The 57671-nt window shown below is 36.5% G+C and carries 62 protein-coding genes and 3 riboswitches (1 of these 65 cut by a window edge); of the genes, 14 read left to right on the forward strand and 48 right to left on the reverse strand.

The genetic code is table 11. The features are described from left to right. Positions 1 to 8: 8 nt before the first annotated feature. Together SM124_RS10115 and SM124_RS10120 are read left to right on the forward strand one after the other, a co-directional pair. Entirely contained in the window at positions 9 to 485 is a 477-nt protein-coding gene (locus tag SM124_RS10115) for a divergent PAP2 family protein (RefSeq protein ID WP_322446405.1), read from the forward strand. A gap of 9 nt (positions 486 to 494) precedes the next feature. Continuing rightward, on the forward strand, positions 495 to 1286 hold the full coding sequence (locus SM124_RS10120) for a cobalamin-binding protein (RefSeq protein ID WP_322446406.1): 792 nt from the start codon (positions 495 to 497) through the stop codon (positions 1284 to 1286). A gap of 56 nt (positions 1287 to 1342) precedes the next feature. On the opposite strand, the gene spsC is transcribed toward SM124_RS10120, so the two are convergent. The 5 genes from spsC to SM124_RS10145 form a co-directional block, all read right to left on the reverse strand. Further along, complete coding sequence (gene spsC / locus SM124_RS10125) at positions 1343 to 2056, reverse strand: stationary phase survival protein SpsC (RefSeq protein WP_322446407.1); 714 nt, start codon at positions 2054 to 2056, stop codon at positions 1343 to 1345. Positions 2057 to 2232: 176 nt separating this feature from the next. Further along, positions 2233 to 2556 carry a YuiB family protein gene (locus SM124_RS10130; protein WP_322446408.1) on the reverse strand — a complete coding sequence of 108 codons (324 nt, stop codon included), beginning with the start codon at positions 2554 to 2556 and terminating at the stop codon, positions 2233 to 2235. 146 nt (positions 2557 to 2702) lie between these two features. After that, on the reverse strand, positions 2703 to 2825 hold the full coding sequence (locus SM124_RS10135) for a YuiA family protein (protein WP_322446409.1): 123 nt from the start codon (positions 2823 to 2825) through the stop codon (positions 2703 to 2705). Between the two features lie 205 nt (positions 2826 to 3030). Beyond that, positions 3031 to 3519 carry an NUDIX domain-containing protein gene (locus SM124_RS10140; RefSeq protein ID WP_322446410.1) on the reverse strand — a complete coding sequence of 163 codons (489 nt, stop codon included), beginning with the start codon at positions 3517 to 3519 and terminating at the stop codon, positions 3031 to 3033. Positions 3520 to 3584: 65 nt separating this feature from the next. Beyond that, a complete protein-coding gene (locus SM124_RS10145; protein ID WP_322446411.1) occupies positions 3585 to 4802 on the reverse strand; it encodes an NAD(P)/FAD-dependent oxidoreductase in 1218 nt (405 codons plus the stop codon). Positions 4803 to 5380: 578 nt separating this feature from the next. On the opposite strand from SM124_RS10145, the gene SM124_RS10150 reads away from it, so the two are divergent. Then, positions 5381 to 6376 carry an NAD(P)/FAD-dependent oxidoreductase gene (locus SM124_RS10150; RefSeq protein WP_322446412.1) on the forward strand — a complete coding sequence of 332 codons (996 nt, stop codon included), beginning with the start codon at positions 5381 to 5383 and terminating at the stop codon, positions 6374 to 6376. Positions 6377 to 6559: 183 nt separating this feature from the next. On the opposite strand, the gene SM124_RS10155 is transcribed toward SM124_RS10150, so the two are convergent. Beyond that, entirely contained in the window at positions 6560 to 6919 is a 360-nt protein-coding gene (locus SM124_RS10155; RefSeq protein ID WP_322446413.1) for a HesB/IscA family protein, read from the reverse strand. A 284-nt stretch (positions 6920 to 7203) separates the two neighbouring features. Between SM124_RS10155 and SM124_RS10160 the strand changes: the two genes are divergently transcribed. Then, positions 7204 to 7905 (forward strand): DUF2225 domain-containing protein, encoded by a 702-nt coding sequence (locus SM124_RS10160; RefSeq protein ID WP_322446414.1) that lies wholly within the window; start codon positions 7204 to 7206, stop codon positions 7903 to 7905. A gap of 55 nt (positions 7906 to 7960) precedes the next feature. On the opposite strand, the gene SM124_RS10165 is transcribed toward SM124_RS10160, so the two are convergent. Next, positions 7961 to 8200, reverse strand: coding sequence for a YuzB family protein (locus tag SM124_RS10165; RefSeq protein ID WP_322446415.1), 240 nt, complete (start codon positions 8198 to 8200; stop codon positions 7961 to 7963). 542 nt (positions 8201 to 8742) lie between these two features. Here SM124_RS10165 and SM124_RS10170 point away from each other — a divergent pair. After that, a complete protein-coding gene (locus tag SM124_RS10170) occupies positions 8743 to 9810 on the forward strand; it encodes an NAD(P)/FAD-dependent oxidoreductase (protein ID WP_322446416.1) in 1068 nt (355 codons plus the stop codon). A 260-nt stretch (positions 9811 to 10070) separates the two neighbouring features. Here SM124_RS10170 and SM124_RS10175 read toward each other — a convergent pair whose 3' ends face one another. Beyond that, positions 10071 to 10385, reverse strand: a complete 315-nt coding sequence (locus tag SM124_RS10175) for a YuzD family protein (RefSeq protein WP_407691398.1) — start codon at positions 10383 to 10385, stop codon at positions 10071 to 10073. A 182-nt stretch (positions 10386 to 10567) separates the two neighbouring features. Between SM124_RS10175 and SM124_RS10180 the strand changes: the two genes are divergently transcribed. After that, positions 10568 to 10804: a NifU family protein gene (locus SM124_RS10180; RefSeq protein WP_407691394.1), complete on the forward strand. Its 237-nt coding sequence runs from the start codon at positions 10568 to 10570 to the stop codon at positions 10802 to 10804. A gap of 98 nt (positions 10805 to 10902) precedes the next feature. Here the strand turns inward: SM124_RS10180 and thrB are convergent, their stop codons facing one another. From thrB to yutH, 5 genes are all read right to left on the reverse strand, one after another. After that, complete coding sequence (gene thrB / locus SM124_RS10185; protein WP_322446418.1) at positions 10903 to 11832, reverse strand: homoserine kinase; 930 nt, start codon at positions 11830 to 11832, stop codon at positions 10903 to 10905. Then, positions 11829 to 12890, reverse strand: a complete 1062-nt coding sequence (gene thrC, locus SM124_RS10190; protein WP_322446419.1) for a threonine synthase — start codon at positions 12888 to 12890, stop codon at positions 11829 to 11831. Before thrC ends, thrB begins: the two co-directional genes overlap by 4 nt. Then, positions 12890 to 14185: a homoserine dehydrogenase gene (locus SM124_RS10195; protein ID WP_322446420.1), complete on the reverse strand. Its 1296-nt coding sequence runs from the start codon at positions 14183 to 14185 to the stop codon at positions 12890 to 12892. The genes thrC and SM124_RS10195 overlap by 1 nt, the downstream gene beginning before the upstream one ends. 229 nt (positions 14186 to 14414) lie before the next feature. Next, positions 14415 to 15380, reverse strand: coding sequence for a 2-hydroxyacid dehydrogenase (locus tag SM124_RS10200; RefSeq protein ID WP_322446421.1), 966 nt, complete (start codon positions 15378 to 15380; stop codon positions 14415 to 14417). A 109-nt stretch (positions 15381 to 15489) separates the two neighbouring features. Next, positions 15490 to 16497, reverse strand: a complete 1008-nt coding sequence (gene yutH / locus SM124_RS10205) for a spore coat putative kinase YutH (RefSeq protein ID WP_322446422.1) — start codon at positions 16495 to 16497, stop codon at positions 15490 to 15492. A gap of 314 nt (positions 16498 to 16811) precedes the next feature. Here yutH and SM124_RS10210 point away from each other — a divergent pair, with 314 nt between their 5' ends. Next, the gene (locus SM124_RS10210) at positions 16812 to 17312 is read left to right on the forward strand and encodes a phosphatidylglycerophosphatase A family protein (protein ID WP_322446423.1); all 501 of its coding nucleotides are present in this window, start codon (positions 16812 to 16814) and stop codon (positions 17310 to 17312) included. A 52-nt stretch (positions 17313 to 17364) separates the two neighbouring features. Here SM124_RS10210 and nucF read toward each other — a convergent pair whose 3' ends face one another. The 3 genes from nucF to SM124_RS10225 form a co-directional block, all read right to left on the reverse strand. Further along, positions 17365 to 18129, reverse strand: a complete 765-nt coding sequence (gene nucF / locus SM124_RS10215; RefSeq protein ID WP_322446526.1) for a 5' nucleotidase NucF — start codon at positions 18127 to 18129, stop codon at positions 17365 to 17367. Between the two features lie 110 nt (positions 18130 to 18239). Beyond that, positions 18240 to 18677, reverse strand: a complete 438-nt coding sequence (locus SM124_RS10220; protein WP_322446424.1) for a DUF86 domain-containing protein — start codon at positions 18675 to 18677, stop codon at positions 18240 to 18242. Positions 18678 to 18701: 24 nt separating this feature from the next. Then, the gene (locus tag SM124_RS10225; RefSeq protein ID WP_322446425.1) at positions 18702 to 20003 is read right to left on the reverse strand and encodes an EAL domain-containing protein; all 1302 of its coding nucleotides are present in this window, start codon (positions 20001 to 20003) and stop codon (positions 18702 to 18704) included. 331 nt (positions 20004 to 20334) lie between these two features. On the opposite strand from SM124_RS10225, the gene glpX reads away from it, so the two are divergent. The 3 genes from glpX (at position 20335) to SM124_RS10240 (ending at position 22020) form a co-directional block, all read left to right on the forward strand. After that, positions 20335 to 21303 carry a class II fructose-bisphosphatase gene (gene glpX / locus SM124_RS10230; RefSeq protein WP_322446426.1) on the forward strand — a complete coding sequence of 323 codons (969 nt, stop codon included), beginning with the start codon at positions 20335 to 20337 and terminating at the stop codon, positions 21301 to 21303. A gap of 45 nt (positions 21304 to 21348) precedes the next feature. Beyond that, the gene (locus SM124_RS10235; protein ID WP_322446427.1) at positions 21349 to 21615 is read left to right on the forward strand and encodes a DUF3055 domain-containing protein; all 267 of its coding nucleotides are present in this window, start codon (positions 21349 to 21351) and stop codon (positions 21613 to 21615) included. A gap of 105 nt (positions 21616 to 21720) precedes the next feature. After that, on the forward strand, positions 21721 to 22020 hold the full coding sequence (locus SM124_RS10240) for a cytosolic protein (protein WP_322446428.1): 300 nt from the start codon (positions 21721 to 21723) through the stop codon (positions 22018 to 22020). A gap of 25 nt (positions 22021 to 22045) precedes the next feature. Here SM124_RS10240 and SM124_RS10245 read toward each other — a convergent pair whose 3' ends face one another. Further along, on the reverse strand, positions 22046 to 22360 hold the full coding sequence (locus tag SM124_RS10245; protein ID WP_322446429.1) for a YutD family protein: 315 nt from the start codon (positions 22358 to 22360) through the stop codon (positions 22046 to 22048). A gap of 210 nt (positions 22361 to 22570) precedes the next feature. On the opposite strand from SM124_RS10245, the gene SM124_RS10250 reads away from it, so the two are divergent. Continuing rightward, the gene (locus tag SM124_RS10250) at positions 22571 to 23326 is read left to right on the forward strand and encodes a YhcN/YlaJ family sporulation lipoprotein (RefSeq protein WP_322446430.1); all 756 of its coding nucleotides are present in this window, start codon (positions 22571 to 22573) and stop codon (positions 23324 to 23326) included. A 54-nt stretch (positions 23327 to 23380) separates the two neighbouring features. On the opposite strand, the gene lipA is transcribed toward SM124_RS10250, so the two are convergent. Then, positions 23381 to 24307 carry a lipoyl synthase gene (lipA, locus tag SM124_RS10255; RefSeq protein ID WP_322446431.1) on the reverse strand — a complete coding sequence of 309 codons (927 nt, stop codon included), beginning with the start codon at positions 24305 to 24307 and terminating at the stop codon, positions 23381 to 23383. A gap of 345 nt (positions 24308 to 24652) precedes the next feature. On the opposite strand from lipA, the gene SM124_RS10260 reads away from it, so the two are divergent. Beyond that, entirely contained in the window at positions 24653 to 25603 is a 951-nt protein-coding gene (locus SM124_RS10260; RefSeq protein ID WP_407691399.1) for a M23 family metallopeptidase, read from the forward strand. A 101-nt stretch (positions 25604 to 25704) separates the two neighbouring features. On the opposite strand, the gene SM124_RS10265 is transcribed toward SM124_RS10260, so the two are convergent. From SM124_RS10265 to SM124_RS10405, 29 genes are all read right to left on the reverse strand, one after another. Further along, positions 25705 to 25812 (reverse strand): methionine/alanine import family NSS transporter small subunit, encoded by a 108-nt coding sequence (locus SM124_RS10265; RefSeq protein WP_322446432.1) that lies wholly within the window; start codon positions 25810 to 25812, stop codon positions 25705 to 25707. Then, positions 25812 to 27323, reverse strand: coding sequence for a sodium-dependent transporter (locus tag SM124_RS10270; protein ID WP_322446433.1), 1512 nt, complete (start codon positions 27321 to 27323; stop codon positions 25812 to 25814). Before SM124_RS10270 ends, SM124_RS10265 begins: the two co-directional genes overlap by 1 nt. Before the next feature lie 364 nt (positions 27324 to 27687). After that, positions 27688 to 29250 carry a Na+/H+ antiporter NhaC family protein gene (locus SM124_RS10275; protein WP_322446434.1) on the reverse strand — a complete coding sequence of 521 codons (1563 nt, stop codon included), beginning with the start codon at positions 29248 to 29250 and terminating at the stop codon, positions 27688 to 27690. A gap of 116 nt (positions 29251 to 29366) precedes the next feature. Next, a riboswitch (Lysine riboswitch) is annotated at positions 29367 to 29550 on the reverse strand. Positions 29551 to 29611: 61 nt separating this feature from the next. Then, positions 29612 to 30364, reverse strand: coding sequence for a sporulation protein YunB (gene yunB, locus SM124_RS10280; RefSeq protein WP_322446435.1), 753 nt, complete (start codon positions 30362 to 30364; stop codon positions 29612 to 29614). Positions 30365 to 30437: 73 nt separating this feature from the next. Continuing rightward, the gene (locus SM124_RS10285) at positions 30438 to 31532 is read right to left on the reverse strand and encodes an HD-GYP domain-containing protein (RefSeq protein WP_322446436.1); all 1095 of its coding nucleotides are present in this window, start codon (positions 31530 to 31532) and stop codon (positions 30438 to 30440) included. Positions 31533 to 31763: 231 nt separating this feature from the next. Then, positions 31764 to 32066, reverse strand: a complete 303-nt coding sequence (locus SM124_RS10290) for a YunC family protein (protein WP_322446437.1) — start codon at positions 32064 to 32066, stop codon at positions 31764 to 31766. A gap of 76 nt (positions 32067 to 32142) precedes the next feature. After that, positions 32143 to 32967 (reverse strand): sulfite exporter TauE/SafE family protein, encoded by an 825-nt coding sequence (locus SM124_RS10295; protein WP_322446438.1) that lies wholly within the window; start codon positions 32965 to 32967, stop codon positions 32143 to 32145. A gap of 52 nt (positions 32968 to 33019) precedes the next feature. Beyond that, positions 33020 to 33865, reverse strand: coding sequence for a DUF72 domain-containing protein (locus SM124_RS10300; RefSeq protein ID WP_322446439.1), 846 nt, complete (start codon positions 33863 to 33865; stop codon positions 33020 to 33022). A gap of 110 nt (positions 33866 to 33975) precedes the next feature. Continuing rightward, entirely contained in the window at positions 33976 to 35373 is a 1398-nt protein-coding gene (sufB, locus tag SM124_RS10305; protein ID WP_322446440.1) for a Fe-S cluster assembly protein SufB, read from the reverse strand. Positions 35374 to 35422: 49 nt separating this feature from the next. Next, positions 35423 to 35863, reverse strand: coding sequence for a Fe-S cluster assembly sulfur transfer protein SufU (sufU, locus tag SM124_RS10310; RefSeq protein ID WP_322446441.1), 441 nt, complete (start codon positions 35861 to 35863; stop codon positions 35423 to 35425). Then, on the reverse strand, positions 35853 to 37082 hold the full coding sequence (locus SM124_RS10315; protein WP_322446442.1) for a cysteine desulfurase: 1230 nt from the start codon (positions 37080 to 37082) through the stop codon (positions 35853 to 35855). The genes sufU and SM124_RS10315 overlap by 11 nt, the downstream gene beginning before the upstream one ends. Then, entirely contained in the window at positions 37082 to 38392 is a 1311-nt protein-coding gene (gene sufD / locus SM124_RS10320) for a Fe-S cluster assembly protein SufD (RefSeq protein WP_322446443.1), read from the reverse strand. The genes SM124_RS10315 and sufD overlap by 1 nt, the downstream gene beginning before the upstream one ends. A gap of 17 nt (positions 38393 to 38409) precedes the next feature. Next, positions 38410 to 39189: a Fe-S cluster assembly ATPase SufC gene (sufC, locus tag SM124_RS10325; RefSeq protein WP_322446444.1), complete on the reverse strand. Its 780-nt coding sequence runs from the start codon at positions 39187 to 39189 to the stop codon at positions 38410 to 38412. 453 nt (positions 39190 to 39642) lie between these two features. After that, a complete protein-coding gene (locus SM124_RS10330) occupies positions 39643 to 39783 on the reverse strand; it encodes a YuzK family famiily protein (protein ID WP_322446445.1) in 141 nt (46 codons plus the stop codon). A 263-nt stretch (positions 39784 to 40046) separates the two neighbouring features. Further along, positions 40047 to 40418, reverse strand: coding sequence for a carboxymuconolactone decarboxylase family protein (locus tag SM124_RS10335; protein ID WP_322446446.1), 372 nt, complete (start codon positions 40416 to 40418; stop codon positions 40047 to 40049). A 339-nt stretch (positions 40419 to 40757) separates the two neighbouring features. Next, positions 40758 to 41603 carry a MetQ/NlpA family ABC transporter substrate-binding protein gene (locus SM124_RS10340; RefSeq protein ID WP_322446447.1) on the reverse strand — a complete coding sequence of 282 codons (846 nt, stop codon included), beginning with the start codon at positions 41601 to 41603 and terminating at the stop codon, positions 40758 to 40760. A 13-nt stretch (positions 41604 to 41616) separates the two neighbouring features. Next, positions 41617 to 42285, reverse strand: a complete 669-nt coding sequence (locus SM124_RS10345; protein WP_322446448.1) for a methionine ABC transporter permease — start codon at positions 42283 to 42285, stop codon at positions 41617 to 41619. Next, positions 42278 to 43303: a methionine ABC transporter ATP-binding protein gene (locus tag SM124_RS10350; protein ID WP_322446449.1), complete on the reverse strand. Its 1026-nt coding sequence runs from the start codon at positions 43301 to 43303 to the stop codon at positions 42278 to 42280. Before SM124_RS10350 ends, SM124_RS10345 begins: the two co-directional genes overlap by 8 nt. 176 nt (positions 43304 to 43479) lie before the next feature. Continuing rightward, positions 43480 to 43592: riboswitch (SAM riboswitch) on the reverse strand. Between the two features lie 197 nt (positions 43593 to 43789). Further along, positions 43790 to 45106: an O-acetylhomoserine aminocarboxypropyltransferase/cysteine synthase family protein gene (locus tag SM124_RS10355; protein WP_322446450.1), complete on the reverse strand. Its 1317-nt coding sequence runs from the start codon at positions 45104 to 45106 to the stop codon at positions 43790 to 43792. Positions 45107 to 45223: 117 nt separating this feature from the next. Continuing rightward, a riboswitch (SAM riboswitch) is annotated at positions 45224 to 45326 on the reverse strand. 101 nt (positions 45327 to 45427) lie between these two features. Further along, on the reverse strand, positions 45428 to 45769 hold the full coding sequence (locus tag SM124_RS10360; RefSeq protein ID WP_322446451.1) for a hypothetical protein: 342 nt from the start codon (positions 45767 to 45769) through the stop codon (positions 45428 to 45430). Positions 45770 to 46126: 357 nt separating this feature from the next. Beyond that, positions 46127 to 47395, reverse strand: a complete 1269-nt coding sequence (locus SM124_RS10365; RefSeq protein WP_322446452.1) for an MFS transporter — start codon at positions 47393 to 47395, stop codon at positions 46127 to 46129. A gap of 195 nt (positions 47396 to 47590) precedes the next feature. After that, entirely contained in the window at positions 47591 to 47905 is a 315-nt protein-coding gene (locus SM124_RS10370) for a thioredoxin family protein (RefSeq protein ID WP_322446453.1), read from the reverse strand. A gap of 6 nt (positions 47906 to 47911) precedes the next feature. Further along, entirely contained in the window at positions 47912 to 48268 is a 357-nt protein-coding gene (locus SM124_RS10375) for a toprim domain-containing protein (protein WP_322446454.1), read from the reverse strand. Between the two features lie 205 nt (positions 48269 to 48473). Next, on the reverse strand, positions 48474 to 48713 hold the full coding sequence (locus SM124_RS10380) for a YusG family protein (protein WP_322446455.1): 240 nt from the start codon (positions 48711 to 48713) through the stop codon (positions 48474 to 48476). A 163-nt stretch (positions 48714 to 48876) separates the two neighbouring features. Continuing rightward, complete coding sequence (gene gcvH, locus SM124_RS10385; protein WP_322446456.1) at positions 48877 to 49260, reverse strand: glycine cleavage system protein GcvH; 384 nt, start codon at positions 49258 to 49260, stop codon at positions 48877 to 48879. Positions 49261 to 49352: 92 nt separating this feature from the next. Further along, a complete protein-coding gene (locus SM124_RS10390; RefSeq protein ID WP_322446457.1) occupies positions 49353 to 49709 on the reverse strand; it encodes an arsenate reductase family protein in 357 nt (118 codons plus the stop codon). Positions 49710 to 49940: 231 nt separating this feature from the next. Beyond that, complete coding sequence (locus tag SM124_RS10395; protein WP_322446458.1) at positions 49941 to 51725, reverse strand: acyl-CoA dehydrogenase FadE; 1785 nt, start codon at positions 51723 to 51725, stop codon at positions 49941 to 49943. A 90-nt stretch (positions 51726 to 51815) separates the two neighbouring features. Next, positions 51816 to 52991, reverse strand: a complete 1176-nt coding sequence (locus SM124_RS10400) for an acetyl-CoA C-acetyltransferase (protein ID WP_322446459.1) — start codon at positions 52989 to 52991, stop codon at positions 51816 to 51818. A 116-nt stretch (positions 52992 to 53107) separates the two neighbouring features. Beyond that, a complete protein-coding gene (locus tag SM124_RS10405; protein WP_322446528.1) occupies positions 53108 to 55489 on the reverse strand; it encodes a 3-hydroxyacyl-CoA dehydrogenase/enoyl-CoA hydratase family protein in 2382 nt (793 codons plus the stop codon). Positions 55490 to 55751: 262 nt separating this feature from the next. On the opposite strand from SM124_RS10405, the gene SM124_RS10410 reads away from it, so the two are divergent. Continuing rightward, complete coding sequence (locus tag SM124_RS10410) at positions 55752 to 55883, forward strand: YuzL family protein (protein WP_322446460.1); 132 nt, start codon at positions 55752 to 55754, stop codon at positions 55881 to 55883. 423 nt (positions 55884 to 56306) lie between these two features. Here SM124_RS10410 and SM124_RS10415 read toward each other — a convergent pair whose 3' ends face one another. Further along, the gene (locus SM124_RS10415) at positions 56307 to 57224 is read right to left on the reverse strand and encodes a proline dehydrogenase family protein (protein ID WP_322446461.1); all 918 of its coding nucleotides are present in this window, start codon (positions 57222 to 57224) and stop codon (positions 56307 to 56309) included. 275 nt (positions 57225 to 57499) lie between these two features. On the opposite strand from SM124_RS10415, the gene SM124_RS10420 reads away from it, so the two are divergent. Further along, positions 57500 to 57671: the 5' portion of a hypothetical protein gene (locus tag SM124_RS10420; RefSeq protein ID WP_322446462.1), read on the forward strand. 107 nt of this gene lie beyond the right edge of the window; only the first 172 of its 279 coding nucleotides appear in the window; it begins with the start codon at positions 57500 to 57502; its stop codon lies off the right edge, out of view.

Below are 57671 nucleotides of genomic sequence, written 5' to 3' on the forward strand. Positions count from 1 at the left end.
GGCCCAACATGGAATTATTTTATAACTTTTCATTAATCGCTTCACTAGCTGCTATTTTCTTTGCGCAATTTATCAAAGTACCTATTCAATATATTGCAACTAGAAAATTGGATTGGTCACTCTTAACTAGCACCGGAGGTATGCCTAGTTCTCACTCAGCTGCTGTTACTGCTCTATCAACAGGTGTGGCATTAGAAGCAGGCGTGAATTCAGCTATCTTCGCTGTGTCTGCCGTTTTCGCTATTATTACAATGTTTGATGCAACAGGGGTTAGAAGGCAAGCAGGGGAACAAGCAATTGTTTTAAATCAACTCGTTTCTGACTTTCATAAGTTTGTAGAGGAAGCAAAGGTTTGGCAACAAAAGCCTGAACAAGAAAAGAGAAAAGAATTAAAAGAACTGTTAGGACACAAGCCCATTGAAGTGTTTTTCGGAGGCTTAACAGGGATCTTATTAACATTACTTTTGCATTTCCTATTGAAATAGAGGTGAAATATGAGAATTATATCCATCTGTCCAAGTAATACTGAGATCATTGCTTATCTTGGCCTTACCCATTTATTAGTAGGAGTCGATGATTATTCTGATTGGCCAAAATCTATTCTTGAGCTCCCTCGTTTAGGTCCAGACTTATCAATCAATATGGATTTGGTTGAGGAATTAAAGCCAGACCTTGTCCTTGCCTCTTTAAGTGTTCCGGGCATGGAGAAAAATATCGAGCAACTTGAAGCTAGAAAGATTCCTCATATTATTTTAAACCCACAGAGCTTATTAGACATTGAAGGGGATCTAGTTCGTACAGCAAAGGCACTTAATGAACCATTACTAGGAGAAACAAAGGCAAAAAATTTCCGAGAAAAGATTGATAAAATTAGAGAGATAACTTCGGCAGTATCTTATCCCCCTTCACTGTATTGGGAATGGTGGCCAAAACCTGTCTTTACTCCAGGGCAGATTAACTGGCTAACAGAGATTAGCGAGCTTGTTGGTGCTTATAATATCTTTAAAGACGTGGAACTAGCAAGTGTTCAGACAGATTGGGAAGATGTTTATAATAGAAATCCAGACTACATATGCCTTGCTTGGGTAGGGGTTAGAAAACAGAAAGTAAATCCAAACATAGTGAAAAAACGCCCCCATTGGGATGAACTAGCTGCCGTTGCACAAAATCGTATATTTGTTTTAGAAGAAGAGCTTTTTTGCCGACCTTCCCCTCGCTTATTAGAAGGTGCTGTAAGATTGGGGAAATTACTTCACCCTAAAGAGTTCTCCAAAATCACAATATAAGCAGAAATACAAAGAGGCAAATCCATCGATTATTATGGAATTGCCTCTTACGATATTTATTTTCTTTCTAATTTCGTATATTGTTGACGGAAAACCTGCATCGATTCGTTTTCATTTAATGCCTTTAAATCAGTTTCTGTAAGTTTACCGTTTCCTTTTTGAACAATATAGACATCGATGGTCTGTTTTCCCCATTGATTATAGACATCATCAACTGTCTCAAAATATAAATCTACCTTATTTCCTTTGATTGCCCCACCCTTGTCCGCAACTACCCCATAGCCATATCCCGGGATAAAAAGAATGGTTCCTATTGGAAATACATTTAAATCCGCAGCAACCGTTGAATATAAATCTCTAGTTACTTTTACACCAGAGTATGTAATCCCAAATTGTGGGTGGCCTGGATTTTTCCCTGTTGATTCGTAACCCGCCGTGTAGCCTGTAGCAACAACTGTTGTAGTCTTATATTGAGACCAGTCAATCGCTTCTTCTAACGTCGGTGGTGCACCCTCAACCTCTTCACTTGAAGAAATTTGTGTACTTACCGTAGAAGTACGTTGTAAAAATTTAAATGCTAAACCAATTGATTTTAATGTATGTCCTAAACTAAAACGATTTTCGTTATTACTTAACTCATTTTCAGTAGATAAATATGTCGGTAATGATTTTGCCTCTACTCCTGATACTCCCTGAAAGGTAGTCAATAAAGCTCCACAAAATAACACCAACATCATTAACCGTCTTGTTAATTTTTTTAGTATATTCATTAGAATTTTCACTCCTCCCAAGAATATTCATTTCCCAAACAAGAAAGAATTATTCAATTCGGAATGAAAAGAAATGAAAAAAAGCTGTTCCCCTATAAAATAATTTGTTGAGAATACCGTCATAGTAACGAGTTATCCCAATAAATTTTTTATAAGAGACAGCTTATAAATTAAAACTAAAACATTCTATATCCTCTATTTCTAAGCATCTTAATCGTGATACCCGCCACTATTGTACCGGCTAGTCCACTACTTAAAATGAGAATGTCAGCAAGTGCAAGGTTAGCAAGCCTAGTTCCTAAATCAGTGAATGCATGTTTGCTATTGTTAAAGTACTCGATAAATCTAACTTGGTCTACAATAAGGATTGAGATAATTGGATAAATAATGGCCATAACCCAAGACATTCTTAATAACATATTTAAAATAAAGCCAATTCCAAAGAATAACACAAAAAACAGTAACATCGATATTGGCAAAGTAAAAATGGTCATTTGCATTCGTCTTTCCCCCTTAAACATCAACTTCTAGTGTACTTAATGGTAAAGGGAGAGTCAATTTAAAAAGAATCTTTTCTTCAGATTGTCAAAAAATAAGATCAAAAAAAGAAAACCCCACATATTTTGTGGAGTTAATTTTAAGTATATTAGTCTTTTTTCTTTCCAGATCCCCCGCAGCAAGTGCAAGTTTCAGAACCGCCTAGTAGAAGTTGAAAGTATCCTTTTCCAGAACAGTATACACATTCTTTAGAATCCATCTTTGTTGTCATTATGAACACTCCTTTTTAAACGACTGAATTTTCTGATAATATATCAAGAAATTCACCATTTGAAAAGTCCGAAATTAGACAGAAAACCATACATGAAAACGCATACATGGCTAATTATCTTTCAAATTCTAACGGTTACTAAAGATTTCAGAAATTTCTATTTTTTTATTATAAGAAGCAATCATGCTCCTTTCACCATGATAAATCAAAAGAATAATTTATAGGCAGTATATCCAAATTGATCGCCGGGATTAATTCCATCTTGTAACTCTTTGATGGTGGATATAGGGGAGTCGAGTAAATAATGGAGTAAAATGGATGCATCTTTTTCCTTCTTTAACTCATCAGGTAACATGAATTTCACATCATACAGTTCATTTGTCTGTACTTGTATTTCTTGTCCCGCATTTGCTTCTAGTAAAAAGACAAGCATGTTATCGCTAATTTCACTCTTTATCACACCTGTTCTAACACCTAATAAACCTTTTATATTGCAATGGATTCCTGTTTCTTCTGCAACTTCTCTAATAACCGCTTCATCTACTGTTTCTCCTTGGTCAACAAAACCAGCAGGCAAGGACCATTTTCCTTTAAGACCGCCGTACTTTTTCTTCACAACAAGCCATTTTCCATCTTCTGAAATCACTAATCCAGAAACAGCAAGCCAAACTTTCCCTCTATCTGTATTCCCCAATTTATTCACTCCTCAAAACTAGTAAAAAGGAACAGACCTTTATTTAGCCTGTTCCTCTTCATTGCTTATAGTATGTTAAATTTTCCTTTTTTAAGAACTAGCGGAGCTCCACCAACCAAGAATAAAGCACGGTTGTCGATCATTTTTTTCATAAATGATGCTTTTCCTCCAACCATTTTCTTACCAAACGCAACACCAATTGCATCGTCGTGACCTAATGAACAAACTGAACCTTTAATATCAGGAGTAAATGTTTCTAATTCAGCTTTGTTACGCACTAGAGCAACTAAGTTTCTTGCACATACTTCCCCTTGTTGCATAGCAATTTGAGCAGTTGGCGGATATGGACGGTTGATTTCTTCGTTAATCATTAGTGAACAGTCTCCCACAATGAATACATCATCATGGCCAGGTGCTCTTAAATCCGGGTTAACCTTTACACGTCCACGCATTGCTTCAAAGCCAGACTTTTCAATAATGCTATTTCCACGCACACCTGCAGCCCATACAACCGTATTAGCTTTAATTTCTTCTACTTGGTCTTCGCCTTTAGCTACAACGATGCCTGTTTCGTTCATTTCCTTAATAGCTGTACCGATCATGAATGTAACGCCTTTTTTCTCTAGCTTAGAAACGGCATAGTTTACTAATTCAGGATCGAATCCAGGTAACACCATTGGAGCCGCTTCTACACATAGAAGTTTTACTTTATGGAAATCAACATCATACTCATTACATAACTCAGGAATTCGGTTTACAAGTTCTCCTAGGAATTCAATACCTGTGAAACCAGCTCCACCAACAACGATTGTTAGGCGCTCATCTTTTTTCTCTTCTTCTGTATTATAAGTAGCAAATTGATATTCAATATGTTCACGAATTTGTCGTGCTGCATTCACGTTTATAATTGAAAATGCATGTTCTTTAATACCTTTAATTCCAAATGTCTCAGATTCAGCACCTAAAGCAACTACAAGGTAGTCGTAAGTTAATTCACCATTTTCAAGAATTACTTTCTTATCAACAGTATTAACTTCTACAGCTGTATCCTGTACAAAATCCACTTTACTTTTATCAATAACATCACTTATATTATATCGCACTCGATCATGATGAAGAGTTCCTGCCGATGCTTCATGTAACCAAGTTGTTTCATAATGATAATCATTTTTGTTTACTAAAGTAATATCTACTTCATTTACTCCAACAGCTTTTTGAAGGCGAGTTACAGTCATTAAACCACCATATCCAGCACCTAACACAACGATTTTTGGCTTTCTCAAAGTGTATCACTTCCACCTTTTATATTATTTTTTAAATGTAATTATTCTTTTTCTTATCTTCCACTGTTTAAGGAAATTTAATTTAGTTTCTTGCTGTTTTCTAAAACTTTATCATTAATAAGTACATTTTGGGCGTCCTGTGTTGAGTTAATCATGTATACTTTAAAGAGAAAACAATTCAAAACTTATATATATTTCCATTACCTAGGTTCAAGAAAAAAAGATTGTGATATTCTTCACGAAATAATTCAAAAAAATGTAAAAAAATTGTCACAAATTATTAACATTATGCCTACATTCCATGATATTCTTTTTCTATTTCTTTTTCAAGCTTAAATCTTACTTTAAAAAACTTGAGAATATTATGAAAATTAGTATCTATATTCCCTTGATATTACTAGGTTCTTATACTTTTTCTATACCCTCTCTCCTATATAAAATCACTTATTATCACATAAAATCATCTAATTATTATAATCTATCTTAAGTGGGAAAGACCTAGGAATTAAGTGAGTATTTTTCTTTTTTGTGGTAATATATAGGTTGGACATATGATTATATTGACGGGGGGATATGGAGTGAAAGAAGATCAAAAAGTTTATGACATTACCATTATCGGTGGAGGTCCAGCTGGTTTATTCACTGCTTTTTACGGCGGTATGAGACAGGCTTCCGTTAAGATTATTGAAAGTCTACCTCAATTAGGTGGACAATTATCAGCACTTTATCCTGAAAAATACATATATGATGTTGCTGGTTTCCCTAAAATACGTGCCCAAGAATTAATCAATAATTTAAAAGAACAAATGGCTCGCTTTGAACAGGCAGTTGCATTAGAACAATCCGTTGAGAAAATTGAAAAACAAGAAGACGGAGTGTTTAAACTTACGACAAATAAGGAAGTGCACTACTCAAAAGCAATCATCATTACAGCTGGTAATGGTGCTTTCCAACCAAGAAGACTAGAAATTGAAAATTCTACTCAATACGAAGGTAAAAACCTTCATTACTTTATTGATGACCTAAACCAATTTGCTGATCAAAAAGTAGTTGTATTTGGTGGTGGAGATTCGGCTGTTGACTGGGCATTAATGTTAGAGCCGATTGCAAAAGAAGTAACCATTGTACACCGTCGTGATAAATTCCGTGCACATGAGCATAGTGTTGAAAATCTTGAAAATTCCAAAGTCGTCATTAAAACTCCATATGTACCTGCTGAATTGATCGGTGACGATAGTGGAATTAAACAAGTTGTATTAGAAGGTGTTAACGGCGGTGAAAAAGAAACACTAGACGTTGATGCTGTCATTTGTAATTATGGATTTGTCTCATCTCTAGGGCCCATTAAAGAATGGGGCCTAGAAATTGAAAAGAACTCCATTGTTGTTAACTCGAAAATGGAAACAAATATCCCTGGTATTTACGCTGCTGGAGATATCTGTACTTATGAAGGAAAAGTTAAACTTATTGCTTGCGGATTTGGTGAAGCACCAGTTGCTGTTAACAATGCAAAAACGTATATTGATCCTAAAGCAAAAGCTCAGCCTCTTCACAGTTCTTCCATGTTTAAATAATAGAACTATATACAGCAAAGCTCATCTGGGCTTTGCTTTTTATTTTGACTAGTTTACTGTTGGTAGCTGAAAACATATGGTCCAAGTAGAATAACTTTACAAAAAAGACTATCCTTTTTTGAAAATCACAGGACAGTCTTTCAATAGGTCTATTTCAAGATTGTAATTAAAGAATTAAAAGAATTAACACTCTTCTGGTTTACCAGCATTTGCTGCCGTACGGAATGATGAACCACATCCACAAGAAGCAATTGCATTCGGGTTGTCGATTGTAAATCCTCCACCCATTAAGGATTGTTTATAATCAATAACCGTCCCCTTTAAAGCAGGTGCGCTATCCTTGTCAATTAGCATTTTAATTCCGTGCTGCTCAAGCTCTGTGTCACCTTCTTCTATTTCATGAGCGAAACCCATTCCATAAGATAGACCGCTACAGCCGCCACCTTTAATGGCAACACGTAAAAATGCCCCTTCTTCTTCATTTTCTTTCATCATATCTTTTATGTGAAGAGCTGCTGCTTCAGTTAGAGTTAAAGTATCCACTGTGTCTTCCCTCCAATATTTTTGAAATTATCATAAAGGTCATTTCGTAATTATACGAGTAGCCTTCCTTATTAATAGTATATACAGCGTGTTCCAGTTACTCAACTGAATAGCTTGAACAAACAAATGATTTTTCTTAAAACAGAGCAACAAAGTTTTAGAAAAGAGCCAAAAACTAGTATTAAATAGTTCTTTAATCACAGCATTTACGTTATAATAATAGTAATTAAGATTCATTCGCTTTTTGACAATAAGATATAATACCTACAAAGAGGGTGAAGACTGTGACTGAAATAACTCCATTGTTTGATAAAAATTGTGAATGTCCTATTTGCAAGCAAAAATTCACAACGAAAAAAGTTCGCTCAAGGTTTATAAAAGTCACTGAATATGATAGTGATTTTTGTCCAACATATGCTTCTAGCGAAAATAATCCAATCCTTTATCATGTGAATGTTTGCCCTCACTGTGGATTTTCTTTTTCAGATGATACTAATCCTTATTTTCATCCAGGAAGTAAAGAACTAATTATAGAGAAAGTTTGTAGTCAATGGGTCCCTCGTGATTACGGTGAGGAAAGGACCGTGTACGATGCGATTAAATCGTATAAACTAGCTGCTTTTTGTGCCACTTTAAAGAAAGAAAAGCATGTTAATATTGCAGGCCTATATATGCGTCTTGCATGGTTATACCGATCATTAAATGATCCGGATCAAGAAGGAAGATTCATGAAGTTAGCCACACATGAATATTTAGAATCTTATATGGCTGATGATTTCCGGGGTACTCAAGTGTCTGACGTCAGAATATTCTATCTAATTGGAGAACTATCTCGTAGGAATGGTTTGATTGAACAAGCTGTGAAATACTTTTCAAAAGTCATTGAAAAACAAAAAAGCACAGTAGAAACAAAGATAGTCTCAATGGCTAGAGAGAGATGGTATGAAATTAGAGAGATGCAAAAAGAACAAGAGGCAGTGCAATAGAGGGTTTATTTTATGGGGCTAATCATGCCCCTATTTTTTATAGATTATATATCCTTTAAAACATAGGATTATCTTCTAAATATTGATAAATGTTTTCCACTAATTCTTCCGTTGTATCTCCAGTAACAACATCTCCGTTAACGAGAGCATATAAAGTTGAGGCACATTTTCCACAATAGCCAAGACATCCATATTCAATTACATCTAAGTTAGGATCTCTTTCTAACTGTTCCTTCGCTTGTTGAGCCCCACTAGCAATATTACTAATACAAAACTCAATTATTGGCTTAATCATTTACTCACCTCATTAATAAAAGCTTCCTTCAGTTTTCACGGCTTTACTAATTGTTTATCGTACCTTTTTTCCTAGTAAACATCAAGAATAAAGTTTCTTATTATATCTATTGCAATGGATCTCCCCACCTCATAAACAACACAGGTATAGTAACAACTATATTAGGAAAACTCTTTTACAAATTTTTCAAATTAAATATCATTTTTTCTATGACTTTGTCAAGTTTTTGTCAACTTGGTGTTGTGATTTTGTCACAATTTCGTTATACTTTTTTATGGTGTTTTATTTACTTAATTAAATTACTTTATAAAACATCTTGAACATAGCCTTTCATACTATAAATTTTTTTCATAATAATATTTTTTAGTTATTTTTATTTGGGATAAGTAAATAAATACTTTCCAAATTTTATTTTTATATATCGTAAATCTAGTAATTATTATTTTACCAACGGATTAATGCAAACGTTTTTATATGGGTAGTTATAAAAGAAATCGGAATTAAACTATCACACTGATTGTAACATAAAGGGGAAATTCAAGATGAAAAATCTCGTAGTTCTTGGTGGAGGATATGGGGGAATGAGAGTACTAGCTCGCCTTCTGCCAAATCAACTTCCAGAAGATGTAACCATTACTTTGATAGACAAGGTGCCTTATCACTGTTTAAAAACAGAATATTATGCTCTAGCCGCTGGTACCATTTCAGACCAACATGTTCGTGTGTCCTTTCCTGAGCACCCTCGTTTACAAATTGCTTATGGTGAAGTTACCGGAATCGATTTAAATAGTAAAAAAGTTCTCCTAAAAGATAAAGAACCTATTCAATATGATGATTTAATTATTGGTTTAGGATGTGAAGATAAGTACCATAATGTACCTGGTGCAGCCGAGTTCACTTATAGCATTCAATCGATTGAAAAGTCACGTGCAACTTATCAAGAATTAAATAACCTCGCACCTGGTTCTGTTGTAAGCATTGTCGGTGCTGGTTTAAGTGGAGTAGAATTGGCTAGTGAGCTAAACGAGAGTCGACCTGACTTAAAGATTAAACTTTTTGATCGAGGAGCTCATATATTATCTGCTTTCTCTGTTCGTTTAAGTACTTATGTAGAAACTTGGTTCCATAATCATGGTGTTGAAATTATTAATAATTCCAATATTACTCGTGTTGCTGAAAAGACTTTATACAATCATGATGAACCGATCCATTCTGATGTAATCGTTTGGACAGCTGGTATTCAACCGAGTGTGATTGTTCGTGACATGGATGTAGAAAAAGATTCACAAGGAAGAGTAGTTCTAACCGTACATCATAACCTACCAAACGACGAACACGTTTATGTTGTAGGAGATTGTGCAAGCTTGCCTCATGCTCCAAGTGCACAACTTGCTGAAGGGCAAGCAGAACAAATTGTCCAGGTCTTAGTTAAAAGATGGAATAACGATCCACTACCAGAGTCCTTCCCACCTATTAAATTAAAAGGTGTATTAGGCTCACTAGGTAAAAAACATGGTTTTGGTCTTGTTGCTGAACGTCCTATAACCGGCCGTGTTGCGCGACTATTAAAATCAGGGATTCTTTGGATGTACAAATATCATAACGGTTGATATCTAAAAAGGCGATTATCTCGCCTTTTTTTTGTTTTCAGAGCTTATTTTTAAGCCTGGTTAAAACTTTTTTAAAAATTTTTGAAAAAATTTTAATTTTAGTGAAACTAAAAGCATATATGCTTCGTCTAATATAATAACGAACACCAAACTATTATTTTCAGCCCAGCATGTTTTTATGCTGGGTATTTTTTTTGCCTCTAGCAATGGGACTTTTTTTAAATCATATACAAAAAATAGAGTCTTACTTTCAGCTTATATTATTCTGGTTGATAACCGCGTTTTTCCATTGCGGCATAAACTGTTTTTAAACGTGGATTTCCCTCTCCCACCACTTCATCTTCTAGCAGGACAACCGGATAGAACATATCCTCATCAATGACCTTTTGAGCAAATTCCTTTTTTTCATCGTCCTCTGGTGGATTATTAATATCTACATAAGACACTTTAAAGGGCTGATTTGGATACTTTCTTGCTAACGCTGCCTCCAGCCATTCATATGTCTCTTTTGACGAAGGTAAATTTACACAACTAGGACAAAGCTGCTCTGCACCAAATACAATTAGTTCAACCATTTTATTTTCCAATATTACCCCTCCAACCTATACTTTCCTTATAGTCATTTTACAATATACTCGTATTAAAAATGAAATGTTTTGTAAAGGCTCTTTTAATTTCAAGTATTGGAAATAGGCTTTATCAATAGATTTTTATTTGTAAAGTGATTATAATAATATTAGGAAAGGAGCGATTTTATATGTCAGATCTAGCAATGAAAGAACAAGTTCAAGAAGTATTAGATAAATTAAGACCATTCCTTCTTCGTGACGGAGGAGACTGTGAATTAGTAGATATTGAAGAGGGTATCGTTAAATTACGTTTACTTGGAGCTTGTGGAAGCTGCCCAAGTTCAACAATTACACTAAAAGCTGGTATCGAACGTGCATTACTAGAAGAAGTTCCAGGTGTTGTAGAAGTTGAGCAAGTATTCTAATTAGATGCATTTAAAAAAGCGATTTCGCATAAGCGAATCGCTTTTTTTCATTAGACTAATGCTGTAAGAAGCCAAGCCAATAGCTGTAAAATAGATACTCAATTACTATGATACTTCTGACATCGCTCGGAAATCATTACTTTACTTCCCGCTTGATCAATCGCTAAATTACGCACATCCATTTGCGGCATTAATAATTGAAGTTTGTTTTTTAAACTCTGACCTTTCCCTTTTTCTGCAAAACAAACTACAGTTGGACCAGCACCACTTAGAGCTACCCCAAAAGCTCCTTCTTTTAGAGAAAGCTCCTCTACTTCTTGAAGATGAGGCACAAGCAGTGTCCTATAGGGTTGATGATATAGATCCTCTTTCATCATTTTTCCTGCCAACTTATAGTCTCCTGTTAAGAGAGCTGCTACCAATACATTGGATATGGCTCCCGCTTTAACTGCTTCTGAAAAAGGGAGTTGTTTAGGTAAAACATTTCTAGAATCTTTTGTTTCTAGCTCCTCATGAGGAATTACTGCTACTACATCAAAGGTGATTGGTTGGAACGATACAACATCTACCTTCTCTCCATCTTGTTTACCTATGATTAACCCGCCATAAAGAGAAGCTCCTACATTATCTGGGTGACCTTCCATACTCGCCGCCTGCGATAGCTTCTCTTCTCTCGAAAGGTTCAAGTGTCCAAGAAAATCCGCTAACTCTATTCCCGCAATAATAGCTGCCGCACTCGACCCTAAGCCCCTCGTTAATGGGATTTCACTTTTCATCTTAATCAAACAGGGTGGTAGGTTACAGCCATATTTTTTTGCCGTTTCTAGAGCAACTTGAATAATATAATTGGTCTTATCACTCGGAAATACCTTTAACTCTTCAGAAAGCATTTCCACTTTCCAATGACTAGCCTTTTCTACTTCTAACGTTAAATATTGGTTAAGAGCAAGGCCGATAGAGTCAAAACCCGGTCCAAGATTCGCTGTACTTCCCGGGACTCGTATAATGAACATCTCTCCTTCCATCATACATGAACGACTCCTTTAATATGTTCAGCCACAACTTTCTCATCATTTGGTAGAAGAATTGCCTTAATAGGACTACAATCAATCGCTGTATTAGGATCTTTTAACCCATTACCTGTTAGCACGGCAACAATCTTACTTCCAGGCTCAATGCCACCAGTTTGAAGCTGCTTAAAAACTCCTGCCAGTGAGGCACATGAGGCCGGCTCTGCGAAAACTCCTTCTGTAGAGGCCAGTTTTCGATAAGCGGCTAAAATCTCGTCATCACTTACTTCATCCATCTTACCTTGAGACTCTTTAACAGCAGCACTAGCTAAGTGCCAGCTTGCTGGATTTCCGATACGAATAGCCGTTGCGATCGTTTCAGGATTTTCAAACACTCGATTATGGACAATGGCGGCTGCACCTTCAGCTTCAAAACCGTGCATTCTTGGTAGCCCACTATTTTTCACTTGATGATATTCTTTGAAGCCTTTCCAGTAAGCACTAATATTACCTGCGTTCCCAACTGGAATGGCCAAAATATCCGGAGCACCATTTAGTTGATCACAAACTTCAAATGCGGCTGTTTTTTGTCCTTCCAATCGATAAGGGTTAACCGAATTTACCAGAGTCACAGATTCCTTCTCACTAATATTTCTCACCATTTGTAATGCTTGATCAAAGTTCCCTTCAATGGATATAACTTCTGCCCCGTACATAACCGCTTGAGCTAGCTTTCCCATAGCAATTTTACCTTCAGGAATCACAACAATACATTTCATACCCGCTCTTGCTGCATAGGCTGCAGCTGCTGCAGAAGTATTACCAGTTGATGCACAAATAACGGTAGTACTTCCTTCTTCCTTAGCCTTTGCTACTGCCATCACCATGCCTCTATCCTTAAAGGATCCGGTTGGATTCGTACCTTCTGTTTTTACATATAATTCGACTCCCCATTCCTCTGATAAACGTTCTAACTTAATTAATGGAGTATTACCTTCATTTAATGACAGTAGTGGAGTATTTTCAGTAATTGGCAAAAACTCTTTATACGATTTTAATAGACCATCCCATCTCATTATTTGCTACTCCCTTCCACTCTGTAAGAACTTTTTATCTCTTTAACCGCTTGTAAATCTCTAAGTTTCACTAGAATGTCTTCATAATCTTGCAATGCAGCTTGATGTGTTACTAATACGATCTCAGCTAGCCCTTTCTCCTTTACAGGTAGCTGAAGAATCTTCTCAAAGCTAACATGATGTTCAGAGAAGATAGATGTTATCGTTGCAAAGACACCTACTTCATCTTTTACATGTAGTCTTAAGAAATATTTGGAGTAAATTTCACTAGGTTCCTTGAGAATCTTTTCATATTGTGGGGTCACTGCACTTTTCCCATTAACTCCAAGGCGCATATTTTTCATAACTCCAACTAAATCTGAAACAATAGCAGTCGCTGTTGGTAAACTACCTGCTCCTGGTCCGTAAAACATGGTTTCTCCCACTGCTTCTCCGTAGACATAAACGGCATTGTATTCATCATTTACAGAGGCTAGTGGATGGGATTCTGACAATAGAGTTGGCTGAACACTTACTTCCACTTTCTCTCCTTCTCTATGGGCAATCCCAATTAGTTTCATTGTGTATCCTAGCTTTTTGCCGTACCCGAGGTCTTCTTCTGTAATGCTTGTAATTCCTTTCACTTTTACATCATCTAAATCTATTTTCATAGAGAAACCTAATGTTGAGAGAATGGCCATCTTTCTAGCTGCATCTAGTCCCTCTACATCTGATGTCGGGTCAGCCTCTGCATACCCAAGTTGTTGTGCTTCTTTTAGCACTTCCTCATAAGCACTACCCTGTTTACTCATCTTTGTTAAAATAAAGTTCGTTGTGCCGTTAACAATTCCCATCATTTTTGTAATTCGGTCAGAAGCTAAGCCATCTACTAAACTTCTTAATATGGGAATTCCACCAGCGACACTAGCCTCATAGAATAGGTCACAGCCATTTTCAGATGCTGTCGTTAATAATTCAGATCCATAAAGAGCCATTAAATCTTTATTTGCTGTTACGACATGCTTTCTGTTTCTTAATGCCTTTAGAAGATAGTCTCTAGTTTCTTCCACCCCGCCCATTACTTCAATGACTACATCGATATCTGCATCATTGATGATCTCTTCTGCATCTGTTGTTAACAAATTCACATTTATATCTACTGCTCTTTGTTTATTTATGTCTTTAACAAGGACTTTTTTTATTTGAACGGGACATCCTACTTGGTGCATTAGTTTGTCTTGGTGATTTTCAATAATTTTAACGACTCCTGTCCCGACTGTACCTAACCCTAATAAACCGATTGAAATCATTTCCATGTTTTCCCCTCCTGGACGCTTTTGTTTTCCCTAAATGAACATTTGTATTTGTATAGTAGACATTATAATTGTAGTGGATTGTTTTTACAATAGACAAATTTATGAACGGGCTGGTGTGTAAACGCTTACTGTTGCTTGTTTAAGGAGTTTTTGTTCAATAAAAAATATCATTTAGATCTAAAATAAACAATGAAGCACCCCTATTTATTAGAGGTGCTTCATTGTTTTTTTAATGAGTAACAGGTGTCTTTGGTTTTTTACCTGATAAGACTAAGTCAATGTTTTCTAGGCATAGGTGCATCATTTCTGTTCTAGTTTCTATACTTGCGCTTCCTATGTGAGGGAGGGCTACTACGTTTGGAAGTTGTAATAGTGGGTGATTGGCTGATATTGGTTCTTTTTCAAAGACGTCTAAGCCAACTGCGGCGATTTCTCCATTTATCAGCGCCTCGTATAAGTCTTTCTCATTAACTACTGCTCCCCTAGAAGCATTAATAAAGATAGCTGATTTTTTCATTTTCTTAAATGACTCTTGATTAAAAAGATTTTTTGTTTCATTCGTTAATGGTGTTAGGCACACAATAAAATCAGACTGACTGAGAATTTCCTCAAAAGAGCAGTAAACGGCTCCTAAGTCTTCTTCTGCTTTAGGTTTTCTTGAACGATTATGATATAAAATGTTCATGTCAAATCCTTTTGCTCTCTTTGCGACGGTTTCCCCTATGCTTCCCATCCCAACAACACCAATTGTTTTATGATGAACATCATGGCCAGCTAGTAATAGTGGACTCCAACTTTGCCATTTACCTTCCTTTACAAATTCAGCCGCCTCCACTAATCTTCTTGCCGTTGCTAAAAGCAAGCCAAAGGTTAGATCCGCGGTTGTATCGGTTAGAACGTCCGGTGTATTTGTTACAAGAATTCCTTTTTCAGCAGCTGCTTTGACATTTATATTGTCATAGCCAACAGCTAAATTAGCAATTAACTTCAGTTTTTCTCCAACCGATAAAAGTTCCTCATCTATTGAGTCTGACAGCATCGTTAACAATGCATCTGCTTTCTTCGCCTCTAATAAAAGTCTATCGCGAGGGACAGCTTCATCCTCTTTATCCCACATCTTTACTTCATATTTTTCAGTAAGTCTTGCTACAACCTGTTCTGGTAATTTCCTCGTGATAAAAATATACGGCTTCATTTGTTTCTCCTTTAATTTGATCTAACTTTTTTACAAGTTCTATCATAAATTATAGGCATTATTTTTTGTTCTAGTTATTAATTCATACTAGAATTTTAAGAATTGGATTTTATTTTTTTAGCCATTCCAGTTCAGGTATTCCGAAAGAACGAACTGGTACTTCAGCGAGTTGATAAAAATTTCCTAAAAACTTTTCATGTTCCCTTGTTTGATCTAAGTATTTTTGAAATTGATCTTGAAGAGTATATCGTTGTTGTTCTGAGTTAGTAATATAATAATTTTCAACACAATCAAAGAAATGCAACGGAAACATCAAGCGTGCATATAATAATCTCCAAGAAAACGGCGATAAGCGAATAACACTTTGATAGTCTGCTAGGAAATGTTTCACGTCAGGTTCATATGTTTGGATATTTCGGAAGTAACGCTCTCTCGTCCACTCAGCAAGGTCCCTACTACAATGATCAAATACCCAATCAAATGGATTTTTCACGAAATATTGTTTTCCCCATGAATGTGAACCAAACCTTACATGACAGACCGTTCCGCTATCCACCGGTGCAGGTTCATCATCAAATTCTGTATCTGTTAGGTATTGTATAGCATTTTCTGTTAATCCCATGTAGTACGGAAAAGATTCAAGAAACATCCTATCAAATTCAGTTTCCGTTTCCTTTTGAAGTAAATCTGTCCAAACCTTCTCCATTTGATCTAATCTTTTTTCCCATAACACTTTCCACTGACCAATACGACTTAATCGGTTCATTCTAACATTTAACAGTCTTCCACGGTAATGAAACTTAGATAACTTTCTTCCGATATTTCGGTTTGTTGGACTATCAAAAGATTTATTAACTAGCACGATATATCTTCCGTCTTTCCACTCAATTACCGGTTCACCTTCTTCTGTTTTTTTAAACTGACTAACATGTCGGTCCCCGTATTGTATTAGATGATTAACCATTTGTTCGAGTTCAAACAAATCCTCTCTTTCCATTCCGCCAATTGGGACCAATAAGTATAATTCCTGATCTGTTTTACAGGCCTCATAACTTTCTATTCTGAATTCATCTGCGACTTTTATTCCGTACTTTTTCTGTAGCAACTCTTGAAGCATCTTTTACACCTCATTTATGATTCTAATATTTCATTTATATGAGGTAGATACGTAAAACTTGTTTTTTGTGGCCAAAGTTTTAGAAAAGAGTCTTTTTATTGAATAACTGCTCCGTTCGTGGAAATGATGAAATAATGGGACCTGAATTTTTTTATATTGCATATTGAATGAATCTACAAAATATATTTAGTTAAACTAGGCTAATCTCTCTTTCTATAAAAGAAATTAAGCCCAAAAAGGTCTCTTTGTGAGTACCTTCATAAATATAGGGCTAAATTTTGAAATAGCCTAAATAAATAGAAAAGGTGAATAATATGAGTGAAGAAAAGAAAATGGACATAACTGAAGCAACTGCTCGTAAATGGTTACATGAGCGAGGGGTAGAAATACAAGATATCGCAGACTTAGTGTACTTTCTTCAAGAAAAATATCACCCGAACTTGGATATGAAAGAGTGTGTACTTAACGTAGAACGTGTTCTTACAAAGCGCGAGGTACAAAATGCCATCTTAACAGGGATTCAGTTAGATATCCTTGCTGAAAAAGGAATGCTGGAGCAACCTCTACAAGGGATTGTTGAGGCAGACGAAGGCTTGTACGGGGTCGATGAAATTCTAGCCTTTTCAATCGTTAATGTGTACGGTTCAATCGGTTTTACGAACTATGGATTTATCGATAAAATGAAGCCGGGTATATTAAAAGACCTTAATGATAAAAACTCTGGTAAATGCCATACGTTCTTAGACGACTTGGTTGGAGCCATCGCTGCTGCTGCGTCTAGTAGATTGGCACACAGAGCTGCTCACACTGAATAACATGTGAAAAAGGATGGAGGTTTTTATCCCCCCATCCTTTTTTCTATGCCCTTTAAAACTCCCACTCACTAAGTGAATCTATATTAAAAGTTGGCATCTTATCATACCCTACAAGCAGTTCCCTTGTAGTTACTCCTGTGTGAACAAGAAGAGTATCAATTCCTGCATTCATCCCTGCTAAAATATCTGTATCGTAATAATCTCCTACCATAATCGTCTCTTCTTTGTTTGAACCTAACACTTTTAAAGCTTGTTCCATAATAATGGACTCTGGTTTTCCAATGAAAGTAGGTTTAGTTTGAGTAGACACAGCTATAACAGACGTTAATGACCCATTACCAGGCAACAATCCTCTTTCTGTTGGAATCGCAATGTCTCCATTTGTTGAAATAAAAGTAGCTCCATTTCTAACTGCAAGACACCCTACAGCCAATTTCTCGTAGCTGATGGAACGGTCAATCCCTACTACAACAAAATCGGCATGCTCCTCTCCAAAGGTCAAGCCTTTCTCTTCGATTGCTGTCCGTATTCCTTCTTCCCCAATTACGTATACTGAAGCATCATTCTTTTTTTCATATATGTAGTTAGCTGTAGCTTGGCTAGTAGTAAATACTTGATTTTCTTCAGTCGGAATGCCAAATTCACGTAGCTTTTGAGCAACTTGCGCAAGCGTTCTTGAAGAGTTATTCGTCACATAAAGATATGGAATGCTTAGTTCTTGGAGTTTTTTCACAAATTGAGCAGCCTCTTCAATTAGCTCCGTTCCTCGGTACATCGTGCCATCTAGATCTATTAAATATCCTTTATACTTTTTCAAAAGAATCACTCCTCCATTAATATCGTGCCCGAACTTTTTATTTCTAGGCATAAAAGCACCCCCATTTGTTAGTTCCTTGTCTAACAAATGGAAGTGCTTTCTACAATCCACTAGTTCTTAAAAGCAGTCACAGGACCAAGCTCATGAATTAAATATTCTCTAACTTTTGGAGCGAAAAGTTTGAGATTTTCCAAATGTTGATTGAACGTATTCTCAACATCTTTGTGGTCAATATTCGTATAGTCTTGGACTAATTTTTTCCGCTCGTTTACAATCACTTTAAAACTAGAACTCATTTCTGGTGTAACCACCTTTTCATCGTCTAAAATATCAACGATGTCCTCATAGCTCCCAGGGTCTCTCATGATAAATCCATCAATCATTGCATTTCCTACATCTAGGATGGACTCAATAATAGTATGAGTTATTCTTTCTAACGCAGCTTTTTCGATTGCTGATTCCCATTTTTCCGTTTTTTCAAATAGCGCTATTTGATTCTCTAAAAATTTTAAAATGAGTTCGATTTTATCTCGATCAACAAAATACATGTAAAACATCCTTCCAACATTCTATTAGGATGACGCGAGTCCTTTTTTTAACGTGTCCGGCTTTGCAAAATAATAACCTTGTGCTAAATGAACTTGATTACGCGAGAGAACTAATGCCTCCTCTTCACTCTCAATCCCTTCAGCCACAACTAGTGACCCCGTTTCATTTGCCACTAATAATAAACCTTTTAACATTGATTCTTTTACTGAGTTCTTGTCAATATCCTGGATAACCGATCGATCAATTTTGATAATGTCAGGCATGATACTGCTAATCGTGTTTAAGCTAGCATAACCTGCTCCGGTATCATCTACCGCTACTCGGAACCCTAAATTTCTTAAGATTTTTATATTATAAATAAAATACTCTATTCCTTCAATTGAATCACGTTCAGTTATCTCTATAGTTATTTGTCTAGGTGGAATATTTTTATACTTTTCCATTAGCTTTCTAACATCTTTTATAAAGCGCTGATTACCAAGGGTAAGTGGGGTAAAGTTAATAAATACATCTTGCGAACAGCCTGTTGTATGTATCTGCTCTAACGTTTTTTCTAAAACAATTCGTTCCAAATCGTAGAGCATTCCCGTTTGTCTAGCAACAGAAAATAACCTTAAAGGACTTTCTAAGAATGTTCCCTTTGGCCCTCTCGTTAACATCTCCCAAGCTTTAACTTCCTTGGTTGCGACATCAATAATCGGTTGGGCTAATAAATAAATATTCCTTTGTGAAACAATCTTACTAACAGTGTAAAGCATATCATTAAATTCAGATTGAACACGTTTTTCAGCCATTGCCAAAGCTTGCTGATGGGCTTTATAAACCGCTTCTTGGATAGAATAGTGTTTCTTTTCTATAAACATATATCCTGACACAAAATCTGGCTTTGCCATAGGAAATTCTATATTTAGGTTTTTATTTGACTCCTCTAAAACATTAAGCATAAGTGCTTCAATTTCCGAGACGCTATTACGGTCATGACCCACTTTGATAAATAAAGTCAGTCCATCACTGTAATAATCATGTAAAGTGATTACATCTTGTTGGGGTATATTGTTAAGAATGGTTCTTTGAAACTGCACTTTTAATGCGACCACGAATTGTTGATAATAATGTTCTCCTAACTGCTCGTACACCTGTCTTAGGTTTTGGATATTAAACACAATAATGGCGACTTCATGCCCTTCCTTAAAAGCCCTCTTTACCCCTTGGTAAACAGGATCTCTAATGATGAACTTTGGAGGATAGTATTGAAGCTTTTTTAATGGCAGCAGTATTTTACCCCATCTAAAGACTCTTCTAATTTTTTCTACATGATGTGCCATATGGTCTCATTCCTCTCGGCAGTAACGGTCTAAAGTACATATATTGTATCACATTTTGGCACATTACGTATTTTTTCCTTTAATAGATTTATTTTCTTTATGATTATTTAACGAAATTTGTCGATAAACTATCCCTTTTAATCTTGATAGTTATATTTAGGGTGGTTCACTAAATTTTGTCCGTTGATTTCCGCTCCAATCATCTCATTGTCTACCATATTTAAAACGTTATTTTCACACCTAATTTACCTTAATTCCTTAAATTCATTTAGAAAAACGATTGTTTCTGTTAAGATAAGTAGGAAGAATGTCGAATGGGGAGGAACACCTGTTGGAGCGTGAACTAGCATTAGAAATTGTACGTGTTACAGAAGCAGCTGCTCTTGCATCTGCACAATGGATGGGTAGAGGAAAGAAAAATGAAGCTGATCAAGCTGCTACCACTGCTATGCGAAAAATGTTTGATTCCGTTAACATGAATGGCGTAGTAGTTATTGGCGAAGGTGAACTAGACGAAGCACCTATGCTCTATATCGGGGAAGAACTGGGTACGAAAATCGGTCCAAATGTAGATATTGCTGTTGATCCTCTAGAAGGAACGAGCATTGTCGCTAAAGGACATAATAATGCCATGGCGGTTATCGCTGTAGCAGACCGTGGAACACTTCTGCATGCACCTGATATGTATATGGAAAAGATTGCGGTCGGTAAAAATGCTGCAGGGAAAATAAGTTTATTAGATCCAATTGAAAAAACAATTGATATAGTTGCTGAAGCAAATAATAAGCGTGTTCAAGATTTAACCGTTATTATCCAGGAACGGGATCGCCATAATGATTTAATTGAAAGAGTTCGAGCAAAAGGCTCTCGGGTTAAATTATTTGGAGATGGTGATGTCGGAGCAGCCATCGCTACTGCTCTTCCCCATACAGGTGTCGACCTTTTTATTGGAATTGGTGGGGCTCCTGAGGGTGTCATTTCCGCTGCTGCTTTAAAAGCTTTAGGTGGTGACATGCAAGCGAGACTTGTACCTTCCACAAAAGAAGAGGAAGAACGCTGTATTTCTATGGGCCTTAAGGATCCTAGACAATTACTATTATTAAATGACTTAGTATCTGGAGATGACGCTATTTTCGCTGCAACCGGTGTTTCGAGCGGAGAACTACTTGATGGTGTTCGTTTCCTTGGTGGAGACTTAGTTGAAACTCACTCCATCGTTATGAGAAGCAAAACAAAGACAGTTAGATATATTACCGCCCATCACCACCTAGAATTAAAACCTCATTTATTAATGGTTTAATGGAAAAATTAATAGAATGGTTTACGAAAATAGAGGAGTGTTAAAATGTCAGAACGTTTTTTTCTTTATGATGATACTGTTACCACAAAAACTCGATTTGTGAGTTTTATGGGGGAAAATACAAGATTCGATTTAGCCATTATTATGTCTGATCGTTACTATGGCAAGCATATGGTACTGGACATACAAGGCAACCGCTTTGCCATAATCGGTCCAGATGATTTAAAAGAAGAAGGATATCTAGAATATGCTTTTCAACTAAGTGAAGAAGACGCCGAGGAACTTCGATCATTTTTATATCAATTAATCTAAAGTAATGATTCATTTCTACATGAGTGATTCTGATCTTTTTACAAATAATAAGAAGAAGCTGTTCAGTTGGATAGTTAATTCAGAATCTTAGTAGAGGTGAATCTTATGAGTGAAGATAAAGAAGTTTATACCGACTTTACAAATGTTGAAACTCAGAGAAAGTTCCTAGTTCCTGAACAAACACCTGAGGGGCCATACGGAGCTCCACGGGGCAAAGATACTCCAGTGCAAGGAAAAACACCTTGGCTTGAAGGGCAACAATATTATAGTGCATTTACTTATGAAAATAGAACCCTTCATCAAAATATGCCCAGGCAAATGGAAGGGTCCCATCCGACTCATGATGACCCTAACAAAGAAACGGAACCTCCATACGATCATGGTCAGACGGCAGATGATAAATAAAATTACTAATGGAAAAGACGTGTCATTACACGTCTTTTTTCACGTCGTTATTAGCAGCTGGCTGAGGATTTTTAACTTTTTTCATCACAAAATAAGCACACCCAAAGTTACAAAACTCGTATAAATACTCCGTTAAAGTACTGATCTTAGTATCAAATGTCGCTTTCGGATTTTGATCATCAAAAAAACCTTTTAATCGAAGCTGGCCGTATCCCCAATCCCCAACTATAAATTCATATTTTGACAAAACCTCACTATATCTTCCACGAAAGGCTTCTTCATTAAAGCCCTCTCTTTTCTCTTCAATTACTTCATAACAAACATTATTTATGCAAATCATTAATAGCTCACCTCAAGTTAAGGAATGGAATGTTTAGGTTTATTTTAAATTTTCTTTTATTATTCAGCTTATTAGAATACTTCTAAATCAATTATAGAGCAATGTAATCAGCCTTAAAAGTCGCATATTTAAATTATAACTGATTCACCATGAATTACTAAGAGAAATTCGAATAATCATGGTCATTCTATTAATGAGGAGGTGTAAAGATTGAAAAAATCTTTATTAATTTTAGGACTATGTAGTGCAACAGCATTAACGGCTTGCCAAAACGATGCTGGCAGAGGAGATTTTATGAATCAAACTGGTCATACATTAAATGTGAATGACCAACGTGCCGAAATTTATAACCGTCCAGATGATGTCTCCGAAGACTTTGGATATGTGCGTCACCAAAAAAGTCCAATCGCTGGGGATAATCGATCTTTAGACCATTATGCGGCAATCGATAGAGAAAAGGTTGCCGATATTATTGGTAAATATTGTACTGAAATAAGAGATGTTGATGATATTTCCACTTTAGTAACAGACGAAGAAGTGCTAATTATTTATAACACTACTTCTAAGAACCGTTTTGAAACAGCTGACCAAGTTAAAAAGATGGCTATGTCTGTCGTACCACGTTGGTACCATGTATATGTTTCAGACAATACTAACTTAAGGAAACAAGTCGAAAGTTATGCAACGTTAGACTCTGATAGTCGAAATGTTGAAAATGGCATCGATGGAATTATTGATGAAATGCTTAAGTCTCCTCAAGGCCGAAAAATGAGCGCTGGAGAAAATGCTAACGGTGAAACGATTAAAGGTGGCGTTAACAACAATCTTGATAAAGATAGACACCGTGTAGAAATGCAATCTAACGGTAATCAGAATAGAGACAACGGTCAAAGACGTGGAAACTATAACTTTGACGATTATGAGCAATCCCGTGAGTACATGAATAAAGGATTTGGAAACAAATAATATAATGGATAAAAAAGAGTTCAGCTATTAACGCTGAACTCTTTTCCTACACTTTTATAATGCTTCTTTTGCCTCAGAATCTTGTTCACCAAGCATTTGCTTATGCTTAGCAGCCGCATTTACTTGTTCATCAGCATGATAGGATGAACGTACGAGTGGACCCGCTTCACAGTGGCTAAAGCCTTTACTTAGTGCTATTTCTTTTAATTCTTGGAATTCATCAGGATGATAGTATTTTTCAACTTTTAAATGTTTTTTAGTTGGCTGTAGATATTGGCCAATTGTCATAATATCTACATTATTTGCTCTTAAATCATCCATTGTCTCAATAATATCTTCTTTAGTTTCTCCTAAACCAATCATTAAACTTGATTTAGTAGGGATGTCCGGTTGCATTTCTTTTGCTCGGCGTAAAAATTCTAAAGAACGCTCATACTTTGCTCGAGCTCTTACTCTGTCTGATAGTCGACGAACAGTTTCAATATTATGATTGAGAATATCAGGACGTGCATCCATTAACGTTTTTAAATTCTCATACACTCCACCCATATCAGAAGGTAGGACTTCAATTGATACAAACGGATTCTTACGTCTAATGGCACGAACCGTTTCAGCAAAAACAGCTGCTCCTCCATCTTTTAAATCATCTCTAGCAACAGCCGTAACAACTACGTGCTTTAGGTTCATAAGCGCAACTGAATCAGCTACTCTTTCTGGCTCTTTTAAATCTAGTTCATTTGGTAATCCCGTCTTAACCGCACAGAAACGGCAGGCACGCGTACAAACATCACCAAGAATCATAAAGGTTGCCGTTCTTCGTACAGCCCAACATTCATGAATATTAGGACATCTGGCTTCTTCACAAACGGTGTGAAGATTCTTTTCCCTCATCATTTTTTTTAGGCCCGTGTAGTTTTCATTTGTATTTAGCTTAATTTTTAACCACTCAGGTTTGCGTAAGTACTCTTCTTTTTTACTCAATCTTTCCACTCCATCCCTAAATGATAAGTGTATTAGTTCAAATATATAGTTCTAAGTCGAAAAGGCTTTTTTTTAAGGCTATATAGACAATCCTAAATTGGTACTAACCATAGCGAAAAAAGCACTCTAATTAGACTACTTCTGATGTCACTTTAACATAACAAAATATATGAGACAAGCTAGATACTTAAGATTACCATTAATTGATATTTATTTATTTTTCCAAATCTCACACACTAGATATGTAAAGAGCGTTTCAAATTTATTATACATGAAGGGAGGATTACCGTGCGGCTTCAACAACTAATTACACTGTTTATCTGTGTCTCTTTTCTGACTACTTCTATCCCTATTAATAAAGTTCACGCTCAAACGGAACAAACGGATGTATATGCAAAAAGAATGGAACTTTATAAAAAAGTTGAAGCAGTAACACATATCCCTTGGTTTTATTTAGCCGCCATTGATCAATATGAGCGGACCGTTAGAGCATCTAGACGGGACCTACCAAAAGCAACAGGACTTACAGGTATATATTTCAGGGAAGATCAATGGTCTGGAGCTCTAAACCCTAATAAAAAAGATGAGAACCCTCTATCCATTCAATTTTTTAATGGCATGGGGTTAGACGGTAATGGGGACGGAAAAGCATCCATTACTGACGATGAGGATGTACTCTACACATTTGCTACTAACGTATTATCATACGGAACGGACCATGATAATATAAAAATCGCCCTTTGGGATTATTATAAGAGAGACAAAACTGTAGGCATTATAATCGGAAAGGCAAAAATCTATCATCATTTCGGACATCTGAATTTAGATAGTCACGCGTTCCCAGTTCCACTTAGAAGTAATTACAGTTATAAAAATACATGGGGTGACGCTCGTGGTTGGGGTGGAAGAAGGATCCATGAAGGGACAGACATTTTCGCAAATTACGGGGTCCCTGTAAGAGCGACTTCTTATGGGATTATAGAAATGAAAGGTTGGAACCGATATGGTGGTTGGCGTATCGGAATACGTGATATTAACAATAACTATCATTATTTTGCTCACTTGAGTGGGTTTGCAAAAGATTTAAGAGTAGGACAAGTAGTAGAACCAGGTATGTTAATAGGGGGCGTAGGAAGTTCAGGCTATGGGCCTCCAGGAACTTCAGGGAAATTCCCTCCTCACTTACACTATGGAATGTATAAAGATAACGGCGTTACCGAATGGTCATATGATCCTTTTCCACATTTAAGGCTATGGGAAAGACAAGAACGCCAAAATGCTAAAAAGAAAAGATAATATGAAAAGCGCTGGAGCTAGACAGTTGTCTAACTTCAGTAACTTACACTTTCATACCTCTAATTAAAAAGGCTACCGTGTATTTAACGGTAGCCTAACCTTTAATTTGCTCTTTTTGATTTAATTACTGCATTAGCAATACTAGCAGCAAGTCCGCCCCAAATAATAACCATCCCAACAATCATCATTGCAATTGAACTTCCAGACATTATTGAGATACCTCCTTCTTGTCAGTAACCTTAAGGGTATCTTTATCCCATTTGAATGCCATAAAGATAAATCCTAGTACGATTGCACCAATCGCTACTCCCCATCCTGAATATAAAAGGAAGCTTGTAGGATAGCCTTCATAGTTATCTTTAATGTTTGTAATAATGTTTTGAACCATCATGTAACCTAAAACTAATGGTGTAACAACGCCTAAACAGATTTTAAACCATGCTCCAAGCATAATGTCTGACATACTGTTTGCGTGACTTTGTAGATTTTTCAATTCTTTTAATACCCATACAACCACTACAACTTCAACTAATCCAGCTAAAGCTACACCAAATTGGTTAATGAAATAATCTGCTGCATCTAAGAAGTATAGACCGCCTTTTGTTGCGAAAAGGATTGAGATTAGAGCTGATAATCCTCCACCATATAGAACTGCTTTAGTACGTGATACTTTAAATTTATCCTGTACACCAGCAACAAATGTTTCAACAATAGAGATTAGAGATGATAAACCTGCAAGTACTAAACAGATGAAGAATAATGAACCAAACATACCGTTTAGTGCAGGGAATTCATTAATAATCTGAGGGAAAACAACGAATGCTAATCCTACACCCGCTTTAACAACCTCATTTACTGGAACACCAGCTTGTGACGCCATAAATCCTAATGCAGCGAATACCCCGATACCAGCTAGTAATTCAAATCCAGAGTTTGCAAACCCTGTAATGAACGCATTATTTGTGATATCCGTTTTCTTAGGTAGATAGCTTGAATATGTGATCATAATAGCAAAGGCAATGGATAAACTGAAGAAGATTTGACCATATGCAGCTACCCAAACCTTACCATCAGCAATTTTGCTCCAATCTGGTTTAAAGAATGCTTCTAAACCTTGTGCAGCTCCATCAAGTGTTAATGCACGAACAACAATAACTAAGAATAAAATAACTAGTGCAGGAATAAAGATTTTGTTCGCAACTTCGATACCTTTTTTAACACCTTTGAAAAGAACCCCTAAAGTAATAACCCAAACAATAATTAACGGTAGAAATACTCCTGGAACAATTCCACCTACATCTCCTGGTGTTTCAGCAAGCTTTAAATAATCACCGAATAAGAACGAACCTGGATCATCTCCCCATTTCAAACTGAAAGAGAATCCTGCGAAGCTCATTGCCCATGCAATTATTACAGCATAATAAGTTGAGATAATAAAGGAAATCGCTACTTGCCACCAACCAAGCCACTCAAATCTTTTATTTAACTTAGCATAAGTTAATGGTGCTGATCCACGATATTTATGTCCTAGTGTAAACTCAAGAACTAAGAGTGGAATACCTGCTGTTAATAATGCGAATAAATATGGAAGGAAAAAGGCTCCTCCACCATTTTCATAAGCTACTGCTGGGAAACGCCAAATGTTACCTAGACCAACTGCTGAACCAACAGCCGCTAAGATAAACCCTGCACGTGTCCCCCACTGTGGACGATTATCCATCGTTAGTTTACCCCCTATTGGTTCCAACTTGTTTCAATTAAAAGAACAATTGGAACTTTTTATATTTTCTGATTTTTTAATATAATCTAAAATTAGTATAGCTAGTTTTCTTACATCTGTCAAAACATTATTTGTGGAATAGTAATCATTTTTAATTTATACCTGTAGTACATTAAAATAGTGAAAGCAATAACAAAGATTACTAGTTTTTTATTATATTAAAACAACTATCCACCTCCTCCTTATAATAGTATTCAAAAGATTTGAAAACTTTCAATTTATTTTCAGAATATTCATTACTCATGGCTTTTTTCATACTAATAAAAAAATAAGGAACCTGATAAAAGTCAGATTCCTTAGGTATTTATTGCATTTCTAGTTTATTTTTTCCTGCTATAAATGTAAAAGCTACTAGTAGAACAATCACGGCTGCAAGCGCGATTATCGTACTTCCAGTAAAACCAATAATAAAATATCCAATTATAGCAATCACGGCTGCAGTTAGAGCATATGGCAGTTGTGTGATTACATGATCTATATGGTTACATCCAGCCCCGGTAGATGAAAGGATTGTCGTATCTGAGATTGGCGAACAGTGATCTCCAAAGACTGCTCCGGCTAAAACAGCAGCCATCGCAGGAGAAAGCAAATTAATATCTGTTGCTGCTGCAATATCCCATGCTATTGGTAGTAAGATTCCAAAAGAACCCCATGAAGTACCAGTTGAGAAAGCCATCACTCCAGCAATAACAAATAGTATAACCGGTAGAAAAGCTGTATTAATATTAGAATTTTCAACAACTGTTGCCAGATACTTACCCGTTTCTAAACGACCGATCAAATCAACAATTGCCCAAGCAAATATTAAGATGTAAACGGCTGGTAACATCGATTTAATACCTTCTATAAAACCAGTAGATAAAGTATTGGCTCCCACACCTTTAAGCACGAACACTTGGCGGAAGTATAGAAGTAAGGTCACTGCTAAACCAACTAATCCACCTAAGATTAAGGATTTAGCTACATCCGTGTTTTCAAAAATAGCTAGAATGGTCGCTTTCCCTTCAATTGCTCCATAGCCTGTCCAAAGCATTGCACCAACAGTTCCTACAACTAAAGCAAGGATTGGCCAGATTAAATCTCCTACAGATCCTGTTTTACTAGTTGGCAGGTCATCCTTTAATTCCCCTGGTGCTGGCTTATTTGGATCTAGCACCTCACCTGTAGTGATTGCACGTAATTCATGCTGCTTCATTGGACCGAAGTTAATATTTCTGATTGAAATAATGAATACCATTCCAAGTGTTGCCCAAACGTATAGATTCATAGGTATCATTTGGATAAAAGCTGAAAACGCTGAGTATTCCGTGATATTATGAGCGGCTAAAATGGTTCCAATTAATGCAATAATGTATGCTCCCCAACTCGAAATTGGTGAAACTACACACACAGGAGCCGACGTTGAATCAATTAAATAAGCAAGTTTTGCTCTAGAAACCCTTTGTCTATCCGTTATGGGTCTTGAAATTTGGCCAACAGCAAGGGCGTTAAAGTAATCATCAATAAAGATTATAACACCTAAAACCGCTCCGACAATCTGAGCACCAGCTCTAGTCTTAACACGTTTCATTGCCCACTCACCAAACGCACGGCTACCACCTGAGATAGAAATAAAGGCCGTTATGACTCCTAAAACTAGTAAGAAAAAGATAATATACACGTTCCAAGTATTTAAAGCTCCATCTGAAACAAAAATACCTTTTACAGCATCATAGATAATGCTAAAGGTTTCTCCTACATGAAAATCTGCTAATAATAATGCAGCTGTAAATATTCCTACACCTAGAGATAATAATACTCTTCTAGTTAAGATAACCATTACTATTGCAACGACTGGTGGCAATAGTGAGAATATCGTATTTTCCATTGTTAGTCCTCCTTTTATTTTTGGGGAGGGAGCAAACTTTTTTACACAAAAAAAGAGTAACGATAGAGAAAATTCCATCATTACTCTTTTGAATTTAAGTAATTAGTTTCTCCATCACGATCTGTAGCTCCCCATCATAGAGATTTCTCTATAATGACAGTGTTGCCCTTATTCAGGAGCAACCCCAGTAAAATAAACTTCGACCCGTCTATTCTACTTCGGCAATATTCCCTTTCATCTGTGATCTTCGTTGTCATCCTCACACAGCTTACTCTTTAATATTGCGCCTCTACCCCACCGAAATGATAAGGTTATTATTCAATTTCTTTTATACTATATCAGGATATTAACCTTTTGACAATTACTGATTTACTGGCAATTCTAGGGATGGAGTGCCTCCCTGACCTGAACCATTATAAAATTGAGGTACTTCACCTTCAAGAATACCAATTGCTACAGGAATATCTTGCTTATATGTGGTCACTTTCGTTGCAAATGGAATAATAATTTGCACATTTACTTTCAATTTAATGATTACTTCTACGTAAATATTATTAATTCCAATCTCTTTTGTGATCGTTTCAACATTGGTTTCTATGTCCCCGATGGCATTAAATCTAACAGGAATTTTCGGTCCTAAGTTCCCCAAAAGGGCGTTGTTTGTTGCTTGCCCCATCGGAACATAATAGACGATTCCATTCCCACTTTTCGAGTCATCTGTTTCAATCTCAATATCTGTAATCGATTCTAAAGCAGCTAAATCTCCACTTTCAGCCTTTTTAATATGGCTGAGTACTAAATCACTCGTTTCGCCCATCACTCGATTAATTTTTTCCGCATCAAAAATAGTAAGTGAAGTTTCAGGGTCCTTTCTAATAATCTCATTAATATCCATAACATTAGCAATTTTTTTATTAATAGCCTTATTAATCACTAGAGAAGCGATTTTTCTCGTTTGTGATTCTGCATAACTGACTAATGTTGGCTTTAAACCTTCATTAATAACCCACAAGCCTGCCGCCGTAGAAAAGATAAAAAAGATAAAGGTTAATAGAAATACATAACGAAATGGCAACGGACCTCTCCGTGGGAGATTACCGCGAAATTTGAGCAAGACAAATCCCCCCTTACAAGCTATATGTATGCAATAAAGGGGGGAGCTAGCGCAAAAATATTTAAATTATCGATTAATTTTTTGGGAAGGTTGTATCACAGCCTGTAATCATGACAGACAGTTCCTTACTTAAATCAAGTTCGTATGGACAAACGGATATCCCGTTCTCTTCTAATACCCTTACAATAGGGCGATCACTGAGCCCATTATTTTGGTTAGAAACAACCCCCAAACGACCATCATTTAATTCTACCGTTATTCCTACAGGATAAATAGCAACCGATCTTCTAAACGCTTCAACCACTTTACTATCAAACAGTGTACCTACTCCAGCAAATAATATTTCCAGACCATCATGGGGTAGCATGGCCCGTCTATATATTCGATTTGAGGTAACGGCATCAAATACATCAGCTACGGCAATTATTTTTCCAAAGCTATGTATTGATTCTTCAGTTAACCCTCTCGGATAACCAGAACCATTTACCCGCTCATGATGTTGATACGCACAGTGAGCGATTAGTAAAGAGATGCCTGGCACATTCCGAAGAATATTGAACCCTTCTTCTGGATGTTTCTTTACCTCCTCAAATTCCTCACTCGTAAGGCGACCAGGTTTAAGCAGAATCTCAGAAGGGATTTTCATCTTCCCTACATCATGGAGAATGGCTCCCATGCCTAGAAGCTCTAATTGTTTGGGTGGTAACTTAAGCTCCATCCCAATCGCTAAAGAGTACATCGTGACATTTAGAGAATGGGTAAAAATATAATTATCATATGTATAAACATCAGATATGATCGTAATTAAATCCTCATTACCACGGATTTCACTCATTATATGACGAATAAGTTCTGTGAAACGCTTCGAAGCTTTCTCAATGACGAAAGAATTGGATATAGAAGTGTCTTTGTAGACCTGCTTAAATGTTGATTCTATGGTCGTCATGGCTTCTCTTCTTAGTTTCCCGGATATTGGATCATTATGGTTAATGTCTGCTGTATTAGGGTCTTTTATATAAATGTAAGTAATCCCTAGGTTTACTAGTCGTAGGAGTACTCTCTCACCCAACTCAACACCCTCACTAAGCAACGTCTGTCCTTTATCATTGTAGATTGCTTTTGCAAGGATTGCACCCGGCTTTACAGTTGCTGTTGCTACTAATCTCATGCAAAACTCCCATTTCAAATGTAAGTAATCTTTCTATGTTCGTGTAACAAGAAAAAATTGCAACTTACGACATTTTTTTCTATTATAAAAATACAATAAGCTTGATTACCTATATTTTCAATGGTAATAAGTACTTATTTTATGTCTAAATTGTTAATAAATAGTGCTTTTTGAAAGTTCTATTCAAAAAACAAAATAAAATGAAGGCTCACTTTAGAAGCGAGCCTCCATTTAAATCATCTTTAATAAAGCGTCTTTGCCAATCATTCCTTTAGTAACACCAAGGGCCTCGGCTTCATATGTGACAGACTCTAAAGGTGCATTTAATAGCTGTTCAATTGTTTTTACGCCTACAGCTCTTCCTGCTATTACTTTTCTATCCTTCAGCTTCTCATTTAATAACGCGACATCCAGAGCACCACACATTATATATCCTTTATCACTCGTCACAACGAGCAAATTTGTTTTCGGCAATTTTACAGATACGCTTAAAAATGTGTGACCGTTAATTTCAATTGGTGAAAGTTCCATCATTTTTATCACGCCTCCTTCCCTATCAAGTTATGAGAAAAGAGGGAAAAGCGTGTATAAACTGTGTTATTACCTATATCTAGCCTGCAAAACCCTGATAAATTAATCGGATACCAACAACGATTAACATAATTCTTAAGATTTGCACAAGGGTATTGCTTTTAATTTTTGTGTTTGTTGTTGCACCAAGTTTAGCACCAAGCCAAGCACTCGGTATAAGAGCCAAGGCATAAAGCCAGTTTACATTTCCGAGACTGATATGTGCTCCCGAGCTAACAATAGAAGAAAGAAAGATCATAAACATAGAGGTAGCGATGGCAACATGTGGTGGAAACAAGAAGATAAGAATCATAGCCGGTACCATGAGTGACCCTCCACCAATACCAAAAATACCCGATATAAATCCAACAACAAACGATAGAGATAGACCAAGGAAAGGAGAATACCCATATTCAAAGGTCGCTCCCCTTTGATCAATAAAGGTTCTATTGATTCTGTAGCCTTTTTTAGGGGTCAGCGGTTTTAATTTATTTCGAATCATTAGGATGATGGAAACAAATATCATAAATATCCCAAAATAAATATTGAATGTATTTATGTCTAGATCACGGTTGATCCAAGCGCCTAAAAGGCTACCAGGACCACTTCCCATAAAGAAAATCAACCCACTTTTATAATCAACGGTTTTATGCTTTAAATAGGTCAATGTAGAAGATAATCCTGTAAAAATCATAATTAAAAGTGACGTTCCAACCGCAACCTGTGGGGTTACCTCATCTAAAAGGAACGTATAACTGCCAAAATATAATAAAGACGGGACAATAATAATTCCTCCGCCTAAACCAACTAATGCCCCTATAAAACCAGCTAACAGACCGATTACTATCAACGTAATCCATTCCATTCTATTCCCACCAACCTTTTAGTAGTATTGCTGTTTCAGGGCCCAAGGTAAATTAAAATAAATCTAATTGACGAGGTGCTAAATTAACATATTCAATTCCCATTAAAGATATAAGTTGTCTTGCATTATCCGCCGCATCTCCACCGGAATTATTATTAAATACAACGAAAACATCTTTGCAGTTTGTATGTAAAATTTCTAAATATGTTTTCCATTCCATGAGCTCTTCCTCATTATAACGGTATAAGTATCTTACTTCTCTCCAATTCTCTGCATTTCTCTTTTGCCAACCGTATACGTTACGACCATGAAATCGTACTAATACTTTTTCAGGATTAGTTAACTCAAGTACTGTTGGAACAGAACCTTCTCCTGATTGAGGTTCATCACAAATACTATGAATCCAGTTTTCTTTTTTCATGAATTCGATTGTTTTTTCCATATATAGAGGACGAAACCATGATTGATGACGAAACTCTAACGCACATGGTATCTCACCCATTTGATGTTTGCACCATCTCAAATAATCTACATTGTCTTTTTTACAATCAAACCAAGGCGGAAATTGAAACAAGACCAAGGCTAATTTATTTGATTGTATATAAGGCTGTAACGATTCTATAAATGCCTGAAACATTTCTTCTCTACTCTGAAAAGGGATATCTCCTCGCTGGTGACCCGTCATCCCTTGATACGCCTTCACAATAAACTGAAAAGTAGACGGAGTATCTTCCACCCACCTTTGTGAATTCCTAATAGGTTGTACGGCATAAAAGGAGGCATCCACTTCTACTGTCGGAAAAAATCCGGCATAGTCCTTTAATTTATTTCTAGGTGAGGAGCTAGGACTATATATACTGTCATGATCTCCCCAACCTGTAAGACCGATATGAATCAAAGAAACCTCCTCCATTCATAGTTGTTGATATCGTTAGTTTAACATGCGTATTTTTAAGAAGTATACAAAAAATCCGTTCACCCAAGGATGAACGGATTTTACATTTATTATTAACCGATTGAACCTTCCATTTCGAACTTGATTAGACGGTTCATTTCAACTGCGTATTCCATTGGAAGTTCTTTCGTAAATGGCTCGATGAAGCCCATTACGATCATTTCTGTTGCTTCTTCCTCTGAAATACCACGGCTCATTAGATAGAATAACTGCTCTTCTGATACTTTCGAAACTTTTGCTTCGTGCTCAAGAGAGATGTTATCATTTAAGATTTCGTTGTATGGAATTGTATCTGAAGTTGATTGATTATCCATGATTAACGTATCACACTCGATATTTGAACGAGCGCCATCTGCTTTACGACCAAAGTGAACGATACCACGGTAAGTAACTTTTCCACCTTGTTTCGAAATTGATTTTGATACGATTGTTGAAGATGTGTTTGGTGCTAAGTGAATCATTTTCGCACCAGCATCTTGGTGTTGACCTTTACCAGCAAGAGCGATAGAAAGAGTCATACCACGAGCACCTTCACCTTTAAGAATAACGGCTGGGTATTTCATCGTTAATTTAGAACCGATGTTACCATCAATCCATTCCATTGTTGCGTTCGCTTCACAAACTGCACGCTTTGTTACCAGATTGAAAACGTTATTTGCCCAGTTTTGAATCGTTGTATAACGGCAATAAGCATCTTTTTTGATGATGATTTCAACAACCGCACTGTGTAATGAGTTTGTTGTATATACAGGAGCTGTACAACCTTCAACATAGTGAACATGCGCTCCCTCATCAACGATAATCAACGTACGTTCGAACTGACCCATATTTTCAGAGTTAATACGGAAGTACGCTTGTAAAGGAGTTTCTACTTTAATTCCTTTTGGTACGTAGATGAATGAACCACCTGACCAAACTGCAGAGTTAAGTGCAGCAAACTTGTTGTCCGTTGGTGGAATTACTTTAGCCCAGTGCTCACGGAAAATGTCTTCATTTTCTTTAAGAGCTGAATCCGTATCCTTGAATACGATTCCTAAAGCTTCTAGATCTTCCTGCATGTTGTGGTAAACTACTTCAGATTCATACTGAGCAGATACCCCAGCAAGATATTTTTGTTCCGCTTCTGGAATACCTAATTTATCAAACGTTTGTTTAATTTCTTCAGGTACCTCATCCCAAGAACGTTCTGTTTTCTCTGATGGTTTTACGTAATACGTAATTTCATCAAAGTTCAATGCCATTAAGTCTCCGCCCCATTGTGGCATTGGCATATTATAAAAGTGTTCCAATGATTTCAGACGGAAGTCAAGCATCCACTGAGGCTCTTCCTTCATTTTTGAAATCTCTTCCACGATTTCACGTGTTAGACCACGCTTAGATCGGAAAATGGAAACGTCTTTATCGGCAAAACCATATTTATAATCACCGATTTCTGGCGCTTTTTTAGCCATCGTCGATTCCTCCATTCGTTATGGATACAAATGACTCTTAGTATCCTTCTTATTGTTGTTCTTCTTCCTTAAGACCCTTCTCCATTGCCTTCCAAGCCAACGTTGCACACTTAATACGAGCTGGAAACTTTGAAACACCTTGAAGAGCTTCGATATCACCTAAGTCAATATCATCTTCGTATTCTTTCCCTTGCATCATTTCAGAAAAAATCTTTGATAGCTTTAGAGCTTCCTCAACATTTTTCCCTTTAACGGCTTGAGTCATCATGGAAGCAGAAGACATTGAGATCGAGCATCCTTCACCTTCAAACTTGGCGTCCACTACTTTTCCCTCGTCTAGCTTCAATGTTAATTGAATACGGTCCCCACAAGTTGGGTTATTCATATTTATCGTTAAACTATTCTCATCTAAAATTCCTCTATTCCGAGGATTTTTATAATGATCCATAATTACCTGTCTGTAAAGTGTATCTAAATTATTAGAAGACATCGCTGAAATACTCCTTTGTTTTGACAAGCCCTTCTACAAGCTTATCAATATCTTCTTCCGTATTGTACAGGTAAAAACTTGCACGAGCCGTAGCAGAAGCTTTTAACCACTTCATTAATGGCTGTGCACAGTGATGTCCTGCACGAACGGCAATTCCTTCAGCATCTAATACCGTTGCAACATCGTGCGGGTGAACGTCATCAATATTAAACGTTACTAGTCCTGCACGTTTGTTCGGATCTTTAGGTCCATATATGGTCATACCTTCAATTTGGCTCATTCTCTCAAGTGCATAAGCAGCAAGCTTATGTTCATGAGCTTCAATGTTAGACAACCCAACTTCTTCTAAAAAGTCGATTGCTGCACCAAGCCCAATGGCACCAGCGATGATGGGAGTACCCGCTTCAAACTTCCAAGGTAACTCCTTCCAAGTAGACTCTTGTAACCCTACAAAGTCAATCATTTCCCCACCAAATTCGAATGGTTCCATGTTGGCTAAGTATTGTTTCTTTCCATATAAAACACCAATTCCAGTAGGTCCACACATTTTATGTCCTGAGAAAGCTAAGAAATCACAATCTAAGTCTTGAACATCAATCTTCATGTGTGGAGCACTTTGAGCACCGTCCACAACCATGATTGCTCCATGTTCATGTGCAATTTTAGCAATATCTTTAATAGGATTCATAACTCCTAGAACATTGGAAACTTGCATAATAGAAACAATCTTTGTATTAGTAGTAACGGTCTCTCTCATATCATCTAAAGAAATCGTACCATCTTCCTGAAGAGGCACATATTTTAGAGTGGCACCTGTTAATTTCGCTACTTGTTGCCAAGGAATGATATTAGCGTGGTGCTCCATATATGAGATAACAATCTCATCACCTTCACGTAAATTGTCTCTACCATAACTAGAAGCTACCATATTAAGAGCGGTAGTTGCCCCTCTAGTAAAGACTACTTCCTCAAAAGATTTCGCGTTGATGAACTTACTAACCTTTTCTCTAGCCCCTTCGTACCCATCCGTTGCTCTTGTACCGAGAGTGTGAACACCTCGATGCACATTTGAGTTGTACTCACGATAGTACTTCTCTAATGTTTCAATTACTTGGACTGGTTTCTGAGAAGTAGCAGCGCTATCGAGGTAAACAAGAGGTTTCCCGTTTACCTCCTGATCTAAAATAGGGAAGTATTGACGAATATCTCGGATATCCATTATCTTACTTTCCTTTCAATCACTTCAACAAGCTGCTTTTTAACTCCTTCAATTGGTAGTTCATTAACAACAGGAGCTAAGAAACCATGAATAACAAGACGTTCTGCTTCTTTTTGCGGAATACCACGGCTCATTAAGTAATAAAGCTGAAGTGGATCTACACGTCCAACTGATGCTGCGTGTCCTGCCGTTACATCATCTTCATCAATTAATAGAATTGGGTTTGCATCTCCACGAGCTTTTTCGCTTAGCATAAGTACACGAGACTCCTGCTCCGCATTCGCTTTAGAAGCACCATGTTCAATTTTACCGATACCATTAAAGATTGAAGTAGCGCTATCTTTCATAACACCGTGTTTTAAGATATAACCTTCAGAACGTTTTCCAAAATGCACAACACTTGTTGTGAAGTTTTGAGTTTGCTCTCCGCGACCTACTACAACTGTTTTTGTATCTCCGAAAGATCCATCGCCCATTAGGTTTGTTACATTTTCAGATACCGTATTGCCATCGTTCATTAATCCAAGAGCCCACTCAATACGAGCATCTCTCCCAGCTACTCCACGACGGTTTACATAAGTTGTAGTTCCCTTTGCAAGTGTATCTACCGCACCATATTGTACTTTTGTATTTGCATTTGCAATTACTTCCGTCACAATATTAAAAATACCTTCAGCTGAATCTACTGTTGAAATATAGTTTTCAACATAAGTAACTTCACTGTTATCCTCAGCCACTACTAATACGTGGTTAAATAGATTCGTTTCTTTGTCATCATGAATAAATACAGCTTGGATAGGTTCTGAAAGCACAACATTTTTCGGTACGTATAAGAATACTCCACCGTTTAAAAGTGCAGCATGTAAAGCAGTAAGCTTATGCTCATCTGGCTTAACTCCGTCTTTCATGAAGTATTTTTGTAGTAATTCTCCATGCTCGCGAGCAGCTGTAAAAATATCTACAAAGATAACCCCATTATCTTGAAGCTCTTTTGAAGCAGCAAGGAATGTAGGACGGTTATTTCTTTGAATATATAAATTCTTCTCAGTAGCTTCTATATCAATAAGAGATTTAACTTCTTCTGGTAAATCATTTAAAGAAGCAAAATCGTCACTTTTTACAATATGCTTTTCAAATTGAGTAAAATTCCATTTATCAATTTTTGTTTTATCTGGTTTAGGAAGCGGTAATGATTCAACATTAGAAAGCGCTTCTAAACGGAGTTCAGTTAGCCAAGCTGGTTCGCCCATCTCGTTAGAAAAAGAGCTAACATACTCCTTATCAAATGGTTGTTTCGTTTCAGTCGTCATCTTGATCCTCCTAACGCTTATTGCCCAACAGTTTCGTCTTCAATGCCAAGCTCTTTTTTAATCCAATCGTATCCTTCAGCTTCTAATCTTTGTGCAAGCTCAGGTCCGCCAGATTTAACAATACGACCTTGCATCATTACGTGGACAAAGTCAGGAGTGATATAGTTTAAAAGACGTTGATAGTGAGTGATGATTAAGCAACCAAAGTCTTCTCCGCGCATCTCATTGATCCCTTTTGAAACTACTTTTAATGCATCGATATCTAGTCCAGAATCGATTTCATCAAGAATAGCAATTTTAGGCTCAAGCATCATTAATTGAAGAATCTCATTACGTTTCTTCTCTCCACCAGAGAAACCTTCATTTAAGTAACGTTGTGCCATATCTTGATCCATTTCTAAGAAATCCATTTTTGAATCCATTGTACGAATGAATTTCATTAAAGAAACTTCATTTCCTTCTCCAAGACGGCTGTTAACAGCTGAACGTAAGAAGTCAGCATTTGTCACACCGCTGATTTCGCTTGGATATTGCATAGCTAAGAAAAGACCAGCACGAGCGCGCTCATCTACTTCCATCTCAAGTACATCTTCGTTATCTAACGAAATACTTCCACCTGTTACTTCATATTTAGGGTGACCCATGATTGCAGAAGATAAAGTAGATTTACCCGTTCCGTTAGGTCCCATGATTGCGTGAATTTCTCCACCTTTAACTTCAAGGTTAACACCTTTTAAAATTTGTTTACCTTCAATTGCAACTTGAAGATCTTTAATTGTTAAAGTCGATCCTGCCATTATTATACCTCCGTAAATGAAAGAAAGTTTGTATCCAATTGACTTATTATTGCCAACTTTTCTATTCTCATTTTATTATCATTACAATCTTATAACAAATGAAATGTGATAGCAACTCTTATGCAGTGTTAATTATTTTATTAAGAATTACTTAAAAACGCTCAAACGCTTGTTATAACTGTATTCTATTCAATATTTAAAACAACGGACATCCTCTGGTTTAAACAAGTCAAACCTATTTTTTCCTTAAAAAATCTTTTTATGTACATAAAACTAATTGAGAATGGTATATAAAAAAGCATCAAAAAATCTTATTCAGAAAAATGTTAATAAACATTTGTATGCGGAGCTTTTATTATACTAGACTATAGATAAAACAGGGGGATTTTTGAAATAAAAATAACCAGTGCACATTGAACACTGGTCTTAGTTCTTTCTATATATAATAATTATTTAAATTCGAAGCTTTCGTCCGATATCAGCAATCATTCGTTGACTCTTTAAATAGTCCTGTTGCCTACTTTTTTCTATCCTCATTCTAATCTCATGTTTTCTGCAATAAGTTTCATAACCAACCCCATGTGCACTATACATAGCCTTCTCCATATCACTCGTATAATTCAGCTGTAAATGACTGATAACGATTCATCCTTTCGATATTATCGCTTTACACGACTTTTTGGTAACAATTTAATGGTAACATTCATTAAGCACGCTACTCAAAGTCGATTACACATCATAATATCCCATATGAACGCTTGAGAATGGATATGGAGGAGTGAACTCTTATTAACATAGAATTCTGGATGAATCCTTCCATTTAGAGCTTTTTCCACTTTATTGGACTAAACTCTTCGTTATTGTTTCATTTGATTTAGGTCTTCCATAGCCTCTTGAACTAAAGTAACAGCCTGACTCATGGCTGCTCCCCCACCAAAGGCTGCTGTTACACCAACGGCTTCTAAAATTTCTTCCTCAGATGCACCTTGGTCAATGCAACCCTTTACATGATAAATAATGCAATACTCATCTTGAGCATAAATACTGATTCCTAAAGCAATTAAATGTTTTTCTTTTTGTGAAAGAGATCCTTCTTTAAAACAAGCTTCCGTAAATGCATTATAATGTCTAGCGATATCAGGCATTTTTTGTGTAAAGGTACCCAACCCAGCTTTATATTCGTGAAGTGCTTCTTCAGTTGAATTTCTTATTTCATATTGATGTTCCATTAATATTTACAGCTCCATTCAGTGTGAATTTTGTTTTTGTAAACTCGACCACTTACTATGTAATACATGTGAAAATGTAGTGATCGCTATCATCACAATTAGTATGTTTTAAACAAAAGTAATCTATTCTAGTCAAGCTACAGGTTGAGTTCACAAAAGACTTGTTTATAACACTGAACCTTGTCTGTTGATTTCCGTTCCAGGCACTTCGCTTTCCGCCTACGAAGTACTAGAACTGAATATCCTTTCTGTCGATAGGTCTATTTTGAATAAATCAATTAAAAGAAAAAGGCTGACCTAAAAAGAATTTTCTCCTTTTAGGTCAACCTTCCTTCTCTATTATTCAGTAACCGGTACAACTGCACCTTTGTATTTTTCTAAAATAAAGTCTTGAATTTCTTTTGAACGTAATACTTCTACTAATTTTGTAATAGCTTCTTTTGTTTCGTCGCCTTTACGAACAGCAATTACGTTTACATATGGAGATTCTTTATCTTCAATTGCGATTGAGTCCTCTAAAGGATTTAAACCAGCATCGATTGCATAGTTAGAGTTGATTAGTACCGCATCGCCTTCATCGTTGTTGTAGATTTGTGGAAGTAATGCCGCTTCATATTCTGTTTGGAACTTTAAGTTCTTTGCATTTTCTAATACATCATCAACAGTAGCTTTCACTTTTTCTACATCTGCATTTAATTTTATTAAGCCTTCTTTTTCAAGCATCGTTAGAATACGACCGTGGTCAGCAACCGAGCTGCTCATAATGATTGTAGCTCCATCTGGTAGTTCATCTAAGCTTTTGTATTTTTTTGAGTAAACACCAATTGGCTCAATGTGAATTCCACCAGCATTTACGAAATCGTAACCGTGCTCAGCCATTTGAGCTTCTAAATAAGGAATGTGTTGGAAATAGTTAGCATCAAGTTCTTTTGACTCTAGGGCTTGGTTAGGAATGATATAGTCTTGGAATGTTTCAATTTTAAGATCTACACCTTGTTCAGCTAGAATTGATTTTGCTTCTTCTAATATCTCAGCATGAGGAACGTTTGAAGCTCCTACTACTAATTCAGTTGTTTCACCTTCGTTATTACCGCCTGAAGCATTATTTTCATCTTTAGCCGTACCACATGCTGCAAGTACCAATGCTAAAGAAAGTGACAATAAAACAGTTAACCATTTTTTCATTATGTTTTTCTCCTTATCTCTTATCTAGTTTGTTTGTTATAACATCACCAATGTATTGGATGATAAATACAATAATTAAAATGATAATAGTAGCCATTACCGTTACATCATTACGACTTCTTTGGAACCCCTCGAGATATGCTAGGTTACCAAGTCCACCAGCTCCAATTACCCCTGCCATAGCTGTATAGCTAACTAGTGCAATAGCCGTTACTGTGATACCTGAGACTAATGCCGGCATCGATTCTGGCAGAAGCACCTTCAGGATAATTGTACTTGTTTTTGCTCCCATTGATTTCGCTGCTTCAATTACACCTTTATCAATCTCTCTTAATCCAATTTCAACCATACGAGCATAGAATGGAGCAGAACCGATAATTAACGCTGGTAATGCGGCATTCTCTCCAATTATGGATCCCATGATTAACTTAGTGAAAGGAATGAGAAGGACAATTAGGATGATAAAAGGAATCGATCTAAACACATTAACAATCGCACTAATAATTTTATTAATAATTGCATTTTCCCAAATGTTCCCTTTGGCTGTTAAAAACAATAGTAACCCTAATGTGATTCCTAATATAAAAGTTACAACTACTGATATGGCTGACATATATAATGTTTGAAGTGTTGCTTCCCACATTCTCTCCCATTTAACATTTGGAAATAGTTCTTCAACCACTTGTCATCACCTCCACTCCCACTTGCTGTGAATGGATATAATCAATAGCCTTTGAAATCTCTTCTTTATCCCCATCTAAGTGGATAAAGAGTGTCCCATAAGAACCATTTTGAGTTTGCGAAATTTTCCCTTGTAAAATATTTACCGTAACTTGATAATTTCTAATTACATTTGTAATAAGAGGCTGTTCTGCTGCTTCTCCGACAAAACCTAATTGAATTACCGTTCCATGTGGATAAGCCTCTAATAAATGATCAATGGTTTCTTTCGTTTCTTCTGGCTCCGTTACTTGCTGAACGAAACGTTTTGTAATGTCTTGTTGAGGATTTTTAAATACATCTAGGACAGGTCCTAGTTCAACCACTCTTCCACCTTCCATTACGGCAACTCGGTGACAGATTTTTCTAATCACGTGCATCTCATGGGTTATTAATACAATCGTTAATCCTAGTTCTTTATTAATATCTACTAATAACTCTAGGATTGAGTCCGTTGTTTGTGGATCAAGAGCTGACGTAGCTTCATCACACAGTAAAACTTTTGGGTTATTAGCAAGAGCACGAGCGATTCCAACACGTTGCTTTTGTCCACCACTTAGCTGCGAGGGATACGCATCTTCTCTGCCTGACAAACCAACTAAATTGATTAGTTCATCTACTCGTTTTTGTCTTTGAGATTTTGGTATACCAGCAATCTCCAACGGAAAGGCTATATTTTCTCTAACCGTTCTGGACCATAATAAGTTAAAGTGTTGAAATATCATACTGATTTCTTGGCGAGCCTTTCTAAGCTCACTGCCTTTAATGTTAGAAACTTTTTTATTAGCAACAACTACAGATCCTTCTGTAGGGATTTCAAGACCATTTAGCATTCTGATTAATGTACTCTTCCCTGCACCACTATAACCAATAACACCAAAGATTTCTCCTTCTTTAATTTCAATGCTTACATCGTCAACGGCTGTTACTTTTCCTTTTTGGGAAGGATAAATTTTTTTCACATTTTTTATCGATATCACGATTGCTCACCCCTCTTTTAATCCGATTGCTCGCATAAAACTACAGAGATTTATAGGTTAAACAGACCGTTTTGTTAATGTTATCCTTACCTAATGATGGTGATTCATACACAGTTAAAGAAAACAAAAATGCCTTTCTGCAAAAGAGCAGAAAGGCATAATGATTTATGTCCTTTCTCTCATCTGCCAAAACCTAAGTTTTGTGTGAATTGGCACCAATTTCAACATTAGAAATATTGACGGTTGCCGGGCTTCATAGGGCACATCCCTCCACCTCTCTTGATAAGAGCAAAACGGTCTATAAAGTTTTCAAACTAATTCTTTATCATATTAACACTTTAAACAAGTTTAGTAGTCTTATTCACGAGGGATATCGTATCACGTTAATAATAGGGTGTCAACGTATTATTTAATAATATTCAGACTAGAAATTACTGGATGTCATAATTTATACTAGTCTGTTATTCGCTGATATAAATTTTGATTTTAGGCATTTGCCGTTAATGAATTTACTCCTGTTGCCGCTTCGATTGCCTGTTCCAAATCCTCTATTAGGTCTTCAACATTTTCAATTCCGATAGATAAACGAATTAAATCTTCAGGAACGCCAGCTGCCTTCAAGCCTTCAGAATCTAATTGCTGATGGGTGGTACTAGCAGGATGAATGATTAGACTTTTAGCATCCCCAACATTGGCAACATGAGCCCATAACTGCAAGCTATTTATTAGTTTAGCCCCTGCTTCTCTACCACCAGCTATACCAAAGACCACAACTGAACCTGCGCCTTTTGATAAATATTTATCTGCCAATTCTTTATCAGGATGCTTTTCATGACCAGGGTAAAGAATCCAATTTACAGCTGGGTGAGCTTCTAAATACTCAACAACACGTTTAGTGTTAGCTATATGTTCCTTCATCCTTACATGCAGTGTCTCTAATCCTAATGTAAACTGGAATGCATTCTGTGCACTTAGTGAAGGTCCTAAATCTCTTAGTAATTGAACTCGAGCCTTAACTATGTACGCTAAACTTCCTAATGCCTCGCTATATACAAGGTTGTTATAGCTAGGGTCTGGTTGCGTAAATCCAGGGAATTTAGGTGAGTTCCAATCGAAGTTCCCTCCGTCTACTATAATTCCCCCAAGTGTTGTTCCATTGCCTAATAACCACTTTGTAGCTGAATGGATGACAATATCGGCACCATGTTCAATCGGCCTACATAAGTATGGTGTAGCAAAAGTATTATCGACGATTAAAGGTACTCCAGCCTCGTGAGCCACTTTTGCCACATTTTCAATATCTAGTACACGTAAACTTGGATTTCCAATCGTCTCAGCAAACACAGCCTTTGTTTTTTCAGTAATCGCTGCCTTAAAATCTTCTGGATCAGTTGAATCCACTAAGTTTACTTTAATTCCGTACTTTGGGAGGGTAACTGTAAATAGATTGTAAGTTCCTCCATAAAGATTTGAAGATGCTACAATCTCATCTCCAGCTTCAGCTAAGTTTAATATGGCTGTTGTAATTGCTGCCATACCACTCGACACAGCTAGTGCACCCACACCGCCCTCAAGTAAACTTACTCTTTCCTCGAATACGGTTACTGTTGGGTTGTGAATTCTAGAGTAAATATATCCAGATTCTTTTAATCCGAAAAGGTTAGCAGCATGCTCTGTATTTTGAAATTGATAAGCATTGTTTTGATAGATTGGTACCGCACGAGCACCAGTAATAGGATCTGCCGATAACCCACCGTGCACTCCTAAAGTTTCTAAACGATAGTTCTTTTTTTGTTCTGTCATTTCTCTCTCTCCTTTTTTGGGGCATTTATTTTAAGCCCGTTTTAACAAAATTCGTTTACTGGGAGGGTTAAATGATAAAAGCCCCTCTTCATAAGAAGAGGGGCGAATATACGTCTCTCCTTATCTCCCAGAGTATTCTTACTCTGCTGGAATTAGCACCGTGTTAATAACCGGTTGCCGGGCTTCGTAGGGCCAGTCCCTCCGCCTCTCTTGATAAGAAACTATTTAGTTTGTAGTTTGAATATTTAGTGATTTAAAGTGATAATAGCACGATGAATTAAGCTCAGTCAACAACTAAATTATAATTTTCTGAAACAAATTTCAAGAAACTTGCAAATAAGGTTTTGATAGAATAAACAGTGTTTCAAGATAAAGTATCGTCCTAAAATTAGCTTCTACTTCTAAAACACCCTCTTTTTTCCCGTCTCTTAGTCTTAATTTCCCAGTAATTAATGAGTAAATTGAGTGTTTATCTCCTAATATGGTTGCGATTATATCTGTATTTGATATGGAATCTAACTTAATTTGTCCATCCTCTATTATTAAGTAAATTACATCTTCTTGGTTGCTAATCTTAGTGGATATGTTAACCCCTTTTAAAAAGGTACTGATATGCCCTCTTGTATTTACTTCCGAAACTAGAGTATGTAAAACATCCAACAAAATGACAACCTCCCAAAAATAGAAATACCTTTGTATCTGTTTTTTAGTTAGAATCGTAATTTTCACAGACAAGCTCTTTACATATATTCCTTATAGAACACCCTCACTCCTCTAAGTTTTGTTCGACAATTTCAATACTTACCTTCCTTAATTCGACCATGAAATTTACCGACATGCTGGCTTAAATCCTAATTTTGATTATTTCCTTACGGTGCTCGTTTACTATAACCTATGTCATAGACGTGGGTAGAGCTATTCTATAGAGGGATTTTTACAAAATGAAACAAAGAAAGACAATGCTCTCTAAAAAGTAGCATTGTCTTTCATTTCCCGAGAAATATGTCATTTTGTAGTTAATTACACAGCCTTCACTGTCGAAGGTGTGGCACCTTTCTTATTAATTCCTTTGAAAACGGCAAAGAAATATAATGAGCCTATTAAATATAAGAATGCGGTAATGGAGAAGACGAGTGCATATCCCCAATACTGACCGTACATTATAACAATGCCTGTAGAAACAGGACCCATGAAAGCCCAACCGAGATTGAAAACCATTTGATTTACAGAGTTAGCTAATCCCTTCATCGAATCATCCACTTTTGACATCATTAAACTCATCTGAATAGGATTTCCTGCATTCATTAATGCTTGACGAAATAAGAATCCAATTGCAGCTAACCAAAGATTTTCTGTATAAGCGGTTAAAAGTAAAAATGGCAAACTCATTAACTGTAAGAATACCACTGCCTTTACTTCTCCAAGCTTTCTAACAACCATTGGTCCGATAATCATCGCTACCGCTGTTGCCGATTGACCTAAGGAAATAATCATACCAATTACCGAATTTGAAGCTGAAAAACGATCAGCAAAATATAAATTCAGATATGGAATGACCAGTCCAGCCCCAATCCCAATGAAGAGCTGAGCAACAGCAAATAATAGAATAATTTTGAAACTATCACTATTGTTTTTAATCTTTTTAATTAAAGGTTCATTTTGTATGTTAATTTGTTGTTGATTTCGAGTTTCTTTAAATTTTAATATCGGAAAGAGCCCACCTAAAAAGAAAAAAACTCCAACTACTAATGTAAGTCGAATACTAATTAATTCAGTAAAATAGAGGGAAAATATATCGGTCATCACTCCACCGCCAAAGTTCCCGATGACATTGGCTCCTGTCATTACTGCAAAATGAATACTAAATAAATGTACTCGTTGTTCCGGTTTTGAATTCTCCGCAAGCCACGGAATAGATGAAACCTGAAGAAACGCTGACGTTATTCCTGTTAAAAAAGCAAACGTTATTAAGAGACTTTCAAACTCTACTAAACTTCTAAATAATAGTAAAAAAGCTGTAGCTCCTGCCCCAAAAAACATAGCTTTTTTCCGGCCAATCTTATCACTAAGTAATCCAGCTGGTATTAGTATTAGAGCCGTTGCTAACGATGTCATAGAAATGACCTTACCATTTACTTGTTCTGTAAATCCTAATTCTCTAATGTAGAAATTATAAATAACCATGAAAATTCCAAAACCAATCTGGATAAAAATCGTGGCCATTATTGATAATCGGATATTCTTATTATAATTTTTTATCTGAGCTGACCATTCGTTAAAAAACGCCATATTCATTTCGCCCCTTAGATATTTCGCATCCCTAAATATAATACCCCTTTGAAATTAGTATGTAAATCCTTTTCAAGGAAGTATTTTGAAATTTTAGTAAGAGGCTAATTGAAATAAAAAATTTGCTGATGTTTTCAACGGATTTTCTTTTATGACAGGTTAAAACATTCCTATAAATAATAAAAAACAGACTCCTCAAGAGCCTGTCAGTTGCTTAATTTTTTCAAATAAAAATGGGACAGATTGAACCGCATAAATCTTTTCTCTTATTTGCTTATTCTTTACGATTACTAAACAAGGTACACTTTCAACAGACCAGCTCTCGGCTAACTCTGGTATATAGTTCAGATCTGTCTTTCCCCATCTAATTTGAGGAAATAGTTTCGAGGTGATATCAATCATCTTACCTGCTACTTGACATGTTCCACATAGTGGGGTGTATAAGTAGAGTATAAAAAAATGTTCTGTTTCTAAATAGGTCATTATCTCTTTGTGTGACCACTCTTGCATGTAGTTTCATCCTTTATCTAAATACTGCGCGTAAACATCTATATTAGCACTTAATAAAACGGTTGCCAGATGATGCTCAGGGGAACTAGCAACTTCTCTATACATCTTATCGATATATAAATGCTCAGCCTCAGGGAATTCCCTTTTGAACTGCTTTCTTAGCTTTTCTCCTGCTTCATCCGCATCCACCAATATATAAACATCTTTTCCATATAATGAATCAATCATATCATCTAGCTTAGATATACCCATTGTACCGTTCGTACAAATGATTTCTACTTCTTCTTTTACAATATTTTTAACTTTCCTCTTATCTGATGTACCCTCAACAATAATTACTTTTTCCGCCTGCGAATCATTCATTTTGATCACCTATGAACGAGTTGTAGTTTACCTTACTTTATTCACTATTCGAGCTAATGGTGTTCAATTCCTACCCCATTTCTAGCATTTAATATAATTATCATATCAATTAAAGGCTTTCTTTAAGATGTTTGAAGTTGAATCGTACAATTTTTAGGAAAAAGCCAAGTAAAAAATAAACAGCGGAAAGATGACCGCTGTTTATTTAACACCAGCCACCCTGATCACAGTCTGTATACTTAGCCTCTGGTTGATCAGTCGTGGTAACGTTTTGATATATACTTTTTCCGCTTCCTTCAAAGTGGTGTTCAAGTTCCAGCATACATCCTTCTGGTAATGTCATTTTACCGATTCGCTCATTTTCTAAATAAAGTTCCAATTCTCCATTCTTTAATTTACCTACCACTCTATCTGTCACATCTATTTTTTGCTGTTTTAATGTCATTGTATGGTTCCCCTTTCAACCCTATATTTATCAGACCTTTGTCGAAATAAGTAAGCTATATCATCTAGTTTACCCACGTTTTCTATTCAAAATATAGTAATTAAAGGTATTCAACATCTTACTACACAAAAAGAGCGCCAAAAGTAGGCGCTCTCAATAGTCATTAGTCTTCTTTAATCATTTCTTCATATTGTTCTGAAGTCATTAACTCTTCAACTTCAGAAGGGTTGCTTAATTCTACAACGATCATCCAAGCTTTTTCATATGGAGATTCGTTAACGAACTCAGGGCTATCATTTAAGTCTTCGTTTACTTCTACAACTTTACCACTTATAGGAGCATAAAGTTCAGATACCGTTTTAACAGACTCAACGCTACCAAATGGCTCGTTTACTGTTACTTCATCCCCAACTTCAGGTAGTTCAACGAAAACGATATCGCCTAACTCTGATTGAGCAAAATCTGTAATTCCGATTCGAACTTTCTCTCCTTCAACTTTTACCCATTCATGTTCTTCTGAATAACGTAATTCTTTTGGTGTATTCATTGTTATCCCTCCATTTTTTCTTAAAAGACTCAATATATGATCGTAAAAATACAATCTCCTTATTTACACATGACAAAAGAAAAGCTTAAACCTTATGTAAGCCATGTATTTTTATATTCCTCTTCTTTAAAACCTACCGTTAGTTTTTGTCCATCTGTTAGTAATGGACGCTTAATGAGCATTCCATCTGAAGCTAAAATATTTAATAATTCATCTTCAGAAGCTGAATTAACCTTGTCCTTTAAACCTAACTCACGGTACTTCTGACCACTCGTATTAAAGAACTTCTTTAATGGCAATTCACTCTGCTTATAAAGCTTTTCTAACTCCTGTTTTGAAGGAGGATTTTCCACGATATGTACTGCATCATACGAAACGTTATGTTCGTCTAGCCATTTTTTAGCATTGCGACATGTACCACACTTTGGATACCAATAAAATGTAAGCATACTTCCACCATCCTATGTTAGCATATCCTTTTTTGTATAAAATTTGCAGATGAACTGAATAATGCATGATACAAAGATAGTAACATATCCCAAGGCAATTTCATAACTATCAGCACGATATTATGATTCGACTTTTTTTGCAAAATTCCTTCATGAACAAAAATATTTTTTAATTTTTTATAGGAGATTAAATGTTTAAAGCCCCCTATAAAGGGAGCTTCTAACACATTCTTATAGTACAAAGCGCTCAGCTTCAATTAATTTCTCTGAAGCTTCACGTTTTTTAGCAATTACATTGATTGGTGTATGACGAGTAAATTTACGTAGAGCAGAAATCATCATACGAAGAGTATCTCCAGTCTCTGTTCCAACAAGTGTTTCTTTAGCATGTTGTTCGATTTCATTAAAAGCTTCTTGACAGAAAATTTGAGTGTACAGTAGCTTTTGCTTGCTCTTTTCAAGACCGTCTTTAGCGATAGCTTTTTCAGTACGAAGAACCGCTGATTCCATTGCATACGCGTTAGACACGATGTCAGCTATGTTCACAAGGATTTCTTGCTCTTTCTCTAATGCTTTACCGAATTTTTGCGCTGCAAGACCTGCTGCTAGTAATCCGATTTTCTTCGCATTTTTCACTAAATACTTTTCTTGTGCTAAAGGCTCTTCACCTGGCTCTTCAGGCATTAACATCATTAATTCTTCTTGTAAAGCCATCGCTTTTTGGAATAGTGGAAGCTCGCCTTTGAATGCTTTACGTAGGTAAGTTCCTGGAACTAATAAACGGTTAATTTCGTTTGTTCCTTCGAAGATTCTGTTGATACGAGAATCACGGTATACTCTCTCGATTTCATATTCAGTCATGAAACCATAACCACCATGTAACTGAACGCCTTCGTCAGCCACATAATCAAGTACTTCAGTAGCAAAGAATTTATTTAATGAGCACTCAATTGCATACTCAGCAATAGATGCTGCAACCGCTTTACCGTCTTTTACTTCTTCATCCGATAATTTGCTCATACGCTCTTCAAAAAGACCAACTGTACGGTATACAGAGCTTTCAGCAGCATAGATTTTTGAAGCCATAGTAGAAAGCTTTTCTTTCGTTAAGTTAAATCCAGAAAGAGGCGTTTTGAATTGTTGACGTTGGTTTGTATATTTAGCTGTAATTTCAAATGCAGCTTTTGATCCACCAACTGCTCCTACTCCTAATTTGTAACGGCCAATATTTAAGATATTGAATGCAATAATATGACCTTTACCATATTCACCTAATAGGTTTTCTTTTGGCACTAATGCATCTTCTAAAATTAATGTACGAGTTGATGAGCTCTTAATACCCATTTTTTTCTCTTCTGGACCTACTGACACTCCAGAGAATTCTCTTTCAACGATGAAAGCTGAGAAGTGTTCCCCATCGATTTTTGCATATACTACGAATACATCAGCGAAACCAGCATTAGTGATCCATTGCTTTTCACCGTTTAATACGTAGTGAGTTCCTTCAGCATTTAATTTAGCTGTAGTTCTAGCACCTAAAGCATCAGAACCAGAACCTGGCTCAGTTAAAGCATAAGCAGCTAATTTTTCACCTGTAGCTAAAGCAGGTAAATATTTTTGTTTTTGCTCTTCGTTTCCGAATAATACGATTGGTAAAGAACCGATACCAACGTGTGCACCGTGAGAGATAGAGAATCCACCTGCACGAGCCATTTTTTCAGCGATAAGAGCTGAACTGATTTTATCTAAAGAAAGTCCGCCGTATTCTTCAGGAACATCTGCACCTAAAAGACCTAGTTCACCAGCTTGCTTTAAAAGCTTTACTGAGCGATCAAACTCATGGTTTTCTAAATGTTCTACTTGTGGAAGAACTTCGTTTGTTACATAGTCTTCTGTTGTTTTAGCAATCATTTTTTGCTCATCTGTATAATCTTCCGGTGTAAACACGCGGTCATAAGAAACATCTTCAATTAAAAAGCTTCCACCTTTAATTAGGTTTTCAGTTTGGTTTGACATTTTCATATTCCTCCAGTCTATTGGTTGGGAGAGCCGTACAAGCCCTCCCTAGTTATTTTATTAAGGCAATTCATCGTAGAGAACTAAGTTTTATAGTAATTCGAATACTCCAGCAGCACCCATACCGCCACCGATACACATTGTAACGACACCGAACTGCTGATTACGACGCTTCATTTCGTGTAAAAGTGTTAGAGTAAGTTTTGCTCCTGTACATCCAAGTGGATGACCTAAAGCAATAGCTCCACCGTTCACGTTTACCTTTTCTTCGTCGATACCTAATTCACGAATTACTTGGATTGATTGAGAAGCAAATGCCTCATTTAGTTCAAATAATCCGATATCAGAAAGTTCTAGGCCAGCCATTTTTAATGCTTTTGGAATCGCTACTACTGGACCGATTCCCATGATTTCAGGTGGGACTCCACCAACTGCGAATGATCTGAATTTTGCCATTGGCTGTAATCCTAAAGAGTCAGCTTTTTCACGGTCCATTACCATAACAGCTGCTGCTCCATCACTTGTTTGTGAAGAGTTACCAGCTGTTACAGTTCCAGTTACCGAGAATGCTGGACGAAGTTTTCCTAGAGTTTCAACTGTAGAACCAGCACGAACACCTTCATCTTGACTAAATTGGAATGATCTTTCTACTAATTTGTTGTCTTTTCCTACTGAACGTAGAGTGACATCAACAGGAACGATCTCATCAACAAATTTACCTTCTTGGATTGCTCTTGCTGCTTTTAGATGGCTTCGTACTGCAAATGCATCTTGGTCTTCACGTGAAATTCCGTACTTTTTCGCCACTTCTTCCGCGGTATGACCCATACCCATATAATATTGTGGTGCAGTTTCAGCTAGCTTAGCGTTAGGACGAACCACATGGCCCATCATCGGTACTAAGCTCATAGATTCTGCTCCACCAGCGATGATGGTATCAGAATGACCAATCATAATTTTCTCAGCTGCATAAGCGATTGATTGTAAACCTGAAGAACAATAACGGTTGATTGTAATGGCAGGTACTGAATCTGGTAATCCAGCTAACGCTCCGATGTTTCTAGCCATATTTAATCCTTGCTCTGCTTCTGGCATCGCACAACCAATGATTAAATCATCGATATTTCCCTCATAATTACCCGCTCTTTTTAATGTTTCTTTTACAACTAAAGCCCCTAAATCATCGGGACGCACATTTGCAAGTGATCCTTTTTTTGATTTACCAACAGGGGTACGCGCTCCTGCTACTATTACCGCTTCTCTCATCTTGTTCCCTCTCTTTCCTTGTATGTTAGAGAATAGGCTCTTTTCGTAACTTTTAAGGATTAGTGTATAACACTCTATTAAAGTATTAGAAAAGAGCTACCATGTATTGATTTATATTAGTTTCTAAGTGGTTTTCCTTTTAATAGCATGTGTTGCATACGTTGTTGTGTTTTTGGTTCTGCAACTAAACTTAAGAATGCTTCTCTTTCTAGGTCTAGTAAGTATTGTTCGTCAACTTCTGTTCCAAACGGTACCTTTCCTCCCGCAATGACATATGCTAGCTTTTTAGCAATTTTCAAGTCATGCTCAGAAATGTAACCAGAGTAAAGCATTGTTTGTGCACCTAATAATAGAGTTGCGTAACCTGTTTCACCGACAACAGGGATTTTCTTACGTACCGGCGGCTTATAGCCTTTTTCAAATAGAGATAATACAGCTTGTTTTGCATCATATAATTGGTGATCACCATTCACGCTCACACCGTCTGCTTTATTTAAGAAGTTATTATCACGAGCTTCATCACCAGAAGTGGATACTTTCGCCATTGCAACGGATTCGAACACTTTATTCGCTACGTTTTGAAGATCGAATTGTACTCCATTTGGTAAGCTGTCTAAGTGCTTAATGTATAATTCTTTATTACCGCCTCCACCAGGGATTAAGCCAACACCTACTTCAACTAGACCCATATAAGTTTCCATTGAAGCTTGGATATGAGCAGCCGGTAAACATACCTCTGCACCGCCACCTAGTGTCATGCCGAATGGTGCTGCAACAACTGGTTTAGAGCTGTATTTAATTTTCATCATCGCTTGTTGGAAGTGGCGAACAACCATATCTAATTCATAGATATTATCGTCTTGAGCTTCCATTAAGATCATTCCAAGGTTAGCTCCAACACAGAAGTTCTTACCTTGGTTCCCGATCACGAGGCCTTTAAAGTTCTTTTCAACTTCATCTACTGCAAAGTTAATCATTTGAAGGATGTCTAGACCGATCGCATTGCTATGAGAGTGGAATTCTAGTAATGCTACTCCGTCTCCAAGGTCTATTAAACTAGCACCACTATTTTTCTTAATAACACCTTTTTGCTTTTTCAGCTTTTTAAGGTTAATTACTTTAGAATTTTCTTCTACTAATTTATATTCACCATTTTGATAAAAGAATAGGTTACCTTCCTCTTCTTTATAGAAAGTAGTGAAACCATTTCCTAACATTTCTTTAATCCACGCTGGAACCGTTAATCCGTCCTCTTCCATCTTCTGAACTGATTTTTCTAAGCCAAGAGAATCCCATGCTTCAAAAGGTCCTTGCTCCCAACCGAAGCCCCATTTCATAGCACGGTCAATCGCTACGATATCATCAGCAATCGTTCCTAGTAGGTCGGCAGAATACACTAAAACTGGGCTAAAAATACTCCATAATAGTTGGCCCGCACGGTCATTTGCATAAACAAGCGCTTTCATTTTGTTTGCTAAGCCTTTTTCTTGCTTGCTTAATTCAGTTGAAGCTGTTTTTAATTTCTTGCGTGGACCATATTCTAATGTAGCTGGGTCTAGTTCTAAAATCTCTTTTCCTTTTTTGAGGAAGAATCCTTGACCTGACTTACTTCCTAACCAGCCTTTGTTTAACATTTCTTGCATGAATGCAGGTACTTCGAATACTTCTTTTTCTGCCCCATCTACTTGGTCATACACATTTTTTGCAACGTGTGCGAATGTATCTAGTCCAACTACATCTAATGTTCTGAACGTAGCTGATTTCGGTCTTCCAATTAGTGGTCCAGTAATAGAGTCAACTTCTCCAACGCTATACTCGCCTTTTAACATTTCGCGAACCGTTACTAACAAACCATATGTCCCGATTCTGTTAGCAATGAAGTTTGGTGTATCTTTCGCTTCAACGACACCTTTACCAAGTACATCTTCTCCAAATTGCTTCATAAATGCGAACACTTCAGGAGATGTATGTTTCGTTGGAATTACTTCTAATAATTTTAAGTAACGTGGTGGGTTAAAGAAGTGTGTTCCTAAGAAATGCTTTTGGAAATCTTCAGAACGTCCTTCCGCCATTGCCTCTACAGAAATTCCAGATGTATTAGAACTTACGATACTTCCTGGTTTACGGTATTGGTCAACTTTAGAGAAAACTTGTTGTTTAATTGCCAAATTTTCAACTACTACTTCAATAATCCAATCTACGTCTTTTAAACGCTCCATATCATCATCAAAGTTTCCAGCTTCAATAAGTGCCAAATTCTTTTTCGAAGTAAGTGGAGCTGGTTTTTGTTTTAATAATTTTTGTACTGCCTCTGAGCTAATACGATTACGAACCTGTTTATCTTCAAGGGTAAGCCCTTTTCCTTTTTCAACTTCTGTTAATTCACGAGGTACGATATCCAGCAATAATGTTGGTATTCCGATATTTGCTAAGTGAGCTGCAATTCCAGAGCCCATTACACCCGAACCTAGTACAGCTGCTTTTTTAATTTGTTGGATCAACTTTTTCTCCCCCTTGACATTTTGAATGAACCCTCATTCATTTTTTTGTCAAAAAAATATTTGCTCTGAATGAGTCTTGTTATTATTAATATAAAATATTTTAAAAATTTACGCAATATATAGAAGCGGATTAATGAAAATTTTTTGAAAATTATTTTTGAACTAGTGATTTATACTTTGAATTTGGATTTGAGTCCTAGCTCATGATTTAGTTCCAATTGGGCACCTTATTCATGAGTATTGTTAGGAGGTGAATGTAATGGGTAAAATGAAGAAAAATCCTTCAAAAGCTGGTGTTAGTGCTGCAAGCGTACAAGGAGATGCTGGTCCAACAGTTGAAAGAGATGGCGGCGGAAAAAGAAACAGCCAGAATAACCAATATAAAAGGTAAATAGATTAGAAAAGCGGAAGCGTCACGGTTAGCGACGTATGGACTGGAGCGCCTCGACTGAGATAAAGGAAACACGAAGAGCGTGAGCGATTCGATGTTGACTTATCGTAGGGAGAGGAGCGAAGTACACTAGTCGCTGGGCGCTGGAGCTAGACAGTACTCTAACTTTAGAAAACTTATACTTACTTATCTAATGAAGAAAGCACCCTTTTTTGGGGGTGCTTTCTGTTTTACTTGTGTTTTGTATGACAGTTTTGGCCACGAAAATCTATATATCCGCGGAATTTTTGATTTATCCGCGATAATCCAAATATATCCGCGCTTTTTTGACTTTATCCGCGAAAATATCAATATATCCGCGTTTATTTCATTATATCCGCGAAACGCAACTTTTTAGTCCAGACTTGTTGCTACACTCCTTTCTTACTTCTTAAACATACCTTTTAAAACAAACGCAACGTTAGCCGGACGTTCAGCTAGACGGCGCATGAAGTATCCGTACCAGTCTGTTCCATAAGGTACATAAACACGCATTTTGTAGCCTTCTTTTACTAGCTCTAACTGTCTTTCCGTACGGATTCCGTATAACATTTGGAATTCGAATTGGTCGTTTGGAATGTTATTTTCTTTTACGAATTGTTTAGTATATTCGATCATTGCTTCGTCATGTGAAGCAACAGCCGTGTAGTTTCCGTTTAACATGTGCATTGCGATAATCTTCTTGAAGTTTTCATCCACATCTTTCTTTTCCGGAAAAGCCACTTCAGGAGATTCCTTATATGCACCTTTTACTAAACGAAGGTTTGGATGATACTCATTTAAATCTTTCATATCTTGTTCCGTACGGTATAGGTAAGCTTGGATTACCGTTCCAACATTATCATATTCCGATCTTAGTTGTTTAAAGATATCAATCGATTTTTGGCAACGAGAGAAATCCTCCATATCAATCGTAACAAAAACATTATTCTTTTTCGCAGCTTCTAGAATTCTGCGCATGTTTCTCATAACAACTTCATCAGAAATATCTAATCCCATAGATGTCATTTTTAACGAAAGCTGAGAATTAAGTTTTTCGCGTCCGATTGCTTCAATAGCAATGATGGAGTTATCAGCCATTTCATTGGCTTCATGCTCGTTATCAACAAACTCACCTAAATAATCGATTGTAACAGCTAAACCTTTACGATTTAAGTCTTTAATTACTTTAACTGCTAAATCGATTGTTTCTCCAGCTACAAAGCGAGATGCTCCAAAACGAAGGCCATACTTTTTAGCTAGTTTTGTTAGCGCTTTATTTTTTGATAAAAAGAGAAAGAAATCTCTCATCAATTGTTCCATGTTGTTTTTCCCCCTAGTATGACTAAATGATTGATCCGTATCTATATAAAAAATAACGTGTATGATGCAATGATATCACTTATCTTTCTATCAAAATATCACTGCAAAATGGTTATGAGTGTCTATTAAATTGCCAAAATAATTTTAACATCTTTCGATAATTTTGAATATAGATTTAAGTGAAAATTATCGATATTTGTCGTGTTTTGCTCGAATACTTCCCTTCTCGTCGTGGAAGGCTAATTCCGACTACACCAATATTTAGGAGGGGTAAAATGCAGCAACAAAATATGAACATGAACCAAAATATGGCGAACCAGCAAAATATCATGTCTCAGCCACCGAAAGTAATATCAACAAAAGACTCCATTTACTTAACAGACATGCTTTCATGGAACTTGCTAGCTATGAAAAAGGCACACTTCTATGCACAACACTGCCAAGATA

The sequence above is a fragment of the Robertmurraya mangrovi genome (genome assembly GCF_034427655.1).
GTDB classification, from domain to species: domain Bacteria; phylum Bacillota; class Bacilli; order Bacillales; family Cytobacillaceae; genus Robertmurraya_A; species Robertmurraya_A mangrovi.

Excerpts from the sequence above, each read along its gene's own strand:
- SM124_RS10115 (WP_322446405.1), top strand. The coding sequence starts at position 9 with ATGGAATTATTTTATAACTTTTCATTAATCGCTTCACTAGCTGCTATT.
- SM124_RS10130 (WP_322446408.1), bottom strand. The coding sequence starts at position 2,556 with ATGCAAATGACCATTTTTACTTTGCCAATATCGATGTTACTGTTTTTT.
- yutH (WP_322446422.1), bottom strand. The coding sequence starts at position 16,497 with ATGCTTCAAGAGTTGCTACAGAAAAAGTACGGAATAAAAGTCGCAGAT.
- SM124_RS10375 (WP_322446454.1), bottom strand. The coding sequence starts at position 48,268 with ATGAATGATTCGCAGGCGGAAAAAGTAATTATTGTTGAGGGTACATCA.
- SM124_RS10225 (WP_322446425.1), bottom strand. The coding sequence starts at position 20,003 with ATGGCACATCATGTAGAAAAAATTAGAAGAGTCTTTAGATGGGGTAAA.
- SM124_RS10370 (WP_322446453.1), bottom strand. The coding sequence starts at position 47,905 with ATGCAAGAGTGGTCACACAAAGAGATAATGACCTATTTAGAAACAGAA.
- SM124_RS10330 (WP_322446445.1), bottom strand. The coding sequence starts at position 39,783 with ATGTATAGTGCACATGGGGTTGGTTATGAAACTTATTGCAGAAAACAT.
- gcvH (WP_322446456.1), bottom strand. The coding sequence starts at position 49,260 with ATGAATACACCAAAAGAATTACGTTATTCAGAAGAACATGAATGGGTA.
- SM124_RS10170 (WP_322446416.1), top strand. The coding sequence starts at position 8,743 with ATGAAAAATCTCGTAGTTCTTGGTGGAGGATATGGGGGAATGAGAGTA.
- thrB (WP_322446418.1), bottom strand. The coding sequence starts at position 11,832 with ATGATGGAAGGAGAGATGTTCATTATACGAGTCCCGGGAAGTACAGCG.
- SM124_RS10165 (WP_322446415.1), bottom strand. The coding sequence starts at position 8,200 with ATGATTAAGCCAATAATTGAGTTTTGTATTAGTAATATTGCTAGTGGG.
- SM124_RS10295 (WP_322446438.1), bottom strand. The coding sequence starts at position 32,967 with ATGGAATGGATTACGTTGATAGTAATCGGTCTGTTAGCTGGTTTTATA.
- SM124_RS10270 (WP_322446433.1), bottom strand. The coding sequence starts at position 27,323 with ATGGATAATCGTCCACAGTGGGGGACACGTGCAGGGTTTATCTTAGCG.
- SM124_RS10400 (WP_322446459.1), bottom strand. The coding sequence starts at position 52,991 with ATGAGAGAAGCGGTAATAGTAGCAGGAGCGCGTACCCCTGTTGGTAAA.
- SM124_RS10395 (WP_322446458.1), bottom strand. The coding sequence starts at position 51,725 with ATGTCAAACCAAACTGAAAACCTAATTAAAGGTGGAAGCTTTTTAATT.
- SM124_RS10195 (WP_322446420.1), bottom strand. The coding sequence starts at position 14,185 with ATGGAAATGATTTCAATCGGTTTATTAGGGTTAGGTACAGTCGGGACA.
- SM124_RS10120 (WP_322446406.1), top strand. The coding sequence starts at position 495 with ATGAGAATTATATCCATCTGTCCAAGTAATACTGAGATCATTGCTTAT.
- SM124_RS10175 (WP_407691398.1), bottom strand. The coding sequence starts at position 10,385 with ATGGTTGAACTAATTGTATTTGGTGCAGAGCAGCTTTGTCCTAGTTGT.
- sufD (WP_322446443.1), bottom strand. The coding sequence starts at position 38,392 with ATGACGACTGAAACGAAACAACCATTTGATAAGGAGTATGTTAGCTCT.
- SM124_RS10415 (WP_322446461.1), bottom strand. The coding sequence starts at position 57,224 with ATGGAACAATTGATGAGAGATTTCTTTCTCTTTTTATCAAAAAATAAA.
- SM124_RS10180 (WP_407691394.1), top strand. The coding sequence starts at position 10,568 with ATGTCAGATCTAGCAATGAAAGAACAAGTTCAAGAAGTATTAGATAAA.
- thrC (WP_322446419.1), bottom strand. The coding sequence starts at position 12,890 with ATGAGATGGGATGGTCTATTAAAATCGTATAAAGAGTTTTTGCCAATT.
- SM124_RS10245 (WP_322446429.1), bottom strand. The coding sequence starts at position 22,360 with ATGATTTGCATAAATAATGTTTGTTATGAAGTAATTGAAGAGAAAAGA.
- SM124_RS10265 (WP_322446432.1), bottom strand. The coding sequence starts at position 25,812 with ATGTCTGGAAGTTCAATTGCAATGATGATTGTTGGGATGGTTATTATT.
- SM124_RS10275 (WP_322446434.1), bottom strand. The coding sequence starts at position 29,250 with ATGGAAAATACGATATTCTCACTATTGCCACCAGTCGTTGCAATAGTA.
- sufB (WP_322446440.1), bottom strand. The coding sequence starts at position 35,373 with ATGGCTAAAAAAGCGCCAGAAATCGGTGATTATAAATATGGTTTTGCC.
- SM124_RS10240 (WP_322446428.1), top strand. The coding sequence starts at position 21,721 with ATGAGTGAAGATAAAGAAGTTTATACCGACTTTACAAATGTTGAAACT.
- SM124_RS10355 (WP_322446450.1), bottom strand. The coding sequence starts at position 45,106 with ATGACAGAACAAAAAAAGAACTATCGTTTAGAAACTTTAGGAGTGCAC.
- SM124_RS10235 (WP_322446427.1), top strand. The coding sequence starts at position 21,349 with ATGTCAGAACGTTTTTTTCTTTATGATGATACTGTTACCACAAAAACT.
- SM124_RS10220 (WP_322446424.1), bottom strand. The coding sequence starts at position 18,677 with ATGTATTTTGTTGATCGAGATAAAATCGAACTCATTTTAAAATTTTTA.
- SM124_RS10335 (WP_322446446.1), bottom strand. The coding sequence starts at position 40,418 with ATGGAACATCAATATGAAATAAGAAATTCAACTGAAGAAGCACTTCAC.
- SM124_RS10365 (WP_322446452.1), bottom strand. The coding sequence starts at position 47,395 with ATGGCGTTTTTTAACGAATGGTCAGCTCAGATAAAAAATTATAATAAG.
- SM124_RS10290 (WP_322446437.1), bottom strand. The coding sequence starts at position 32,066 with ATGATGGAACTTTCACCAATTGAAATTAACGGTCACACATTTTTAAGC.
- SM124_RS10285 (WP_322446436.1), bottom strand. The coding sequence starts at position 31,532 with ATGAGATTAGTAGCAACAGCAACTGTAAAGCCGGGTGCAATCCTTGCA.
- sufU (WP_322446441.1), bottom strand. The coding sequence starts at position 35,863 with ATGTCTTCTAATAATTTAGATACACTTTACAGACAGGTAATTATGGAT.
- SM124_RS10210 (WP_322446423.1), top strand. The coding sequence starts at position 16,812 with ATGAGTGAAGAAAAGAAAATGGACATAACTGAAGCAACTGCTCGTAAA.
- sufC (WP_322446444.1), bottom strand. The coding sequence starts at position 39,189 with ATGGCAGGATCGACTTTAACAATTAAAGATCTTCAAGTTGCAATTGAA.
- SM124_RS10135 (WP_322446409.1), bottom strand. The coding sequence starts at position 2,825 with ATGACAACAAAGATGGATTCTAAAGAATGTGTATACTGTTCTGGAAAA.
- SM124_RS10380 (WP_322446455.1), bottom strand. The coding sequence starts at position 48,713 with ATGACATTAAAACAGCAAAAAATAGATGTGACAGATAGAGTGGTAGGT.
- SM124_RS10315 (WP_322446442.1), bottom strand. The coding sequence starts at position 37,082 with ATGGATATCCGAGATATTCGTCAATACTTCCCTATTTTAGATCAGGAG.
- SM124_RS10340 (WP_322446447.1), bottom strand. The coding sequence starts at position 41,603 with ATGAAAAAATGGTTAACTGTTTTATTGTCACTTTCTTTAGCATTGGTA.
- SM124_RS10390 (WP_322446457.1), bottom strand. The coding sequence starts at position 49,709 with ATGCTTACATTTTATTGGTATCCAAAGTGTGGTACATGTCGCAATGCT.
- spsC (WP_322446407.1), bottom strand. The coding sequence starts at position 2,056 with ATGAATATACTAAAAAAATTAACAAGACGGTTAATGATGTTGGTGTTA.
- SM124_RS10410 (WP_322446460.1), top strand. The coding sequence starts at position 55,752 with ATGGGTAAAATGAAGAAAAATCCTTCAAAAGCTGGTGTTAGTGCTGCA.
- SM124_RS10200 (WP_322446421.1), bottom strand. The coding sequence starts at position 15,380 with ATGAAGCCGTATATTTTTATCACGAGGAAATTACCAGAACAGGTTGTA.